At 71.8% G+C, this 44,418-nt stretch carries 45 protein-coding genes (1 of these 45 only partly in view); 28 read left to right on the top strand and 17 right to left on the bottom strand.

Annotation, left to right across the window (positions count from 1 at the left end; translation table 11 throughout):
* The 5 genes from ACE3TA_RS19005 to ACE3TA_RS19025 all read right to left on the bottom strand — a co-directional run.
* Positions 1-546 carry the beginning of a M20/M25/M40 family metallo-hydrolase gene (locus ACE3TA_RS19005; RefSeq protein ID WP_374575901.1) on the bottom strand. Its footprint begins 867 nt before the window's first position, so the window shows 546 of its 1,413 coding nt (coding positions 1-546); it begins with the start codon at positions 544-546; its stop codon lies off the left edge, out of view.
* 78 nt (positions 547-624) lie between these two features.
* Complete coding sequence (locus ACE3TA_RS19010; RefSeq protein ID WP_374575902.1) at positions 625-1,053, bottom strand: DUF1178 family protein; 429 nt, start codon at positions 1,051-1,053, stop codon at positions 625-627.
* Positions 1,054-1,057: 4 nt separating this feature from the next.
* Positions 1,058-1,891, bottom strand: a complete 834-nt coding sequence (locus ACE3TA_RS19015; protein WP_374575903.1) for a carbon-nitrogen hydrolase family protein — start codon at positions 1,889-1,891, stop codon at positions 1,058-1,060.
* Positions 1,888-2,145 carry a glutaredoxin 3 gene (grxC, locus tag ACE3TA_RS19020; protein WP_374575904.1) on the bottom strand — a complete coding sequence of 86 codons (258 nt, stop codon included), beginning with the start codon at positions 2,143-2,145 and terminating at the stop codon, positions 1,888-1,890. Before grxC ends, ACE3TA_RS19015 begins: the two co-directional genes overlap by 4 nt.
* A gap of 41 nt (positions 2,146-2,186) precedes the next feature.
* A complete protein-coding gene (locus tag ACE3TA_RS19025) occupies positions 2,187-2,957 on the bottom strand; it encodes a ComF family protein (protein WP_374575905.1) in 771 nt (256 codons plus the stop codon).
* Here ACE3TA_RS19025 and ACE3TA_RS19030 point away from each other — a divergent pair.
* Positions 2,956-3,888 carry a methyltransferase domain-containing protein gene (locus tag ACE3TA_RS19030; RefSeq protein WP_374575906.1) on the top strand — a complete coding sequence of 311 codons (933 nt, stop codon included), beginning with the start codon at positions 2,956-2,958 and terminating at the stop codon, positions 3,886-3,888. The two genes, ACE3TA_RS19025 and ACE3TA_RS19030, sit on opposite strands and share 2 nt — an antisense overlap.
* Positions 3,889-3,893: 5 nt before the next feature.
* Here ACE3TA_RS19030 and ACE3TA_RS19035 read toward each other — a convergent pair whose 3' ends face one another.
* A complete protein-coding gene (locus ACE3TA_RS19035; RefSeq protein WP_374575907.1) occupies positions 3,894-4,064 on the bottom strand; it encodes a Flp family type IVb pilin in 171 nt (56 codons plus the stop codon).
* The gene (gene mutT / locus ACE3TA_RS19040) at positions 4,061-4,468 is read right to left on the bottom strand and encodes an 8-oxo-dGTP diphosphatase MutT (RefSeq protein WP_374575908.1); all 408 of its coding nucleotides are present in this window, start codon (positions 4,466-4,468) and stop codon (positions 4,061-4,063) included. Before mutT ends, ACE3TA_RS19035 begins: the two co-directional genes overlap by 4 nt.
* A gap of 283 nt (positions 4,469-4,751) precedes the next feature.
* Between mutT and ACE3TA_RS19045 the strand changes: the two genes are divergently transcribed.
* Positions 4,752-6,182, top strand: coding sequence for a DEAD/DEAH box helicase (locus ACE3TA_RS19045; RefSeq protein WP_374575909.1), 1,431 nt, complete (start codon positions 4,752-4,754; stop codon positions 6,180-6,182).
* A gap of 76 nt (positions 6,183-6,258) precedes the next feature.
* Here ACE3TA_RS19045 and argJ read toward each other — a convergent pair whose 3' ends face one another.
* A complete protein-coding gene (gene argJ, locus ACE3TA_RS19050) occupies positions 6,259-7,644 on the bottom strand; it encodes a bifunctional glutamate N-acetyltransferase/amino-acid acetyltransferase ArgJ (protein ID WP_374575949.1) in 1,386 nt (461 codons plus the stop codon).
* Positions 7,645-7,739: 95 nt separating this feature from the next.
* Positions 7,740-8,834 (bottom strand): peptidyl-prolyl cis-trans isomerase, encoded by a 1,095-nt coding sequence (locus ACE3TA_RS19055; protein ID WP_374575910.1) that lies wholly within the window; start codon positions 8,832-8,834, stop codon positions 7,740-7,742.
* Positions 8,835-8,975: 141 nt separating this feature from the next.
* On the opposite strand from ACE3TA_RS19055, the gene ACE3TA_RS19060 reads away from it, so the two are divergent.
* The 9 genes from ACE3TA_RS19060 to ACE3TA_RS19100 all read left to right on the top strand — a co-directional run bounded on the left by ACE3TA_RS19060 (position 8,976) and on the right by ACE3TA_RS19100 (position 19,889).
* Positions 8,976-10,142, top strand: a complete 1,167-nt coding sequence (locus tag ACE3TA_RS19060; protein ID WP_374575911.1) for an acetyl-CoA C-acyltransferase — start codon at positions 8,976-8,978, stop codon at positions 10,140-10,142.
* A gap of 437 nt (positions 10,143-10,579) precedes the next feature.
* Entirely contained in the window at positions 10,580-11,764 is a 1,185-nt protein-coding gene (locus ACE3TA_RS19065) for an FIST signal transduction protein (protein WP_374575912.1), read from the top strand.
* A 1-nt stretch (position 11,765) separates the two neighbouring features.
* Complete coding sequence (locus ACE3TA_RS19070; protein WP_374575913.1) at positions 11,766-13,502, top strand: ATP-binding protein; 1,737 nt, start codon at positions 11,766-11,768, stop codon at positions 13,500-13,502.
* Positions 13,503-13,681: 179 nt separating this feature from the next.
* Positions 13,682-16,441 carry a preprotein translocase subunit SecA gene (gene secA / locus ACE3TA_RS19075; protein ID WP_374575914.1) on the top strand — a complete coding sequence of 920 codons (2,760 nt, stop codon included), beginning with the start codon at positions 13,682-13,684 and terminating at the stop codon, positions 16,439-16,441.
* A 105-nt stretch (positions 16,442-16,546) separates the two neighbouring features.
* The gene (locus ACE3TA_RS19080; RefSeq protein ID WP_374575915.1) at positions 16,547-17,194 is read left to right on the top strand and encodes a hypothetical protein; all 648 of its coding nucleotides are present in this window, start codon (positions 16,547-16,549) and stop codon (positions 17,192-17,194) included.
* A gap of 13 nt (positions 17,195-17,207) precedes the next feature.
* Positions 17,208-17,594: a hypothetical protein gene (locus tag ACE3TA_RS19085; protein WP_374575916.1), complete on the top strand. Its 387-nt coding sequence runs from the start codon at positions 17,208-17,210 to the stop codon at positions 17,592-17,594.
* Between the two features lie 102 nt (positions 17,595-17,696).
* On the top strand, positions 17,697-18,434 hold the full coding sequence (locus tag ACE3TA_RS19090) for an SDR family NAD(P)-dependent oxidoreductase (protein ID WP_374575917.1): 738 nt from the start codon (positions 17,697-17,699) through the stop codon (positions 18,432-18,434).
* A gap of 11 nt (positions 18,435-18,445) precedes the next feature.
* Positions 18,446-19,219, top strand: a complete 774-nt coding sequence (locus ACE3TA_RS19095; RefSeq protein WP_374575918.1) for an SDR family NAD(P)-dependent oxidoreductase — start codon at positions 18,446-18,448, stop codon at positions 19,217-19,219.
* Between the two features lie 244 nt (positions 19,220-19,463).
* The gene (locus ACE3TA_RS19100; protein ID WP_374575919.1) at positions 19,464-19,889 is read left to right on the top strand and encodes a helix-turn-helix domain-containing protein; all 426 of its coding nucleotides are present in this window, start codon (positions 19,464-19,466) and stop codon (positions 19,887-19,889) included.
* 76 nt (positions 19,890-19,965) lie between these two features.
* On the opposite strand, the gene ACE3TA_RS19105 is transcribed toward ACE3TA_RS19100, so the two are convergent.
* Positions 19,966-20,583, bottom strand: coding sequence for a TlpA family protein disulfide reductase (locus ACE3TA_RS19105; RefSeq protein ID WP_374575920.1), 618 nt, complete (start codon positions 20,581-20,583; stop codon positions 19,966-19,968).
* Here ACE3TA_RS19105 and argH point away from each other — a divergent pair, their 5' ends adjacent.
* Genes argH through lysA form a run of 3 tightly spaced genes read left to right on the top strand, consistent with a single transcriptional unit; the run spans position 20,584 to position 23,611 of the window.
* Positions 20,584-22,020 carry an argininosuccinate lyase gene (gene argH / locus ACE3TA_RS19110; RefSeq protein ID WP_374575921.1) on the top strand — a complete coding sequence of 479 codons (1,437 nt, stop codon included), beginning with the start codon at positions 20,584-20,586 and terminating at the stop codon, positions 22,018-22,020.
* Positions 22,017-22,325 carry a hypothetical protein gene (locus ACE3TA_RS19115; RefSeq protein ID WP_374575922.1) on the top strand — a complete coding sequence of 103 codons (309 nt, stop codon included), beginning with the start codon at positions 22,017-22,019 and terminating at the stop codon, positions 22,323-22,325. The genes argH and ACE3TA_RS19115 overlap by 4 nt, the downstream gene beginning before the upstream one ends.
* A complete protein-coding gene (gene lysA / locus ACE3TA_RS19120) occupies positions 22,325-23,611 on the top strand; it encodes a diaminopimelate decarboxylase (protein ID WP_374575923.1) in 1,287 nt (428 codons plus the stop codon). Before ACE3TA_RS19115 ends, lysA begins: the two co-directional genes overlap by 1 nt.
* A gap of 9 nt (positions 23,612-23,620) precedes the next feature.
* Here lysA and ACE3TA_RS19125 read toward each other — a convergent pair whose 3' ends face one another.
* Positions 23,621-24,064, bottom strand: coding sequence for an N-acetyltransferase family protein (locus ACE3TA_RS19125; RefSeq protein ID WP_374575924.1), 444 nt, complete (start codon positions 24,062-24,064; stop codon positions 23,621-23,623).
* A 120-nt stretch (positions 24,065-24,184) separates the two neighbouring features.
* Between ACE3TA_RS19125 and ACE3TA_RS19130 the strand changes: the two genes are divergently transcribed.
* Complete coding sequence (locus tag ACE3TA_RS19130; protein ID WP_374575925.1) at positions 24,185-25,903, top strand: ATP-binding protein; 1,719 nt, start codon at positions 24,185-24,187, stop codon at positions 25,901-25,903.
* 59 nt (positions 25,904-25,962) lie between these two features.
* On the opposite strand, the gene ACE3TA_RS19135 is transcribed toward ACE3TA_RS19130, so the two are convergent.
* The 3 genes from ACE3TA_RS19135 to ACE3TA_RS19145 are packed head-to-tail and all read right to left on the bottom strand — an operon-like array spanning position 25,963 to position 27,870.
* Positions 25,963-26,457 (bottom strand): 2'-5' RNA ligase family protein, encoded by a 495-nt coding sequence (locus ACE3TA_RS19135; protein WP_374575926.1) that lies wholly within the window; start codon positions 26,455-26,457, stop codon positions 25,963-25,965.
* 5 nt (positions 26,458-26,462) lie between these two features.
* On the bottom strand, positions 26,463-26,990 hold the full coding sequence (locus ACE3TA_RS19140) for a phosphoribosyltransferase (protein WP_374575927.1): 528 nt from the start codon (positions 26,988-26,990) through the stop codon (positions 26,463-26,465).
* Positions 26,983-27,870 (bottom strand): DUF3426 domain-containing protein, encoded by an 888-nt coding sequence (locus tag ACE3TA_RS19145; RefSeq protein WP_374575928.1) that lies wholly within the window; start codon positions 27,868-27,870, stop codon positions 26,983-26,985. The genes ACE3TA_RS19140 and ACE3TA_RS19145 overlap by 8 nt, the downstream gene beginning before the upstream one ends.
* A 56-nt stretch (positions 27,871-27,926) precedes the next feature.
* Between ACE3TA_RS19145 and ftsE the strand changes: the two genes are divergently transcribed.
* The 4 genes from ftsE to ACE3TA_RS19165 are packed head-to-tail and all read left to right on the top strand — an operon-like array spanning position 27,927 to position 30,894.
* The gene (ftsE, locus tag ACE3TA_RS19150; protein ID WP_374575929.1) at positions 27,927-28,649 is read left to right on the top strand and encodes a cell division ATP-binding protein FtsE; all 723 of its coding nucleotides are present in this window, start codon (positions 27,927-27,929) and stop codon (positions 28,647-28,649) included.
* Between the two features lie 13 nt (positions 28,650-28,662).
* Positions 28,663-29,556 (top strand): cell division protein FtsX, encoded by an 894-nt coding sequence (locus ACE3TA_RS19155; protein WP_374575930.1) that lies wholly within the window; start codon positions 28,663-28,665, stop codon positions 29,554-29,556.
* A 13-nt stretch (positions 29,557-29,569) separates the two neighbouring features.
* Positions 29,570-30,184: a YdcF family protein gene (locus ACE3TA_RS19160; RefSeq protein WP_374575931.1), complete on the top strand. Its 615-nt coding sequence runs from the start codon at positions 29,570-29,572 to the stop codon at positions 30,182-30,184.
* A 2-nt stretch (positions 30,185-30,186) separates the two neighbouring features.
* A complete protein-coding gene (locus ACE3TA_RS19165; RefSeq protein ID WP_374575932.1) occupies positions 30,187-30,894 on the top strand; it encodes a lysophospholipid acyltransferase family protein in 708 nt (235 codons plus the stop codon).
* A 226-nt stretch (positions 30,895-31,120) separates the two neighbouring features.
* Here ACE3TA_RS19165 and ACE3TA_RS19170 read toward each other — a convergent pair whose 3' ends face one another.
* A complete protein-coding gene (locus tag ACE3TA_RS19170; RefSeq protein ID WP_374575933.1) occupies positions 31,121-31,663 on the bottom strand; it encodes a gamma-glutamylcyclotransferase in 543 nt (180 codons plus the stop codon).
* Positions 31,664-31,687: 24 nt separating this feature from the next.
* Between ACE3TA_RS19170 and ACE3TA_RS19175 the strand changes: the two genes are divergently transcribed.
* The 7 genes from ACE3TA_RS19175 to ACE3TA_RS19205 all read left to right on the top strand — a co-directional run bounded on the left by ACE3TA_RS19175 (position 31,688) and on the right by ACE3TA_RS19205 (position 39,662).
* Positions 31,688-32,722, top strand: a complete 1,035-nt coding sequence (locus tag ACE3TA_RS19175) for a DUF2125 domain-containing protein (protein ID WP_374575934.1) — start codon at positions 31,688-31,690, stop codon at positions 32,720-32,722.
* A gap of 89 nt (positions 32,723-32,811) precedes the next feature.
* Positions 32,812-33,618: a chorismate mutase gene (locus ACE3TA_RS19180; protein ID WP_374575935.1), complete on the top strand. Its 807-nt coding sequence runs from the start codon at positions 32,812-32,814 to the stop codon at positions 33,616-33,618.
* Positions 33,619-33,648: 30 nt separating this feature from the next.
* On the top strand, positions 33,649-34,776 hold the full coding sequence (gene hisC / locus ACE3TA_RS19185; RefSeq protein WP_374575936.1) for a histidinol-phosphate transaminase: 1,128 nt from the start codon (positions 33,649-33,651) through the stop codon (positions 34,774-34,776).
* Between the two features lie 4 nt (positions 34,777-34,780).
* Positions 34,781-35,713, top strand: coding sequence for a prephenate/arogenate dehydrogenase family protein (locus tag ACE3TA_RS19190; protein WP_374575937.1), 933 nt, complete (start codon positions 34,781-34,783; stop codon positions 35,711-35,713).
* Between the two features lie 195 nt (positions 35,714-35,908).
* The gene (locus tag ACE3TA_RS19195) at positions 35,909-37,462 is read left to right on the top strand and encodes a DHA2 family efflux MFS transporter permease subunit (protein ID WP_374575938.1); all 1,554 of its coding nucleotides are present in this window, start codon (positions 35,909-35,911) and stop codon (positions 37,460-37,462) included.
* Between the two features lie 96 nt (positions 37,463-37,558).
* The gene (locus tag ACE3TA_RS19200; RefSeq protein ID WP_374575939.1) at positions 37,559-38,452 is read left to right on the top strand and encodes a DMT family transporter; all 894 of its coding nucleotides are present in this window, start codon (positions 37,559-37,561) and stop codon (positions 38,450-38,452) included.
* Positions 38,453-38,516: 64 nt separating this feature from the next.
* Positions 38,517-39,662: a glutathione S-transferase C-terminal domain-containing protein gene (locus tag ACE3TA_RS19205; RefSeq protein WP_374575940.1), complete on the top strand. Its 1,146-nt coding sequence runs from the start codon at positions 38,517-38,519 to the stop codon at positions 39,660-39,662.
* Here the strand turns inward: ACE3TA_RS19205 and ACE3TA_RS19210 are convergent.
* Positions 39,659-42,445: an ATP-dependent DNA helicase gene (locus ACE3TA_RS19210; protein ID WP_374575950.1), complete on the bottom strand. Its 2,787-nt coding sequence runs from the start codon at positions 42,443-42,445 to the stop codon at positions 39,659-39,661. The two genes, ACE3TA_RS19205 and ACE3TA_RS19210, sit on opposite strands and share 4 nt — an antisense overlap.
* A 204-nt stretch (positions 42,446-42,649) precedes the next feature.
* On the opposite strand from ACE3TA_RS19210, the gene ACE3TA_RS19215 reads away from it, so the two are divergent.
* Positions 42,650-43,117: a response regulator gene (locus tag ACE3TA_RS19215; protein WP_374575941.1), complete on the top strand. Its 468-nt coding sequence runs from the start codon at positions 42,650-42,652 to the stop codon at positions 43,115-43,117.
* Between the two features lie 13 nt (positions 43,118-43,130).
* On the opposite strand, the gene ACE3TA_RS19220 is transcribed toward ACE3TA_RS19215, so the two are convergent.
* Entirely contained in the window at positions 43,131-43,598 is a 468-nt protein-coding gene (locus ACE3TA_RS19220; RefSeq protein WP_374575942.1) for a hypothetical protein, read from the bottom strand.
* A gap of 114 nt (positions 43,599-43,712) precedes the next feature.
* On the opposite strand from ACE3TA_RS19220, the gene ACE3TA_RS19225 reads away from it, so the two are divergent.
* Positions 43,713-44,418: DEAD/DEAH box helicase (locus tag ACE3TA_RS19225; protein ID WP_374575943.1), on the top strand; the 706-nt coding region annotated here is incomplete at its 3' end.

Raw genomic sequence — 44,418 nt, forward strand, 5'->3', positions numbered from 1 at the left:
GGACACGCCGTTGAACGTGTCCGGAGTCTCCTCGCCGCAGGTCAGGGCCAGCTTGATGTCGCGGCGCGGTTTGAAGCCTTCCTTCTTGTAGCGGATCATCGCGTCGGTGATCGAGGCGGCCATCGCCTTGTCGTCGCTGGCGCCGCGCGCATAGAAGTAGCCGTTCTCCTCCACCATCTTGAAGGGATCGCGCTCCCAGTCCTCGCGCTTGGCCTCCACCACGTCGATGTGGGCCAAGAGCAGGATCGGCTTGGCCTTGGGGTCCTTGCCGTGCAGCACGGCGATCAGGTTGCCCGCCTTGGGCCGGTCGTCGGGCGCCAGGATCTGGATGTCCTTGTCCGGATAGCCGGCCGCCTTCAGCCGCGCGGCCATGGCCTCGGCCGCGGCGGTGCAGCTTCCCACCGACAGGGTGGTGTTGATCTCCAGCAGCTCCTTGTAGAGCGAGCGGAAGTCGGCCTGGTCGGGCGTCAGGTCGGCGGCGTGCGCCCCCTGGGCGAGGCCGGCGGTCGCGAGCGCGACGGCGGCGGCGGACATCTTGCGGATCATTGGGCGGCCCTCCCCCGGAATCTGGAAGAGGCGACCCTAGGGCCGGCGGCGGCGCCCGGCAATGGCGCCCGCTCGGGCTCAGTTCACCTGCGTCTTCTTCGGCGCGGCGGCCGGCAGGGGCGCCACCGGAACGCCGTCCTCCACCAGCTTCTTCACCTCGCCGGGACTGGCCTCGCCATAGATGCCCCGGTCCTCCGAGCGGCCCTCGTGGATGGCGCGGGCCTCGCTGGCGAAGGCGTCGCCCACGTAGTCGAAGTTCTCCTCCACGTGGGCGCGCACCCGCTGCATGGCCTCCATCATCATGGCCCGCATCTGCGGCGGCGCGTCCGGCGTGGTGCGCTTGGTCCCGGCGACGGCCGGGGCCATGATCTGCTTGCGCACGGCCTTGGAGCCGCACGCCGGGCATTCCAGGAGGCCGCGCTCGAGCTGGTCGTCGAAGTCGCCGGAGGCGCCGAACCAGCCCTCGAACGCGTGGTCATGCTCGCAGATGAGCGCGTAGCGGATCATGGGCTTACTGCAGGGGGCCGCTGAAGGCCCGGGCGTTCTTCAGGTTCGGGATCGCCGCGCGGGCCTTGGCCGACTGCGGCAGATCGAGGTCGGCGATCAGCACGCCGGGCTCGTCATGGTCAAGCTTGCCGATCACCTCGCCCCAGGGCGCCACGGCCAGCGTGCGCCCGTAGGTGCCGCGCCCGTCCTCGTGGAAGCCGCCCTGCGCCGGGGCGATGACGAAGGCGCCGGTCTCGATGGCCCGCGCGCGCAAGAGCACCTCCCAGTGCGCCTCGCCGGTCGGGCGGGTGAAGGCCGCCGGCACGGTCAGCACCTGGGCGCCCGCCAGCGCCAGCGTCCGGTGCAGCGCCGGAAAGCGCACGTCGTAGCAGATGGTCAGGCCCAGTTTCGCCCCCGCCGCCTCGGCGATCACCGCCGCGTCGCCCGGCTCGTAGAGCGCCGATTCCCGCGCGGTCTCGCCGGTGGGCAGGTCCACGTCGAACATGTGCAGCTTGTCGTAGGTGGCGGTGATCTCGCCCTTGGGCGACACCAGCGCCGAACGGTTGGCCGCCTTGCCGTCCTCGCGCTTGACCAGGGCCGAGCCGATCAGCAGCCACACGCCCAGGTCCGCGGCCGCTTCCCGCAGCCCCAGGACGCAGGCGTCGTCCTCCAGGCTGGCGAGCTGGCCGAACAGCTTGGTCCGGTCCTTCTGCAGGATGTTCACGCCCTCGGGCGTGGCGATCAGCTCCGCGCCGGCCTCGGCCGCCTCGCGCACCAGCGGCAGCACGTGCGCCAGCGCGCCGGCCTGGGTCGCCGGCGTGCGCGTCTGCACGAGGCCGACCTTCAGCACGCGGCTCAAGCCGCCGCCAGCAGCGGGTCGAGCTTTCCTTCGCGCTCCAGCGCCATCATGTCGTCGCAGCCGCCGACGTGGGTGTCGCCGATGAAGATCTGCGGATAGGTCGAACGGCCCGAGCGCTGCATCATCTCGCGGCGCTTGTCGGGGTCGAACGCCGCCGAAATCTCGTCGAACTTCACGCCCTTCTTGGTCAACAGGTCGACCGCGCGGATGCAGTAGGGGCAGAACGGCTTGGTGTAGATCGTGACCTTGCTCATGGCTCTGGTTACATAATGCCTGTCGCTACAATGTCATATGGTCAGTTAGCGGCTTCTTTCACCCGGGCGACCACTGCGACATCTACGCGCGTCGCCCCCGCGGCCAGAAGCGCCCGCGCGCAGCCCTCAGCGGTGGCGCCGGTGGTCAGAACATCGTCAATCAGCAGGATGGAACGCCCGGCGACCTGGCCCGCCAGCCGGTCCGGCACGACGAAGGCCCCGGCCACGTTGCGCCGCCGCCCGGAGCCGGACTTGCCCGCCTGGCTGGGCGTCGCCCGCGTCCGCCGCAGCGCGTCGGCGAGGTAGGGCTTGCCCGACAGCCGGGCCAGCGGCCGGGCGATCTCGGCGGCCTGGTTGTAGCGCCGCGCCATCAGCCGCCAGCGGTGCATGGGCACGGGAACGATCGCGTCGGCCTCGGCGATCAGCTCGCGCGCGGCCCGCGAGATCCAGCGGGCGAACAGGGGCGCCAGGTCCAGCCGGTCGGCGTGCTTGAGCTGCAGGATGCCGGGACTTGAGGCCTCGTCGTAGAGGCAGGCCGCCCGCGCCCGCGAAAACGCCCGAGGCCCGGCCGCGCAGGCCGGGCAGACGGAGCCAGGCCCCAGGTCGAACTCGAAGGGCGTCCCGCAGCCGTCGCACACCGGGTCGTCCAGGAAGCTGATGCGGCTCCAGGCGTCGGCCGAATAGCCGCCGCTCAGCGGCGCCGGCCCGTCGTCCAGCGCCCTCGGCGGAAACACCAGGTCCAGGGCGCCGCGCAAGGCCGCGCTCACGGCGGGTTTCCAGCCGCCCGCCGAAGGCCCATCTTGCAGGCTCATGCCCGCCCCGACTTCATCCGCCCCGCCCCAAATCTTCGACCGCAGCCTGCACCGGAAGCGCCTGGACCGGGCCGCCGCCGGCTTTCCCGACGCCGACTTCCTCAAGCGCCGCGCCGCCGAGGACGCCGTCGCGCGCCTGGAGACCATCCTGCGCGACTTCCCGCTGGCCGTCGACCTCGGCGCGCGCACCGGCGTCTTCCGCCAGGCGCTGGAGGCCAGCGACGCGGCCGCCCGCGTCGGCCGCCTGGTCGAGGCCGACCTGTCGCTGCCGATGCTCGGCGGGCGCGGCGGCGCGCGCCTGGTGGCCGACGAGGAGCGCCTGCCCTTCGCCGCCGAGAGCCTGGACCTGGTGGTCTCCACCCTCTCCCTGCACTGGGCCAACGACGTGGTCGGCGCGCTGATCCAGATCCGCCGGGCGCTGAAGCCGGACGGCCTGTTCATCGGCGCGCTCCTGGGCGGCGCCACCCTGACCGAGCTTCGCCAGTCGCTGATGGCCGCCGAGGCCGAGATCCTGGGCGGCGCCGGCTCGCGCGTCTCGCCCTTCGCCGACGCCTATGACGCCGCGGGCCTTCTGCAGCGGGCCGGCTTCGCCCTGCCCGTCGCCGACGTCGACCGGGTGACCGTGCGCTACCGCCACCCCCTGATGCTGATGGCCGACCTGCGGCGCATGGGCGAGACCAACGTCCTCGCCGAACGCCATCCCAAGCCGCTCACCCGCGCCCTGATCGGCCGCGCCAGCGAGATCTATCTGGAAAGGTTCGCCGAGGCCGACGGCAAGATCCCGGCCACCTTCGAGATCCTCACCCTCACCGGCTGGGCGCCGCACGAGAGCCAGCAGAAGCCGCTCAAGCCCGGCTCGGCCAAGATGCGCCTGGCCGACGCGCTCGGCGTCGAGGAAGTCAGCGTTCCGCGCGGAGACGACCAGCCCTAGGGCGATCAGCTCCCGGCGGCGGCGCTGGCCATCGCGTTGGTGGTGTTGCCCAGCGAGTTGTAGATCTGGTTCTTCAGCGTGCTGGCCGCCGTGATGATCCCCAGGCCGAGGATCGCGATCAGCAGGGCGTACTCGATGGCCGTGGCGCCGCGCGCGTCACGGGCGAAACGCTTCACAGCAGGTCGCGCAGCCACGCGACCAGCGGCGCGTCCGCCGGGGGCATCGGATAGTCTCCGAGTCTCGAGGGCTTCACCCATGCCAGCGCCTCATGTTCTTTCGCCGTGACGACGCCAGACCAGCGCCGACACAGATAAAGGGGCATAAGTAGGTGAAAGGATTCATAATCGTGGCTGGCGAAAACGAACGGCGCCAGGCACGCGCCGGTCACCACGATGTCCAGCTCCTCGTTGAGTTCGCGGATCAGGCAGGCTTCCGGCGTCTCGCCCGGCTCCACCTTGCCCCCCGGAAACTCCCATAGCCCGGCCAGTTGCTTGCCCTTCGGGCGCTGGCAGATCAGCACCCGCCCGTCGGTGTCGACGAGGGCGGCGGCGGCGACCAGGAGCATCTTCTTCTCAGCCATGCCGCTCCATTCCCCCGATGCGCCCGGAATGCAACAGCTTGTCGCTTTTGCGCCGCAGCAACTTGACTTTGCAGCGCCGAAGGCCGATGTGAGGGCCGCGCCAAATAGGCGCTATCGGCGCTCCAGCCGCGTGAGGGGTCCTTCCTCGGGCCCAGCCTGTTGAGCGCCCTGAAGATTTCATAGATCGCCCGGCCACGCGGGGCGCTTCCCCAACTTCCGCGCCCTTCGCGACCCTCACGGCATGTGAGCGGCCGCACGTGGCGCATGTGCGAAAGACATCGCTTTGACTCAGTTTTCCGACCTGGGCCTTTCCAAGCCCCTCCTGAAGGCGCTGGCCGACAAGGGCTACGACAAGCCCACGCCGATCCAGGCCCAGGCCATCCCCGGCGTGCTCGCCGGCCGCGACCTCCTGGGCATCGCTCAGACCGGCACCGGCAAGACCGCCGCCTTCGCCCTTCCCATCCTCCACCGCCTGGCCGAGGACCGCCGCGCGGCCCCGCGCCGCGGCTGCCGCTGCCTGGTGCTCTCGCCCACCCGCGAGCTCGCCACCCAGATCGCCGACAGCTTCAAGGCCTACGGCCGCCACCTGGGCATGTCCGTCGCCGTGATCTTCGGCGGCGTGAAGTACGGCCCGCAGATGCGCGCCCTGGCCGGCGGCGTGGACATCCTGGTGGCCACGCCCGGCCGCCTGATCGACCACCTCGGCGAGAAGAGCGCCGTCCTCACCGGAACCGAGATCTTCGTCCTCGACGAGGCCGACCAGATGCTCGACATGGGCTTCGTCCAGCCGATCAAGAAGATCGTCGCCCACCTGCCCAAGACCCGGCAGAACCTGTTCTTCTCGGCCACCATGCCGGCCGAGATCGGCGCCCTGGCCGGCGGCCTGCTGCATGATCCGCTGAAGGTCTCCGTGACCCCGCAGTCGACCACCGTCGAGCGCGTGAACCAGCAGGTCGTCTTTGTCGAGCAGCAGCGCAAGCGCGCCCTCCTGGCCGAGCTGTTCGACGATCCGTCCTTCACCCGCGTGATCGTCTTCACCCGCACCAAGCGCGGCGCCGACCGCGTGGCCAAGGGCCTGGTGCAGGTGGGCGTCGAGGCCGCCTCGATCCACGGCGACAAGTCCCAGGGCCAGCGCGAGCGGGCGCTGGCGGCGTTCAAGGCCGGCGAGGTCCGCGCCCTGGTCGCCACCGACATCGCCGCCCGCGGCATCGACATCGACAGCGTCACCCACGTCGTCCAGTACGAACTGCCCAACGTGCCGGAGAGCTACGTCCACCGGATCGGGCGCACCGCCCGCGCCGGCGCCAAGGGCTCGGCCGTGGCCTTCTGCGCCGACGACGAGCGCAACCTCCTGCGCGACATCCAGAAGGTGACGCGCCAGACCATCCCCTCGTTCGACCGGCGCAACGACCGCCAGCTCGGCGCGGCCACCGCGGCCCTGCCCGAGGTCACCGGCGTCAAGCCGGACCGGCCCGACACGCGCGGCCAGGGCGGCCGCTCGCAACGCCACGAGCCGCACCATCGCGCCGGCGGCCATCGCCCGGAGACGGCGGCCGACCTGCCCGCGGCCAACCGCAAGCGCCGCCGCCGCCCGAACAAGGCCAAGACCGGCGGCCAGCAGGCCAACGGCCCGGCCGCGGCCGTCGCCGCCTCCAACGCCTACCGCGGCCCCAAGCGCAAGCCCCAGCCCGCCCGCTGGAGCCCGCTGGACTGAGCCTGCGCTCATCCCCGCGAAAGCGGGGACCCAGGCTTTCTTGTTCAGGGAAGCGCCGGCCGGGAACCGGAGCGATCTAGCTCCGGTAATCCCCGTTGATCGCCACGTACTGCTTGGTCAGGTCGCAGGTCCACACGCTCGCCGAGCCGCGGCCCACGCCCACGTCGACGCTGACCTCCAGTTCGGCGTTCTTCATGTAGGCGCTCATCTTCGCCTCGTTGTAGGTGGGCGCGATCATCCCGTCCTGGGCGGCCACCAGCGGGCCGAACCGGATCGACAGGTCGTCGCGGTTCACCGGCTCGTCGGCGCGGCCCACGGCCATCACGATCCGGCCCCAGTTGGCGTCCTCGCCGGCGAAGGCGGTCTTCACCAGCGGGCTCTCGGCGATGGTGCGGGCGATCTTGCGCGCCGAGGCCGGGCTCTCGGCGCCGGTCACGTTGATCTTGACGAACTTGGTCGCCCCCTCCCCGTCGCGCACGAGCTGCAGCGCCAGGTCCAGCAGGACGCCTTCCAGCTTCTCGCGGAAGTCGGCCAGGCGCTTGTCGCCGGCCCGGCTGATCTTCGGCGCCGACGACTGGCCGGTGGCGAACAGCAGGAGCGTGTCGTTGGTCGAGCGGTCGCCGTCCACCGTCACGCAGTTGAACGTGGTGCGGGTGTAGAGGCTGGCCAGCGTCTGCAAGGCCGTCGGCGAGATCGCCGCGTCGGTGGCCACGAACGCCAGCATGGTGGCCATGTCCGGCGCGATCATCCCCGAGCCCTTGGCGATCCCGGCGATGCGCACGGTCTCGCCGTCGATCTTGGCCTCGGCGTAGGCCCCCTTCGGGAAGGTGTCGGTGGTCATGATCGCGTGGGCGGCGGCGGCCCAGTTGTCCTCGGCCAGCCGGTGCTCCACCTCGGCCAGCCGGGCGGTGATCTTGGCGTCGTCCAGGAGCACGCCGATCACGCCGGTGGAGGCCATCATCACGTCGCGCTGGCGGCAGTCGAAGCGCTTGCCCACCGCCGAGGCGACGCGGCGCACCGCGTCCATCCCCGGCCGGCCGGTGAAGGAGTTGGCGCAGCCGGCGTTGACCACCAGGGCGCGCACGTCGGCCCCCTTGGTGGCGGCGAGCTGGCGCTTGCACCAGTCCACCGGCGCCGAGCCCACCGTGTGGCGGGTGAACACCCCGGCGGCCGAGGTTCCCTCGGCGAAGCGCATCACGAGCAGGTCTTGCCGGTCGTGCTTGTAGAAGCCGGCCCGCCCGGTGGCGAGCTCCACCCCCGCGATCGGCGGGATCTTCGGGAACGGCACGGCCAGCGGCGAGACCGGCAGGGCGCCCTTGGCCTGCGTCGCGGCCGCAGCCGGCTGCGCCGGGGCCGCGGCGAACTGGCGGCTTTCCTTGTCCGCCCGCTTCAGGGCCGCCCGCTTCAGGGCGCTGGCCAGCGGGTCGAGCGCGCGCTCCAGGGTCTGGCCCACCACTTCCACCGGATTGGCCGGCGCGTCCTGCGGCGAGGCGCGCTGGGCGGTCTTCTTCGGCGCGGCGGCCTTGGGGGTGGCGGGCGCTGGCGTGGGCTTGCGGGTCAAGGCTTGGCGCTCTGGGCGGGGGGTTGATCGGGGGTGGTCTCGGGGTCGGCCTTGGGCGCCGGCTGGGCCGCCGCCTTGGCCGGGGGCGAAGGCTTGGCCTTGGGCTGGGGCTTGTCCGCCGGCTTCGGCGCGCCCACCTGCGCGGGCTCGTCGGCCGGCGCCTCGGCCGCGCGCGGATCGTCGGGCACCGGCGGGGCCGAGGCCGGCTCCTGCGGCTGGCCGGGCACGTCCTGCGGCGGGCCGATCAGCGTCTTGATCTTGGCCCGCGCGCGCAGCTTCTCCAGAAGGTCGCGGATCTGGTCGTAGGTCAGGAACCGCACGATCTGCGGCCGGGCGGCCTCCAGGGTGATCGGCGCCTCGGAGCGGCGGTCCTCCACCTTCACCAGGGCCCAGCCGTCGTCCACGCGGATCGGCCCGACCACCTCGCCGACCTTGGCGTCCTTCAGGGCCGCCTCATAGGCTTCGGGCATGACGTCGGTGGTGAAATAGCCCAGGTCGCCGCCGTTGAAGCGCGTGGCCGTGTCGGTGGACCGCTCCATCGCCAGGGCCTCGAACGAGGCGCCGGTCGCCAGGAGCTTCTTGACCGCCTCGGCCTCTTCCTGGGTGGCGACCACGATCTGGCGGGCGCGGATCTCCTCCGACTGCTTGGCGAGCTTGAGCTGCTCCTGGTAGAGGCCCTTGATGGCGTTGTCGTTGACCGCGCCGGCGACGACGCTCTCCACCAGCATGTCGCCCAGGATGCGCTCGCGCGCGGCGGCCAGCCGGCGCTGGGCCACGGGGTCCTTGTCCAGCTTGCGCTTCAGCGCCTCGGCGGCCAGCAGCTTCTGGTCGACCACCTCGTCCAGCACCTGGCGGAACAGCTCGGAGGACACGTCCAGCGGCTCGCCCTCGCCGATCAGGCCCTGGGCCACCGCCTCGCGTTTGACGTCCGAGGCCCACACCGTGCGCCCGTCCACCTCGGCCACGGCCTGGTCGCCGGGCTGCGGGGGGTTCTCGGTCCCGCCGCGCTGGTTGCAGGCGGCCAGGACCAGCGCGGCGAGGGCCGTCGCCGCCGCCAGCCGACCGATCCTCAGAACTTGCGCGCGCGCCATGCCGAGCGTCCCAGATGCGCCGCGCGACGGCGCGGCGAGCCCCGTCCCTAGCCATTTACGCCGCGGGATGCAAAGGTTGCGCGGATCATGCCCCACGGTCGCCAATGTCGAGCGACCGCCATTTTCAGGGAGGAATTTCAAATGCGCGAAGCGGTCGTTGTTTCCTACGCCCGGACCGGACTTGCGAAGGCCGCCAGGGGCGGCTTCAACATGACGCCCACCATGTCCATGGGCGCCCACGCGGTGAAGCACGCCGTGGCCAAGTCGGGCGTGGCCGCCGATGAGGTCGAAGACTGCCTCATGGGCAACGTCGCCCACGGCGCCGGCAACATGGGCCGCACGGTCGGCCTCCTGGCCGGCCTGCCGATCACGACCTCGGGCATGACCATCAACCGCTTCTGCTCCTCCGGCCTGAACACGATCGCGGTGGCGGCCAACTACGTGCGCAACGACGGCGCCGACTGTGTCGTCGCCGGCGGCGTGGAGAGCCTGTCGGTCCCCGGCGGCGGCGCCATCGGCAACATCGACCCGGCCCTGACCGACCAGTATCCGGCGATCTTCATGCCGATGATCGACACCGCCGACATCGTCGCCGAGCGCTACAAGATCAGCCGCGAATACCAGGACGAATATTCCGTCGAGTCCCAGCGCCGCATGGCCGCCGCCCAGCAGGCGCAGAAGTTCAAGGACGAAATCGTCCCGATGAAGACCAAGATGAAGGTCGTCAACAAGGAGACGAAGGAGGAATCCGTCGTCGACTACGTGGTCGACCGCGACGAGTGCAACCGGCCCGACACCACGCTCGAGGGCCTGGCCAAGCTCCAGCCGGTGCGCGGCGAGGGCAAGTTCATCACCGCCGGCAACGCCTCCCAGCTCTCCGACGGCGCCGCCGCGGTGGTGGTGATGGAAGCCAAGGCCGCCGAGAAGAAGGGCCTGCAGCCCATGGGCCTGTTCAAGGGCTGGGCCGTGGCCGGCTGCGCGCCCGACGAAATGGGCATCGGCCCGGTCTTCGCCGTTCCGCGCCTCCTGGAACGCCACGGCCTGAAGGTCGACGACATCGACCTTTGGGAGCTGAACGAAGCCTTCGCCTCGCAGTGCCTCTACTGCCGCGACAAGCTCGGCATCGACCCGGAGAAGTACAACGTCAACGGCGGCTCCATCGCCATCGGCCACCCCTACGGCATGACCGGCGCGCGCCTGACCGGCCACGTCCTGCAGGAAGGCAAGCGCCGCGGCGCCAAGCACGTGGTGGTCTCCATGTGCATCGGCGGCGGCATGGGCGCCGCAGGCCTCTTCGAGGTTCTCTAAGAGGCCGGCCGCCGACGCCCATCGGCAGGGACTCGCCCGAAATCGCCCGCGCGATTTCGGGTGGGGCGCCGCAGGCCTCTTCGAAGTTCTCTAAGAGGCCGGCCGCCGGCGCCCATCGGCAAGGACGCGCCCGAAATCGCCCACGCGATTTCGGGTGGGGCGCCGCCGGCCTCTTCGAGGTCCTCTAAGAGGCCGGCCGCCGGCGCCCGTCGGCAAGGACGCGCCCGAAATCGCCCGCGCGATCTCGGGTGGGGCGCCGCAAGGGAAGCTCTCCGCGGGTTTTCCCTGACAATTCAGCCATTCAAGCCCCCCGAACGCCCGTTCGGGGGGTTTTCGTTTACCCTCGTCCGTCATGATGGGTCCTTGCACGGGGGGCCTTGCGCCCATTTTCGCCTATTGATCACGAGGAACCGGCGCATTCCGGCCGGACGACCTGCATGAAGCTCGCCTCCGCCTTCAGCCTCGCCGCCGCGCCCCGCGACGCCGCCGCGGCCCTGGCTGAAGACCTCCTGGCCAAGCTCGGCGGGCCGCCCCAGCTCGTGGTGCTCTACGCCACCCAGCACCTGGCGCACGACGACCTGCTGGCGGGCCTGCGCGAGCGCCTGGCGGGCGTGCAGATCGTCGGCGGCACGAGCTGCGGCGGCGTCATGACCGACGCCGGCTTCCACTGCGGCCCGGACGGCGCGGTCGGCGCGCTCGGCGTGCTCGACCCGCAAGGCGCCTACGGCGTCGGCGCATGCGGCCTGGAGGGCGGCGCGCGGCAGGCCGGCGCCGAGGCGATCTCCCGCGCCCTCGCCGCCGCCGACCGCGAATTCGAGACCCCGGCCCTGGTCTGGTGCTGCCAGCCCCCCGGCGAGGAGGAGGCGGTGATCGAGGGCGTGCAGTCGGTCATCGGCGCGCGCACGCCGATCATCGGCGGCAGCTCGGCCGACGAGACGATCGCCGGCGACTGGAGCGAGTTCGCCACCGAGGCGGTGCTGCACGGCCATGCGGTGGTCGCCGCGCTCTTCCCCAGCGCCCAGTACGGCGCGGCCTTCCAGAGCGGCTACGCGCCCAGCGGCGTCACCGGCGTGATCACCCGCGCCAACGACCGCCAGATCATCGAGATCGACCACCGCCCCGCCGCCGAGGTCTACAGCGCCTGGACCGACGGGCGCATCAACGCCGCCGCCAGCGGCCCGATCCTGGCCAAGAGCACCCCGGCCCCGCTCGGCCGCGTGGCCGCCGACGTCCAGGGCGTGCCCATGTTCGTGCTCTCGCATCCGGCGATGGTGGGGACCGGCGGCGACCTGTCCCTGTTCACCGACATCCGCGAAGGCGACCTGGTGCACCTGATGCACGGCTCGCCCGATTCCCTGGTCAAGCGCGCCGGCCTGGTCGTGGACGACGCCTGCGCCATGGGCGGCTGGCGGCGCGAGGACACCCTGGGCGGCCTGGTCATCTACTGCGGCGGCTGCATGCTCCACGTCCGCGAGCGCATGGATGAAGTGGCCGCCCTGGTGCGCGAGGCCATGCCCAAGGCCCCGTTCCTCGGCGCATTCACCTTCGGCGAGCAGGGCGCCATCGTCGACAGCTGCAACCGGCACGGCAACCTGATGGTGTCGGCCTTGACCTTCGGCTGACATGGACGGCGAGGTCGAAAAACTCCGAGAGGCCCTGGCCTCGGCCAAGCAGATCGAGGCGGCTCTGGCCGAACGGCTGCGCGAGCGCGAGATCGTGCTGAACGGCATCGAGGCCCTGCAGTCGGCCGAGGACTCGGCCGAGCTGCTGCCGCGCGCGTTCGAGGTGCTGCGCCAGTCCGTGGCCTTCGACGTCGCCCTGGTCCTGGAGCCGCGCGACGACGGCTTCATCTGCACCGCGGCCACTGACGAGCGGGCCATGGGCGCGCGCTGGCCGGCCGGCGGCTTCCTCACCCGCGTGGCGGCCGGGCGCGCCGCCGCCGTCGTGCCCGACTGCCGCCGCGTGCCCGAATGGGCCGCCTGCGAGCGCTGCGGCCCGCCGCCGGGTTCGGGGGTCTTCGCCCCGCTCGCCGTCGACGGCGGCCATGGCCTGCTGGTGCTGGGTTCGAGCCAGCACGGCGCCTATTCCACGCACGAGGGCGCGCTGGCTTCGCGCCTGAGCCTGCTGGTGGCCCAGACCCTGGCGGCGGCGCAGCGGCGCAAGCTGGCCCAGGTCGCCCAGGCCGCCGAGCTCGAGCGCCGCGCGGCGGTGGAGGCCAACGAGGCCAAGTCCCGCTTCCTGGCCAACATGAGCCACGAGATCCGCACGCCGCTCAACGGCGTCGCCGCCGTCGCCGAGTTGCTTGCCCAGACCGGCCTGGACGCGCGCCAGCGCGAGATGGTCGGCCTGATCGTGGAGTCCAGCCGCATGCTGGAGGGCCTGCTCAACGACGTGCTCGACTTCGCCAAGATCGAGGAGGGCCGGCTGACCCTGGAGGCGGCGCCGTTCGACCTGACGGCCGCCCTGACCTCGGTGCTGCACCTGTTCGCCGCCAAGGCCGAGGACAAGGGCCTGCGCTTCGTCACCGAGATCGACCCGGAGACGAGCGGCCGGTTCGTCGGCGACAGCCTGCGCGTCCGCCAGATCGTCGCCAATCTGGTGAGCAACGCCGTCAAGTTCACCGCCGAGGGCTCAGTGACGGTGAAGATCGCCGCCACGCCGCTGGACGGCTCGGTCCTGGTGCGGGTGATGGTCGCCGACACCGGCTGCGGCGTGTCGACCGCGCGCGCCGGCCAGCTCTTCAAGCGCTTCGAGCAGGGCGACGATTCGATCACCAAGCAGTTCGGCGGCGCCGGCCTTGGCCTGACCATCTCGCGCACCCTGGCGCGCATGATGGGCGGCGACATCGTCTTCCACTCCCGCCCGGGAGAGGGCTCCACCTTCCAGGCCAGCTTCGTCGTCGCGCGGGCCGAGCCGGCCCCCGCCGCCGCGCCGGCCGCCGAGGCGGCCGAGGCCGAGACCCAGAGCCTCAAGGTGCTGGTGGCCGAGGACAATCCCAACAACCGCAAGATCGCCGCCATGATCCTGGAGCTGATGGACGCGCGGGCGACCTTCGTGGAGAACGGCGCCGAGGCGGTGGAGGCGTTCGCCGCCGAACCCTTCGACATCGTGCTGATGGACCTGCAGATGCCGGTGATGGACGGCCTGACCGCCATGCGGCTGATCCGCGAGCGCGAGGTCGAGACCGGCGCGCAGCCCACGCCGATCCTGGCCCTGTCGGCCAACGCCATGAACCATCACGTGCTCGAGGCGATCGAGGCCGGGGCCACCGCCCACGTGGCCAAGCCGATCAGCCCCAAGGCGCTGATCGAGACCATCGTGTCCACGGTTCGGCCGGCCGCCGTCGTGGATGCGGCCTAGGCGCGCGCGTCCGCGCCTGCGTCGACGCTCGCGCTTCGCCTCACGTTGACACCGCAAGGGCGCCTGCTTAAGTCTCGCGCGCGCTTTAGAGAGCGGAATTCCGGGCCAGCGAAAGGTTTCAGCGCGCCCGCGCGTCCGCCGACAGCGTCTCCTGACGGCACAATCGGACGCCTGACTTTATGATCTTCCAACGGCTCTTCGGCTCTTCCAACGACCGCAAGGTCAAGGCCTACACGGCGCGCGTCGCCAAGATCAACGCGCTGGAGCCCAAGATCCAGGCTCTGTCGGACGCCGAGCTGCGCGGCAAGACCGAGGAGTTCCGGGCGCGCCTGGCCCAGGGCGAGAGCCTCGATGCGATGATGGAGGAGGCCTTCGCCGTGGTGCGCGAGGCCTCGCTCCGCACCATCGGGCTTCGGCACTTCGACGTGCAGATGGTGGGCGGCATGGCCCTGCACATCGGCGGCATCGCCGAGATGCGCACCGGCGAGGGCAAGACGCTCGTCGGCACCCTGCCGGTCTATCTGAACGCCCTCGCCGGCAAGGGCGTCCACGTCATCACCGTCAACGACTACCTGGCCCAGCGCGACGCCGAGTGGATGGGCCAGATCTACAATTTCCTGGGTCTGTCGGTGGGCGTGATCGTCCACGGCCTCAGCCAGGGCCAGCGCAAGCAGGCCTACCAGTCGGACATCACCTACGGCACCAACAACGAGTTCGGCTTCGACTACCTGCGCGACAACCTGGTCTACGACGTCGAGGAGATGGTCCAGCGCGGCCACAACTTCGCGATCGTCGACGAAGTGGACTCGATCCTGATCGACGAGGCGCGCACCCCGCTGATCATTTCCGGCCCCACCGAGGACCGCAGCGAGTTCTACAAGATCATCGACCTGATCATCAAAGAGCTGATCGTCGATCCGGCCACCTACGACCACGACGAGAAGCAGCGCCAGGTGATCCTCACCGAGGAAGGCTCCGAGAAGGTCGAGGAGATGCTCGCCGAGCGCGGCCACCTGGCCGAGGACTCCGCCGGCCTCTACGACCCGGCCAACATCTCGGTGGTGCACCACGTCAACCAGGCGCTGCGGGCCAACATCCTCTACACCCGCGACAAGGACTACATCGTCCGCGCCGGCGAGGTGATCCTGATCGACGAGTTCACCGGCCGCATGATGCAGGGCCGGCGCCTGTCGGAGGGCCTGCACCAGGCCATCGAGGCCAAGGAAGGCGCCCACATCCAGCCCGAGAACCAGACCCTGGCCTCGGTGACGATCCAGAACTACTTCCGCCTCTACAACAAGCTGTCGGGCATGACCGGCACGGCGGCCACCGAGGCCCAGGAATTCCTCGACATCTACAAGATGGACGTCCTGGAGATCCCGACCAACCGGCCGATCGCCCGGATCGACGACGACGACGAGGTCTACCGCACCTCCGACGAGAAGAACGCGGCGATCATCGCCCAGATCGAGGACTGCTACCGCCGCGGCCAGCCGATCCTGGTGGGCACCGTCTCCATCGAGAAGTCCGAGCAGCTCTCCGAGCTTTTGAACGCCCACAAGTTCGAGATCGACGGCAAGACCATCAAGGGCGTCCCGCACAGCGTGCTGAACGCCCGCTACCACGAGCAGGAAGCCTACATCGTCGCCGACGCGGGCGTGCCCGGCGCGGTGACCATCGCCACCAACATGGCCGGCCGCGGCACCGACATCCAGCTCGGCGGCAACATCGACATGAAGGTTTCCAAGTGGCGCGACGAGCAGCGCGGCCTGGGGATCGAGGTCACCCCCGAGATGACGGCCGAGAAGAAGGCCGAGATCGAGGCCGAGACCGCCGAGCTGAAGCAGAAGGCGCTGGCCGCCGGCGGCCTGTTCGTCCTGGGCACCGAGCGCCACGAGAGCCGGCGCATCGACAACCAGTTGCGCGGCCGGACCGGCCGTCAGGGCGACCCGGGCCATTCGAAGTTCTTCCTGTCCTGCGAGGACGACCTCCTGCGCATCTTCGCCGGCGAGCGGCTGGACGCGATCATGCGCACCTTCGGCGTCCAGGAAGGCGAGGCGATCACCCACAAGTGGCTGAACAGCGCCATCGCCACCGCCCAGAAGCGCGTCGAGCAGCGCAACTATGAGATCCGCAAGAACCTTCTGAAGTACGACGACGTCGTGAACGACCAGCGCAAGGCCGTGTTCGAGCAGCGCCAAGAGTTCATGGAGGCCGCCGACCTGTCCGACGTGACCCGCGAAATGCGCGAGGACACCATCGACGACATGGTGGCCCGCCACCTGCCGCCCAAGGCCTACGCCGAGCAGTGGGATGTCGAGGGCCTGGAGCACCAGGCCAGGGAGCTCCTCGGCCTGGACCTGCCCATCAAGGCCTGGGCCGCCGAGGACGGCATCGCCAACGAGGAGATCCACGAGCGGATCACCAAGGCCGCCGAGGCCCGCGCCGCCGAGCGCGAGGCCCTGGTCAGCCCCGAGCAGATGCGCGGCCTGGAGAAGAACTTCCTCCTGCAGATGATCGACCTGCAGTGGCGCGAGCACCTGATGCACCTGGACCACCTGCGCGCGGTGATCGGCCTGCGCGGCTACGGCCAGCGCGATCCGCTCAACGAGTACAAGACCGAGGCCTTCTCGCTGTTCGAGAAGCTGATGGTCGACCTGCGCCAGAACGTCACCCGCTGGCTGATGACGGTGGAGTTCCAGTTCGCCGAGCCCGAGCCGGCGCCGCAGAACTTCGGCTTCACCGAGGTCCACCTGGACCCGCTGACCGGCGAGAACGCGGCCCAGATGGGCGCCCTGCCCGAGGGCCTCTCGCCCGAGCAGCGCCAGGCCCTGCCGGTCACCGCCCTGCCGGAAGGCTGGGAGGACACCGGCCGCAACGCCCCCTGCCCCTGCGGCTCCGGCAAGAAGTTCAAGCACTGCCACGGCGCCCTGATCTGACGAGACCTCCGGCCGCCGCGCGGCGTTGACTCCGCGCCGCGTCCGGCCCGACAGTCCCTTGCGTAAACCCGGCGTCGAGTTCGGGTCCGCGTAAGGGAGGCCCGCATGAGCGGCGATGTCGCGCCGGACGTCTACGACTATCTGTTCCTCACCTTCGCGGTGGACGCCTCGCGCGCCGCCCCGCGCGCCTTCGCCGAGCGCCTGGCCGGTCCGCATCGCCGGGCGCTTGAAGCCGCCGGCGGCGAGCTCGTCGGCTATTTCACCCCCCAGCTCGGCTGGTCGTCCGACGAGGCGGCGCTGATCCTGCGCTGGCCGGCGGACGCGCCGGGCCGAAAGGCCGCCGTGGATGGCCTCTGCGCCGACCCGGCCCTGGCCGGCGCGCGCCGCGACCGCATGGCCGCCACCATCCGCCCCGGACCGGCCGACCTGCCGCCGCCCGGCGGGATCTTCGTGCACCGGGTCTTCGAGATCGACGCGGCCGACGTCGACATGTTCGTCGCCCTCTCCGGCCAGGCCTGGGGCGGTTTCGAGGGCGGCTTCGACAGCGACATCTTCGGCCTGTTCCGCGTCTCGCCCACGGCCGAGGACGCCCGCGCCGGCGGCACGCGCATGCTGCTCGTCACCCGCTACGCCGACCACGGCGTCTGGGAGGCCTCCCGCGCCCCGGCGCCGGAGGTGCGCGACCTGTTCATGCGCCGGCGCGACCTCACCCGCCGCACCGTCGCGGCCAGCACCCTGCTGGCGCCACTCTGAGGGAGCCGATCCGATGACCGCCGAAACCGACGAGGCCGTGGCCGGGGCGATGAAGTGCCTGGACGACTTCATGACCGCCTTCAACGCCCGCGACGTGAAGGCCTTCGAGGCTGCCTTCAACTTCCCCTCGATCCGCATCGCCTCGGGCAAGGTGGCGATCATCGAGCCGGGCTACCACCATCCGGGCATGTTCGACCGCGGCGCCCTGGCCGACTGGGACCACTCGGCCTGGGAGCGGCGCGAGGTGATCCACGCCGGCCCCGACAAGGTGCACTTCGACACCCGCTTCACCCGCTACCGCAAGGACGGCGGCGTCATCGGCGGCTTCGATTCCATGTACGTCGTCACCAAGGTCGACGGCCACTGGGGGGTCCAGGCGCGCTCCAGCTTCGCCCCCTGACCGGCGGGTGACGAAGCGTCAGGCGACGCCACGTCAGCCTTGCCGCGCCGCCCGGCCCCGCGCCAAGCTCGCTCCAGGGAAGAAACGCCGGGAGCCAGGGCGATGAACGACACCGATTTCACCGGCAGGACCGTGCTCGTCGTGGGCGGCTCCAGCGGCATCGGCAACGGGATCGCCCACGGCTTTCGCGAGCGCGGCGCCCAGGTTTCGGTCTGGGGCACGCGGGCCAGCGCCGCCGACTACGACCCGGCCGAGGGCTCGGACCTGACGGGCCTGGCCTACGCCTGCGTCGACGTGGCCGACCGCGACGCCATCGAGGCCTGGCCCGCGCCGTTCGAGAGCCTGGACGTGCTGGTCCTGTGCCAGGGCGTGGTGGTCTACCGGCGCGGCGAGTTCCAGCGCGAGGGCTGGGACCGGGTGATGGCCGTCAACCTCGACAGCCTGATGGCCTGCGCCATGAAGTTCCACGACATGCTGGCCGCCGCCCGCGGCTCGATGATCATCGTCAGCTCGGTCTCCGGCTTCCAGTCCAACCGCGGCAACCCCGCCTACGCCGCCTCCAAGGCGGGCGCGGTCAGCCTGACCAAGACCCTGGGCGAGGCTTGGGCGCGCGACGGGATCCGCGTCAACGGCCTGGCCCCCGGCCTGGTCGACACCAAGCTCACCAAGGTCACCACCGAGCATCCCGGGCGGCGCGAGGCGGCCCTGCGCGCCATTCCCGCCGGGCGCATGGGCGAGCCGTCCGACATGGCCGGCGCGGCCCTGTTCCTGGCCTCGCCGCTGGCCGCCTACGTCTGCGGCCAGACCCTGATCGTCGACGGCGGCCTGTCCCTCTCCTGAAGGAGCCTTCCATGACCGAGACCCTCAGCCGCTCCGTGCGCGGCTCCGCCGTCCTGATCACCGGCGCGGGAAGCGGCATGGGCCGGGCCACCGCCGAGGTGTTCGCCGCCGAGGGCGCGCATGTGGCCGTCACCGACCATGCCGGCGAGGCGGCCGAGGCGGTGGCCGCCGGCCTGCGCGCCAAGGGCCTCAGCGCCGAGGCTTGGCGTCTCGACGTCTCCGATCCGGACCAGATCAAGGCGGTGGTTGAGGCCGCCGCCCAGCGCTTCGGCCGCCTGGACATCGTGGTCAACAACGCCGGGATCTCGGCCTTCGCGCCGATCGACTCCGCCGACTACGAGACGGTCTGGGAGCGCAGCCTGTCGGTGCTGCTCACCGCCCATCCGCGGGTGATCCGCGCGGCCCTGCCCTACCTGCGCCGATCGCCCGCCCCGCGCGTGGTCAACATCGCCTCCACCGAGGCCCTGGGCGCAACCTCGCGCGACAGCCCCTACGCGGCGGCCAAGGCCGGCGTCACCGGCCTCACCCGCGCCCTCGCCGTCGAGCTCGGCCCGGAGGGGATCACCGTCAACTGCATCTGCCCCGGTCCCATAGACACGGCCATGACCGCCTCCGTCCCCGACGCGGACAAGGCCGTCTTCGCCAGGCGCCGCACGGCGCTGCGCCGCTACGGCGCGCCCGAGGAGGTGGCGCACATGACGCTCAGCCTGTGCCTGCCGGCCGCCTCCTACATCACCGGCGCGACCATCCCGGTCGACGGCGGGCTGATGGCGCGCAACGCCTGACGCGCCCTCGTCCTACAGGTTGCAGTCAGTTGTGAAACACAACTGAAGCATTGCGGCCCTCTCCACGCCTGAATCGTAATGTCTGGTGCTGGAACCGGCCTGAACATGATTCTCCGCGACGAGCCGCGCCGCACTGCGGCGATGTGGCGCTTTGGAGAACGGTGGCCGATCCAGTAGTTACCGAGTTTGATCGAACATCGTTCGACCGTCCCGAAGGGCGGATCGACTGAGGAGAAGAACAGAAGTGTCGGAGCCTTCCACCAAGACGCCGGATCCCATGGACGTGGCCCTGGGCGCGGCCGTACGCATCCGTCGGCGGTCGATCGGCATGTCGCAAGAGGCCCTGGCTGAGCAGTGCAACGTGAGCTTCCAGCAGATCCAGAAGTACGAGAACGGCGCCAACCGCATCTCGTTCTCCCGGCTGGTGCAGATCGCGCGCGCCCTGCGCTGCCGCGTGGTCGATCTCCTGGACGTGCTGGACACCCCCGATCACGAGGGCGGCGCCGACATCGACCTGCTGAGCCGCATGCGCACGCCGGGCGCGCTTGAGCTCTTGGCGGCCTATGAGCGCCTGTCGCCGGAGGGCCGCACCTCGCTGGTCACCTTCCTGCGCGCCCTGACCGGCGGCCGCGCCGAAGCCGCCGCCTCCAAGGAAACGGCCGCCGCCTGACGAGGCCTGCCGACGGCCCCGGCCGTCGCGCGAAGGAAAAAGGGCGCCGGTCCCAGCGGATCGGCGCCCTTTTTCGTCATCCCTCGTCCAGCACCTTGTCGATCAACGCCTTGGCGTCGGGCCCGGACCAGTCGGCGCCTCCCGACAGCCTCGCCCGCTCGATCCCGTCAGCGCCGTAGATCACCGTCGTCGGCATGCCCACCGCCTGGGGCTTCAGGTCGAACGGCAGCTTCGCCGCCGGGTCGATGTAGAACTTCAGGGGCGCGTTCTGGGCGATGAACGCGCGGGCCTTGGCCTGGTCGTCGTCGCCCTTGTCGATGCTGATCGCCACCACCTCCACCGGCTTGCCCTGATACTCGGCGGCCAGCTTGGCCAAGGTCGGCATCTCCAGCCGGCACGGCGCGCACCAGGTGGCCCACAGGTTCACCACCAGCACCTTGCCCTTCAGGTCGGCCAGCCGCAGCCGCTTGCCGTCCGCATCCAGGAAGCTGTCGGCCGGCGGCGCGCCCGCGTCGGCCGAGAAGGTCAGCTTGGACATCTCGCCCTTGGCCAACGCCTTCAGATCGCTATGCGCGGGATTGGTCGAAGCCTGGACGATGATGTAGACAACCGCCGCGACGCCGAGGAGGGCGGCGCCCCAGAGCCCCCATTTCAGCATGTCGGGCTTGGGTTTCGCCGTAGGGTGCTCGCTCATATGTCCAATGACTCCGTAAACGCCCCGGCCGCTCCGGACACGTCCGAAGCAAAGGGCCAGGGCCAGGCAATGTGGGGCGGACGCTTCTCCGCCAAGCCCGACGAACTGATGCAGGCGATCAACGTCTCCATCGGCTTCGACAAGCGTCTGGCCGCCCAGGACCTCGCCGGGTCCCGCGCGCACGCGGCGATGTTGCGCAAGCAAGGCGTGATTTCAAGCGAGGACGAGGCCCTGATCCAGCAAGGCCTGGAGACGGTGGCCCAGGAGATGGCCGCCGGGACCTTCCCCTACCGCGACGAGTTCGAGGACATCCACATGAACGTGGAGGCCCGGCTGCGCGAACTGATCGGCCCCACCGCCGGCCGGCTGCACACCGCCCGCTCGCGCAACGACCAGGTGGCCGTCGATTTCCGCCTGTGGGTGCGCGGGGCCTGCGACCGCACCGTCGAGCAGCTCAAGACCCTGCAGCGCGCCCTCGTCGCCCAGGCCGAAGCCCACGCCGACACGCTGATGCCGGGCTTCACCCACCTGCAGCCGGCCCAGCCGGTCACCTTCGGCCACCACATGATGGCCTATGTGGAGATGTTCGGCCGCGACGCCTCGCGCTTCGCCGACGCCCGCGCGCGGATGAACGAAAGCCCGCTCGGGGCCGCGGCCCTGGCCGGCTCGCCCTTCCCGATCGACCGCCACGCCACCGCCAAGGCCCTGGGCTTCGACCGGCCCACCGCCAATTCCCTGGACAGCGTCTCCTCGCGCGACTTCGCCCTGGAGGCCCTGGCGGCGGCGGCGATCTGCGCCACCCACCTGTCGCGCCTGGCCGAGGAGATCGTGGTCTGGATGACGCCGCAATTCGGCTTCATCAAGCTGTCGGACGCCTTCACCACCGGCTCGTCGATCATGCCGCAGAAGAAGAACCCCGACGCGGCCGAGCTGGTCCGGGCCAAGGCCGGGCGCCTCCTGGCCTCCTTCACCCAGCTCGCCGTGGTGATGAAGGGCCTGCCGCTCGCCTATTCGAAGGACATGCAGGAGGACAAGGTCCCCACCTTCGAGGCGTTCGACGCCCTGGAGCTGTCGCTGGCCGCCATGGCCGGCATGGTCCGCGACTTCGCCCCCCAGCCCGAGCGCATGGCCGCCGCGGCCGGCGCCGGCTTCTCCACCGCCACCGACCTCGCCGACTGGCTGGTGCGCAACTTGGACATGCCCTTCCGCGACGCCCACCACGTGACCGGCGCGGCCGTGAAGCGCGCCGAGGCCCTGGGATGCGATCTGGCCGATCTGTCGCTGGACGAGCTGAAGGCGCTTGAGCCGCGCATCAATGAGGGCGTCTATCAGGTGCTGACGCCCGCCGCCTCGGCCGCCAGCCGCACCAGCTATGGCGGAACCGCCCCAGACCAGGTCCGCGCGCAGGTGGCGCGCTGGAAGGAGATCCTGCAATGACCCTTCGTCCGATCGCCCTCGCCGGCCTGATCCTCGCCGCCGCCTCGCTCGGCGGCTGCGGCAAGCTCGGCGAGCTGGAACGCCCCGGCCCGCTGTTCGGCGCCGGCCGCAACACCACCAAGGGCGCCGACGAGACCAAGCGCCAGGCCGACGACCCGCGCCGGCCGGTCGACCAGGAAAGCATGCGCCAGCGCTACACCGACCCGGCCCCGCCGCGCACGATCCCGATCGAGGGCACCTCGCCCAGCCCGACCCAGACCGCGCCGCAGGGCGCCCTGCCCGACCCCTACGCGAACCCGCGCTGATGGATCATTTCGAGTTCCGGGGTGGCGAACTCTATTGCGAGGACGTCCCCCTCGCCCGCATCGCCGAGACGGTCGGCACCCCCGTCTACGTCTATTCCACGGCCACCCTCGAGCGGCACTTCCAGGTGCTGCGCGACGCCCTGACCGCCGCCGGCGTGACCGGCGCGGGGGGCGGGCCGCCGCTGATCGCCTTCGCGGTCAAGGCCAACTCCAACGTCGCCGTCCTGGCCACCCTCGCCCGCCTGGGCGCCGGGGCCGACACGGTGTCGGAGGGCGAGATCCGCCGCGCCCTGGCCGCCGGCGTGCCGCCCGAGAAGATCGTCTTCTCCGGCGTCGGCAAGACCGAGGCCGAGATCGCCTTCGCGCTGAAGGCCGGCGTCGCCGAGATCAACGTGGAGTCCGAGCCGGAGATGGCCACGGTCTCGCGCGTGGCCCGGGGCCTGGGCGTGCGCGCCCAGGTCGCCATCCGCGTGAACCCCGACGTGGCCGCCGGCGGCCACGCCAAGATCGCCACCGGCAAGAGCGAGAACAAGTTCGGCGTCTCCTTCGCCGAGGCCGAGCGGCTCTACGCCAAGGCGTCCAACGACGCCGGCCTGCGCCCCGTGGGCGTGGCCTGCCACATCGGCAGCCAGATCACCGACCTGGCGCCCATGGAGGCCGCCTTCTCCAAGATGCGGGGCCTCGTCGAGCGCCTGCGCGCCGAGGGCATGAACGTCGAGCGCCTCGACCTCGGCGGCGGCCTCGGCGTGCCCTACTTCAACCAGCCCGAACCGCCCTCGCCGGCCGACTACGCCGCCATGATCGCGCGGGCGATGAAGGGCCTGGACGTCGCCTTCGCCTTCGAGCCCGGCCGCATGATCGCCGCCAACGCCGGGGTGCTGGTCTCCGAGGTGATCCACGTCCACGTCCGCCCGGAGGGCCGCCGCTTCCTGGTGATCGACGCGGGCATGAACGACCTGATCCGCCCGGCCATGTACGACGCCTTCCACGACATCCGTCCGCTGAAGCCGCGCGAGGACGAGCCGGAGGTCTACGACGTGGTCGGCCCGATCTGCGAGACCGGCGACACCTTCACCCGCGACCGGCGCCTGCCGCCGCTCCAGGCCGGCGACCTGATCGCCTTCATGAGCGCCGGCGCCTACGGGGCGGTGATGTCCAGCGAGTACAATTCGCGCCTGCTGGTCCCCGAGGTGCTGGTCAAGGGCGACCAGTTCGCCGTGATCCGCCCGCGCCCCACCTACGAGGACATGCTCGCCCTGGAGCGCCCGGCCCCCTGGCTCGGCTGACGGCGCGCCCTACAGCGCCTTGCGGTACTGGATGAACCCCGAGCGCTCGGCCACCCGGTCGTAGAGCAGTCGCGCCGTGGCGTTGGTCTCGTGGGTCAGCCAGTAGACGCGCGTGGAGCCCGCCTCCCGCGCGGCGTCGTAGACCGCCTCGATCAGCGCCCGTCCCACGCCCTGGCCGCGCGCCTCGGGGCTCGCGAACAGGTCCTGCAGATAGGTCGTCGGCCCGATCATCCAGGTGCTGCGGTGGAAGACGTAATGGACCAGGCCGACCAGCCGGCCCGCGTCCTCGGCCACCAGCGCGTGCACCGGCTCGTAGGCGTCGAAGAACCGCGCCCAGGTCATGCGCGTCACCGCCTCGGGCGCGACGGTCTCGTAGAAGGTGTTGTAGCCCTCCCACAGGGGCGCCCACTGGTCGAAGTCCTCGGGGCGCACGGGGCGGATGGCGACGGTCATGGACCCCTGCATAGCCGAGAAACCGCCGTGGGGCGAAACGTCGCGGCCGAAACCCTTCTTGAACACAAGCCGGGCATGGTCGCGCCCCTGTGTTTCCTTACGCGAGCTGGGGGGCGAAGCGTGCGGCTTGACGAGGTGTTCGACGACGGCCGGGACGGCGCATCGCTCGAGATGAGCGCGCGCAGCCGGCCCGTGCGCGTGTTCGCGGCCTGCCTCGTGGCCCTCCTGCTCACCGTGGGTTTCAACATCTGGGCCGGGGCCGCCTGGCTTACGGCCAACCTCTGCCTGGAGGGCCTGATCGAGCGGCGCCGGCGCCAGTTCCGGGCCGGGCGGCGCTGGCCGCCGAATTCTCCGGCGCGCGTGCTGCCGATGGTGCTGTTCGCCACGACCTGGTCGGTGATGGCCGCGGGAAGCTGGATCCACGGCGCGCCGGGCATGAAGTTCGCCGCCCTGATCATCCTCTTGGCCATGCTCATCGAGGGCCTGAAGTACGGCGCCACCAGCGGCGGCGCCTTCGCCCTGATCGCGCCGATCCCCTTCGCCGCCCTGGGCGCGGCCGTCTGCTTCTTCGGCGGCTACGGCGGCTGGGACCTGATCTTCGTCGTCCTCACCATGGTCGGCCTGGGAGCCTATGTGTTCGACGCCGCGCGGGCCGTGCGCGCCAACGCCCGCGCCCTGGAGGAGGCCCGCGCCCAGGCCCAGGCCGCCAGCGAAGCCAAGTCCGCCTTCCTGGCGATGATGAGCCACGAACTGCGCACGCCGATGAACGGCGTCCTCGGCATGGCCCACGCCCTGGCCTCCACCGAGCTCGACCGCAAGCAGGCCGACTACCTGGACATGATCGTCCAGTCCGGCGACGGGCTGATGGCCATCCTCAACGACATCCTAGATCTGTCCAAGATCGAGGCCGGCAAGCTGGAGCTGGAGACCGTCAGCTTCGACCTCGCCAGGATGAGCCGCCAGCTCTACCTGTTCTGGGGCGAGACCGCCCGCGCCAAGGGCGTGGAGCTCGTGCTCGAGGTGGCGCCCGGCACGCCGGCCTGGCTCGCCGGCGATCCGGTGCGCGTGCGCCAGATCCTGCTCAACCTGATCTCCAACGCCCTGAAGTTCACCGAGGCCGGCCAGGTGTCCGTGCGCATCCGCCCCGCCCCCGGCCTCGGCGTGGAGCTCGCCGTCAGCGACACCGGCGTCGGCATGAGCCAGGAGCAGCAGGCCCGGCTCTTCCAGGCCTTCTCCCAGGCCGAATCCTCCACCGCCCGCCGCTTCGGCGGCACCGGCCTTGGCCTGTCCATCTGCCGCCAGCTCGTCGAGCTGATGAGCGGGACGATCATCGTCGAAAGCCGCCTGGGCGAGGGCTCCACCTTCCGCGTGCGCCTGCCGCTCGCCGCCGCCGAGGCGCCCCGCGCCGCCGCCGAGCCCCGCATCGTCAGCCTGGAGGGCCGCCGCCTGCTGGTGGTCGACGACAACCAGGTGAACCAGGTCGTCGCCCGCGCCGTGCTGGAGGCGGCCGGCGCCGACGTGGCCGTGTCCGGCGACGGCGCCGACGCCCTGGCCCGCCTCGCCGCCGAGCCCTTCGACGTGGTGCTGATGGACGTGCGCATGCCGGTGATGGACGGGATCGAAGCCCTGGCGCGCATCCGCGCCGGCAAGGCCGGCCCGGCCGCCGTGCCGGTGATCGCGCTCACCGCCGACGCCATGTCCGGCGAACACGAGCGGCTGCTGGCCAAGGGCTTCGACGACGTCCACCCCAAGCCGGTCCAGCCCGCCGCCCTCCTGCAGGCCGTCGCCGCCTGCTGCGCGCCCGCCCCGGCCGCGGCGCAAGAGCGGCTAGCCAGCTAGAGCGCGATCCGCAAAAGTGGACACCGGTTTTGCGACCGGATCGCGCTAAAGACTTTAAATTAGAGCGCGAACCGCTCCAGCGGGATCCAGCCCTCCTCCGAGCGGGCGTAGAGGCTCACCGCCTCGGCGCGCGCCGTCAGCGGCAGGATGCGCGGCGCCTCGGCGCGGATGCGCGCGAGCACGCCCGGCGCGGCCTGGGCGATCGTCAGGTGCGGGATGATGGACGCATGGGCCCCGCCGAAGGGCGGATGCGCCGGGAACGCCGCCGCCAGGGCCTCGATCAGCCGAACGGCCGGCGCGGGATCGGCGGGCTCCAGCCAGACCCCGCCCTGGAACGCGCCGAGCCGGTCGAAGGCGAACTCGAGCGGCGCAAAGCCCCTCAGCACGTCGCGCAGGCGCACCCGGGCGGCTTCGTCGAAGGCGCGGCTGTCCATGAACGGATAGATCAGCGTCACGTGGGCCGGCATGCCCAGCCGGGCCGCCGGATCGTGCTTTCGCCAGCGGCGCAGGGGCGGGTCCAGCTCCGGCAGCGCCAGGACCAGGCCGGTCTCCACGCCGCCTAGTCCAGCGCGCCGATGTAGGGCAGGCCGCGCAGCCGCCCGCCCGCGTCCATGCCGTAGCCCACCAGGAAGCGGGCCGGCGCGGGCCAGGCGACGAAGTCCGGCTCGATGGCCCTGGGCGTCGGCCAGGGCTTGGCGGCGAAGACCGCGGTCAGCACCTCCCGCGCCCCGGCGTCGCGCACCAGCCGGGCGGCCTCGCTCAGCGACAGGCCCGTGTCGATCACGTCGTCGACGATCAGCGCCGTGCGCCCGGCCAGCGGCCGCTGCAGGTCGGCGCGCACTTCGCAGCGCCCCAGGCTCGCCCGCTCGTCGCCGTAGGAGGCCAGCCACAGGGCGTCGAAGCCCACGTGCCGCCCGGCCCGCGCCAGGGCCCGCGTCAGGTCGGAGGCGAACCACAGCCCGCCGGTGAGCAGGCATACCGCCACGGTGTCGTCGTCAATGCGCGGGGCGATCTCCACCGCCAGGGCGTCCACCCGCTCGGCCACCTCGGCCTCGCTGAGCAGCACGTCGGGCTTGGCCTCAGCCATGGTCGTCCAGGGTGTAGGGCGTCTCCATGTCCAGCGGCTTGGCGTCCACCGGCGCGGGGGGCGGCGGGGCGGCGGCCTCCGCCGGTCCGCGAAGCTCCGGGGCGGCCTCGGCGGCGTGCGGATCGGCGGCCGGGGCGGTCCCGGCGTGGGCCGGCAGCTCCGGCGCGAAGGCGATCTCCAGGTCGCTGGCGGTCCTGGGCGGGTCCAGCATCACCAGGGCGAAGTGCCGCGTCTCGCCGGGCGGGATGCGCGGGTCGGCGGCGCGGGCGATCTTGGTGGCCACCGGCTTGCCGGCCTTGTCCAACAGGCTGATGCGCAGCGGCGGGGTGACGATCGGCCGGCCCTCGATGTTGCGGATCACCCCCGACACCGACAGCGCCGCGTGGCCCTCCTGCAGCGAGGGCTCGGCGCTCACCCCCTCGATGGTCAGGCCCAGGCTGTTCACCGGCAGGCCGACGCTGGCGTAGGCCCCGGCCGTCTTCGGCCACAGGCGCACCACGTCCACCCGGAAGACGATCGCCAGCGCGATCAGCACCGCCAGGGCCGCGGCCATGCCGGCCCAGATGATCCCCGTGGTCGCCGCCTCGCGCACGCGGCGGGTCTCGTCGGCCTTGGCGCGGAAGGCCTTGGGCAGGTCCTCGCCGGTGAGCGCCTCCTCCTCGGCGGCGGGCTCGACGACGAGCTCCTCCGCCGCCGGCTCCGGCGGCGCCGGCTCGCTCGCCTCGACCGGCTCGGCCAGCGGTTCGAGCGCGGGCTCAGGCTCCGGATACGCGGTCCACCGCGCGCCGCAGGCCGCGCATTTCACCAACCGGCCCTCGGGAGGAATCTTCGATTCGTCCACGAAATAGCTGGTGGCGCACTCTGGGCAGGTCAGTATCATGAAGGCGAATCGGCCGCTCCAGGCTCCCCTTACCGAGGTCGCCGATTTCGGTCTCCATGTCCAGAAAACCGCTCTCTTCAGGCGCTCCGGACGCCGAATCCGCCGTTGTCCGCTTCGATGACGTTTCGATGCGCTACGGGCGGGCGCCGGAGACCCTGAAGGATCTGAACTTCGCCCTGCCCCACGGCTCGTTCCACTTCGTCACCGGCCCGTCGGGCGCGGGCAAGAGCTCGCTGCTCAAGCTGATGTACCTGGCCGCCCGTCCCTCGCGCGGCCTGATCCACCTGTTCGGCCAGGACGTGGCCTCGGTCTCGCCGGAGAACCGCCCCTTCATGCGCCGCCGCATCGGCGTGGTGTTCCAGGAGTTCCGCCTGCTCGACCACCTGTCGGCGTTCGACAACGTGGCGCTGCCCCTGCGCATCGCCGGGCGCAAGCCCGACAGCTATCGCCACGATGTGGCCGAACTGTTGTCGTGGGTGGGCCTGAAGGACCGGATGCACGCCATGCCGCCCACCCTGGCCGGCGGCGAGAAGCAGCGGCTGGCCATCGCCCGCGCCGTGGTCAACCGCCCCGACATCCTCCTGGCCGACGAGCCCACCGGCAACGTCGACCACGAGATGGGCCTGCGCATCCTCAGGCTGTTCGTCGAGCTGAACCGGATGGGCACCACCGTGATGATCGCCACCCACGACCAGGACCTCGTCGCCCGATCGGGCATGCCGGTGCTGCACCTGGAGCGCGGACGGCTGGTGGAGCTGCCCGCCCGCAAGTGGACATGACCGGGGCGCGGCGATGAGCGAGCTGTTCGACGCCGACGCCTGGCGCCCGGCGCCCTTCCTGCCCGAACAGGACGCCCACGACGGGGCGCTGACCTTCGTGGTGGCCGTCCTGTGCTTCCTGGCCTGCCTGACCGCGCTCGGCGTGATCGCCTCCAACCGCGCCGCCCACGGCTGGACCGGCCAGCTCACCGGCGAGGCCACGGTGATCGTGCGTTCCAAGGGCGCGGACAGCCCCGACGCCGCCGCCGCCCGCGCCGCCGAGGCCCTGGCCGGCGCCCCCGGCGTCGCCGAGGCCCGCGCCCTGGAGCGGGAGAAGGTGGAGGCCCTGATCAAGCCCTGGCTCGGCTCGACCATCGACATGGAGGACCTGCCGGTGCCGCGGCTGGTCGCCGTCACCCTCGACCCCGAGCACCCGGCCACCTCGGCCAGCCTCTCCCGCGCGCTGAAGGCCGCCGGCGTCGACGCGGCGGTGGACGACCACTCCATGTGGATCGGCGACATCCAGCGCTCGGCGCGGCTGACGCGCTGGGCGGGGGCCGGGGTCTTCCTGCTGATCGCCGCCGCGGCCGCCGCCGTGGTCGCCTTCGCCACCCGCGCCGGCCTGGCCGCCCGCCGCGACGTGGTCGAGACCCTGCACCTGACCGGCGCCGAGGACGGCTTCATCGCCCAGCTCTTCCAGGTTCGCTTCGCCAGGACCGCCGCGGTGGCGGGCTTGTTCGGCGCGGCCGGCGCGGCGATGATCGGCGCGATCCTGCGCCTCATCGGGGGCGGCGCGGGATTGACGCCGGTCTTGCCGGTCAAGTGGATCGACCTCTTGGCCGTCGTCCCATGCCCCCTCGCCGCGGCCCTGGTGGCCGCCGTGGCCGCGCGCATCACCGCCGCGGCCCTGATCCGGGAGATGGCATGATCCGGGAGATGGCATGAGGGGCGCCGCCGCCATCCTCGTCGTGGCGATGATCTGGACCGCCGGCCTGCTGGCCTTCGCCGCGCGGGTCGCCGCCTCCACGCCCGCCCCCGATCCGGCGCCGGCCGAGGGCGCGGTGGCGCTCACCGGCGCGGGCTCGGGCGAGCGGATCGCCGCGGCCATCCATCTGCTCGAGGACGGCAAGGCCAAGCGCGTGCTGGTGTCCGGCGTCAACCGCGAGGTCAGCCGCGAGGAGGTGCGCAAGCTCGGCGGCGCCGTGCGCCCGCTCTACGACTGCTGCGTCGACCTCGGCTTCACCGCCGCCACCACCCTCGGCAACGCCCGCGAGACGGCCGAGTGGGCCCGGGCCATGCGCTACTCCAGCATCATCGTGGTCACCGCCGACTATCACATCCCGCGCGCCATGCTCGAGCTTCGCGGCGCCATGCCGCGCGCCAGGCTGACGGCCTATCCGGTCGCCACCTCGGCGGTGGACGCCCACCGCTGGTGGCGCACCACCCGCGGCGCGCGCTTGATGATCGTGGAGTATTGCAAGTATCTGGCGATCCTCGGACGGGAGGCCGTGCTGGGGCTGGGGCCCAAGGACGAGGCGTCTTCCCGGAAAGGATGACCGTGACCGCCCTTCGTTCGCTGCTGTTCGTGGCCCTGTTCTATCTGTGGTCGGCGGTGGTCGCCGTCGCCTGCACACCGATCCTGCTGGGCCCCGCCGGCTGGACCCTGAGGATGTTCGAGATCTGGGGCCGCGGCATCATCGTGCTCCTGGACGTCTGCTGCGCGGTCAAGGTCGAGGTGCGCGGGCGCGAGCACATCCCCCAGGGCGCCTCGCTGGTCGCGCCCAAGCACCAGTGCATGTTCGACGTCTTCGCCCAGTTCACCTTCCTGCCGGGAACCTGCTTCGTCATGAAGAAGGAGCTCACCTGGATTCCCTGGTTCGGCTGGTACGCCAACAAGGTGGGCACCATCGTCGTCGACCGCGAGGGCCATTCGGCCGCCCTGAAGAAGCTGGTGCGCGAGGCCAGGGAGCGCTTCGCCGAGCACCGCCAGGTGGTGATCTTCCCCGAAGGCACGCGGGGCGTTCCCGGCCAGGGCGGCGACTACAAGCCCGGCATCGCCGCCCTCTACCGCGAGCTCGGCGTGCCGGTCTGCCCGGTCGCCACCAACTCCGGCGTCCACTGGCCGCGCCACGGCTTCCTGCGCAAGCCCGGAACCATCGTCTTCGAATACCTGGAGCCGATCCCGCCCGGCCTCAAGCGCGTGGAGTTCATGCGCCAGCTCGAGGAACGCATCGAAAGCGCCTCCAACAAGCTCTTGGAGCTCTAGCCAGCGGTCCTTCTCCCCTTGCGGGAGAAGGTGGCCTGCGAATGCAGGTCGCATGAGGGGGCTCTCAGACCTCTCCCCTTCCGCTCATCCCAGCGAAGGCTGGGACCCAAGCTGCCTCGCAGCTCACTGATCCGACGGCCGGGCGCGACCCCTCACCCGACCCCGCTCCGCGGGGCCACCCTCTCCCGCAAGGGGAGAGGGGTCGCCGCACCGCAGCCTCGGCCCTCTAGCCGCCCGTCAGCTCCCTGGCCTCCACCAGCGACAGCAGCCGCTCCATGGCCTGGTCGTGGACGCCGTCGTGGCGCAGGTGCTCCACCAGGTCGCGCAGGTAGTCGACGTTGCGGCCCGACAGCCCGGTGGCGCCGGCGATCAGCTCGGCCTGCCGCTCCAGCGACAGGTCGCCGGCCCATTGCGGATGGCCGCGGTCGGAGACGAACACCAGCGCCCGCGGCCGCCGCCCGTCGGCCGTGCGCACGAAGCCGGTGGTCTCCACATAGGTCTCGGTGGGCTGCTCGCGCTCGCGCAGGTAGGCGTAGGTCTCGTCCCAGTCGGCCTCGGCCACGCGGTAGGCCACGCCGCGCGTCGCCCCGCCGGGCGCGAGACCCAGCACCAGCCCCGGCCGCTGATAGGTGCCGCGGTGGTGGACGGAATAGATGCAGAAGGCGCGCCTGCGGCCGTGTAGGGTGGCGGCTCGTCGCTCGACGAACGAAAATCCAGGCCGCCACATCAGCGACCCGTATCCGAAGACCCACCGCTCAACCGCCGTCACGCCACGCCCCGTAAGCTTGCCTCCATGTCTGTGCCCGATCCCCAGCCCGCCCGCAAACCCAACCGCTTCTGGCTCTACGCCCCCTTCGTCCTGCTGCTGATCGGCGCCGTCGCCTGGAGCGGTTTCTGGATCTGGGCGCGCAACCGGATGCTGAGCGCCATGGACGGCCAGGCCGACGCCCTGCGCCAGGCCGGCTACGAGGTCTCCTGGAAGAGCCGCAAGCTCTACGGCTATCCCTTCCGCCTGGACGTGGAGCTCACCGACGCGCGGCTGCGCGACCCGTCCGGCTGGGGCGTGTCGAGCCCGCGCTTCGAGGCCGAATCCTACCTCTACGCCCCGGGCCACTGGGTGATGGCCACGCCCGAGGGCTTCAGCCTGCTGCGGCCCAGCGGCGGGGCCGTGGTCGTCACCGGCCAACTGCTGCACGCCAGCCTCGTGGGCCAGGACCAGTCCATGCCGCGCTTCGTCTTCCAGGGCACGAAGGTGGCCTTCGCCCCGGCGGCCGGCGCGGCGCCGTTCGCCCTGGCGTCGGCCGAGCTGGCGGCCCTGCGCGTGATTCCCGGCCCCGACGACCAGGGCGCGGCGCAGCTTCGCGTCGAGGGCGGCAAGGCCCGCGCCGGCACGGTCCTGGGCGATCTGGCGGGCGACAAGGCCGTCGCCGTCGACTGGGACTCGATTCTGTCGAAGATGAGCGGCTTCGACGGCGCCGACTGGGCCTCGGCCGTCCGCGCCTGGTCGCGGGCCGGCGGTCGGGCCACCGTGCGCCAGGCCGGGATCACGGCGGGCGACACGGCGCTCAACGTCCGCGCCGGCCGGCTGGCGGCGGGCGCCGACGGGCGCCTGACCGGCGACCTGTCGCTGGAACTGCGCGGCGCCGGCGCCGCCGTCGCCGCCCTCGCCAGGAGGGGCCTGATCTCGCAGGAAACCGCCGAGTCCGCCGGCGCCGTGGTCGCCGCGCGCCAGGGGGCCGGCGACAGCGCCCAGGTGGACCTGGTGTTCCAGGCCGGGCGCACCACGCTTGGGCCGGTCTCCCTCGGGCCTGCGCCGAAACTCTACTAGTTGCAGACGCAACAATCTTGCGGCGGACCGGCCTATTGCACGCGTCCCCGCAATGACCTAAGCGCCAATCCTTCGTTTCGGGAGAAATCATGGCCGACGCCGATCAAAGGCCCCCTGCGCCGTCGCTGGACGAGGTGCGCAAGCGCATCGACGCCGTCGATACGGCCTTGCTGGCCCTGATCGAAGAGCGCGCGGGCCTGGCCCGGCAGGTCGCCGCCGCCAAGGCCGCGGCGGGCGACGTCGGCAAGTTCGGCCTGCGCCCCGGCCGCGAGGCTCAGCTCCTGCGCCGGCTGGTCGGCGAGGGGCGCGACGCGGCCACCACCGCCCTGGTCGTCAAGGTCTGGCGCGAGCTGATCGCCGACAGCCTCTCCCGCCAGGGCCCGTTCCACGTCTCCGTCTTCGGCGGGCGCGATCCGATCCGCGCGGTCGACGGCGCGCGCCTGCGCTTCGGCGTCGCCCCGCCGCTGCGGATGGTGGCCAAGCCGGAAGAAGCCCTGGCCGCGGCCCGCACCCTGGGCGGCGTGGCCGTCATGAGCCTCTCCAGCGAAACGCCCTGGTGGGGCCGGCTGCTGGCCGAGCCGAAGCTGAAGGTGTTCGCCGCCCTTCCGTGCCTGGCCGCCTGGGGGCCGATGAACGCCCTGGCCGTCGCCGAGGTCGACGTCGAACCCACCGGCGCGGACAACACCTACTGGGTCACCGACGCGGCCACGCCGGCCGGCGCGGTGGTCGAGGCCCTGGCCCGCGACGGCGCGGCCGCCGAGCTGGTCGCCGACGCCGGCGGCCTGAAGCTCTTCTCCCTGGCCGGCTTCTACCAGGACCACGACGAGCGCCTGGCCCGCGCGCCCGGACGGCTTTCCGGCGTCATCGGGGCTGCGCCCGCGCCGCTGGACGTGTAAGAGGCGGGGCTCCACAGTTCTTGTGAGCCCATGTCAGACACCACCGCCCTCGCCGATCGCGCCGCCGCGGCGCGTCCCCTCCCCAAGCCCGGCATCCTCAACATCGGCGCCTACGTGCCCGGCAAGGCCAAGGTGGAGGGCGTCGAAGACCCCTTGAAGCTGTCGGCCAACGAGAACGTCCTGGGCTCTAGCCCCAAGGCCAAGGCCGCCTACCTCGGGGCGGTGGACAGCCTGCACCTCTATCCCGACGGCCGCGCCTCCGGCCTGCGCGCGGCGATCGCCGAGCGCTACCGCCTGGAGCCGGAGCGGCTGGTGTTCGGCTGCGGCTCGGACGAGCTGTTCCAGATGCTCAACCTGATGTTCCTGGAGCCGGGCGACAACATCGTCCAGGGGCAGTACGGCTTCGGCGCCTACGCCACCATCGCCCGCGCCTGCCAGGCCGAGGTGCGCATGGCGCCCGAACCCGGCTACCGCATCGACGTGGACGAGATCCTGAAGCTGGTCGACGGCCGCACGCGCCTGGTCTTCATCGCCAATCCCGGCAATCCCACCGGCACCTACATCGGCGGCGAGGCCGTGCGCCGGCTGCACGCGGCCCTGCCTCCCAGCGTCGTCCTGGTGCTGGACGGCGCCTACGCCGAGTTCGTCGACGATCCGGCCTACGAGGACGGGACCGACCTGGCCCGCACGGCCGAGAACGTGGTGGTCACCCGCACCTTCTCCAAGCTGCACGGCCTGGCGGCCCTGCGGGTGGGCTGGGCCTACGCCCCCGAGGCGATCGCCGCGGCCATGGAGCGCATCCGCCCGCCCTTCAACATCAACATCCCGGCCCAGCTCGCCGCCGTCGCCGCCCTGGAGGACGAGGAGTTCCAGGTCCGCTCCCTGGCGCTGATGGCCCAGTGGCGGCCCTGGCTCGCCCAGCAGCTCGGCGGCCTGGGCCTGGAGGTCGTGCCCTCGGCCGCCAACTTCCTGCTGGTCGGCTTTCCCAAGACCCCCGGCAAGACCGCGAAGGAAGCCGGCGCCTATCTGGAATCCCGCGGCCTGATCGTGCGCGGCGTCGCCGGCTACGGCCTGCCCGACCACCTGCGCATCACCATCGGCCTGGAGGAGCACAACCGCGCCATCGCCGACGCCCTCGCCGACTTCATGAGGGCCTGATCCGATGACCGGCGCGATCTATCCCAAGATGGCCGTGATCGGCTGCGGCCTGATCGGCTCCTCGCTGATCCGCGCCGCGCGCCGCGCCGGCGTGGTCGACGAGGTGGCCGTCACCGACCTCAGCCCCGAGGTGCTCAAGCGCGTCCACGTGCTGGGCCTGGCCGAGCACGTCACCGGCGACGTGGCCGAGGCGGTCGCCGACGCCGACCTGGTGGTGTTCGCCGTGCCGGTGCTCACCATGGGCGAGGCCGCCAAGAAGGCCGCCCACGCGCTCAAGCCCGGCGCCACCGTCACCGACGTGGGTTCGGTCAAGTCCGCCGTGGCCGAGGCCCTGGCCGCCGAGCTGCCGGACAACGTCTTCCTGGTCCCCGGCCACCCGATCGCCGGCACCGAGCAGTCCGGCCCCGACGCCGGCTTCGCCGAGCTGTTCGACAAGCGCTGGACGATCCTCACGCCCCTGCCGCGCACGGACGAGGCCTACCAGGGCGCGGTCAAGCGCCTGTCGGCCTTCTGGACCGCCATCGGCGCCAACGTCGAGGTGATGGATGAGAAGCATCACGACCTGGTGCTGGCCGTCACCAGCCACCTGCCCCACCTGATCGCCTACAACATCGTCGGCACCGCCGCCGACCTGGAGGAGGTCACCCAGGCCGAGGTGATGAAGTACTCCGCCGGGGGCTTCCGCGACTTCACCCGCATCGCCGCCTCCGACCCCACCATGTGGCGCGACATCTTCGTGGCCAACAAGGACGCGGTGCTGGAGATCCTCGGCCGCTTCACCGAGGACCTGCAGGCCCTCTCGCGCGCCATCCGCTGGGGCGAGGCCGACAAGCTGCACGACCTCTTCAGCCGCACCCGCGAGATCCGCAGGGGCGTCATCGCCGCCGGCCAGGAAAGCGCCGAACCCAACTTCGGCCGCGACCGCGACAAGCACTGACCGGCCGCGCCGGGCCGGCCCGCCGAGCCGGAATCCTCGAAAGCTTGGCCGTCGGCTTGACGTGACGCGATCTTTTGGAGCACGCCTCCCGGCTCCATCTATCTCCAGCGTCGCGCCGCCCGGCCCGGCGCTGGAAAGACGAACGTTCCGGCCCGCCAGCGTCCGAAGAGGCGCGGGCCGGCCCAGGGAGGGTCCATGGCCGAGGCCGCCGACAAGCCGTTCGCGCCGGCGCCGATGACCGGCATGACGCTGGCGATCACCGCGGTCGCCCTGGCGCTCGGCACCTTCATGCAGGTGCTGGACAGCACCATCGCCAACGTCTCGATCCCGACGATCGCCGGCAACCTGGGCGTCAGCTCCAGCCAGGGCGCCTGGGTGATCACCTCCTTCGCGGTGGCCAACGGCGTCTCGGTGCCGCTCACCGGCTGGCTGATGATGCGCTACGGCGTGGTGAAGACCTTTGTCGGCTCGGTGCTGCTGTTCACGGCCGCCTCGTTCCTGTGCGGAATATCCTGGAACCTGGAGTCGCTGATCGCCTTCCGCATCCTGCAGGGCGCGTTCTGCGGCCCGATGACGCCCGGCTCCCAGGCGCTGCTGATCATGATCTTCGCGCCCCAGCGGCGGGGCACGGCGCTGGCGATCTGGTCGATGACCACCCTGGTCGCGCCCATCTGCGGGCCGATCCTGGGCGGCTACATCTCCGACAACTACTCCTGGCCCTGGATCTTCCTCATCAACGTGCCGGTGGGCCTCTTGTGCGGCCTCGTCTGCTGGCGCGCCATGGCCAGCCGCGAGACGCCCACCCGCAAGATCCCGGTGGACCGCACCGGCTTCATGCTGCTGCTGATCTGGGTGGGCGCCCTGCAGGTCATGCTCGACACCGGCAAGGACGCCGACTGGTTCAACTCGCCGGCCATCGTCGTCGAGACGGTCGTGGCCATCGTCGCCTTCATCGCCTGGCTGATCTGGGAGCTCAGCGAGGAGCACCCGATCGTCGACCTGTCGCTGTTCAAGTCGCCCAACTTCGCCCTGGCCACCCTGGTCTATTGCCTGGGCTTCGGCGTCTTCTTCGGCAACGGCCTGCTGCTGCCGCTGTGGCTGCAGACGCAGATGGGCTACGTCGCCACCTGGGCCGGGCTGGTCGCCGCCCCGTCGGGCGTGGTGGCGGTGCTGCTCACGCCGTTCGCGGCCAGGCTCATGAACCGGGTGGACGCGCGCTGGACGGGCACGGCCTCGCTGGCCGCCTTCGCCCTCTCCTTCTTCATGCGCTCGGGCTACACGCCCGACGCCAGCTTCTCGGTGCTGGTCATGCCGATGCTGGTCCAGGGCGTGGCGATGAGCATGTTCTTCGTCTCCATGGTCACCCTCATCCTCAACGACGTGGCGCCGGACCAGGTGCCGCAGGCCTCGGGCCTGTCGAACTTCGCGCGCCTCACCGCCGCCAGCTTCGCCGCCTCCCTGGCCACCACCATCTACGAAACCGACGCCAGCGTGCACCAGACGCGCCTGGCCGAGATCATGGGTCCGGGCGATCCGGCCCTGCACGCCGCGCTGGCCGCCCTCCAGGGCGCGGGCCTGTCGGCGCAGCAGGCGTTCGGCGCGATCGTGCACCAGGTTTCCGGCCAGGCGTTCGTGATGGCCGCGCTGGACTTCTTCCGGGTGTCGGCCTGGCTCATCGTGCTGCTGATCCCCTGCATCTGGCTCACGCGAAAGGCCATGCCGGGCGGCCACGTCGCCGCGGCCGACTGAAACGCGCGCTGCTGACAGCTTCTTGCGCCGGGGTGGTTCCCACGGCCCCGCTCTCCTGCTAGTCGCGCCCTCGCCGACTATGCGGCCGGAGTCCTCATGAAGCGCGTCGCCTTTCTGTCCCTGATCATGGCGGGCGTCTTCTGGGGCATGGGCTTTCCCCTCGGAAAGCTGATCCTCACCGAGACCGAGGCCGCGCACATGGTGCTGCTGCGCTTCGCCGTCGCAGCCCTCGCCGCGGCCCCCTTCGCCCTGCGCACGGCCGAGGCCCGCGCCCTCTTCCGCTCGCCCGCGATCCTGGCCGCCGGCGCCTTCTACGGCGTCGCCTTCCTCGTCCAGTTCGAGGCGCTGAAGTACGTCAACGTCACCATGGCCGCCCTGCTCGTCGGCCTGATGCCGGCGCTGATCGCCGTGGCCGCCAAGGTGGTGGGCGAGCACGTCAGCAGGGGCGCCATGGCCGGCGTCGCCGCCGCCACCCTCGGCGCGGCGCTGATCGCCGGAAAGCCCGGCGAGGCCGGCTCGCCCCTGGGGATCGCCCTGGCCGTCGGCTCGCTGTTCATCTTCCTGGCCTGGCTGATGGCGCTGCGCCGCGCCCCGCCCGCGCCGACGGCGATGGCCGTGCCGGCGGTCACGGTGATCGTCGCGGCGCTCACCATCCTGCCGATCGCCTTGGTCATGCACGGCCCGCCGCGGCTCGACCTCAGCGCGCCGGTCTGGGCCGCCATCGTCGGCCAGGGCGTCTTGTCCACCCTGGCCGCCACCGCCGCCTGGCAGTTCGGCGCCTCGCGCGTGGGCAGCGCCAGCGCCGGGGTCTTCATCAACATCGAGCCCCTGATGGGCGCGGCTCTGGGCGTGGCCCTGTTCGGCGACCGCCTGACCCCGACCCTGCTCGCCGGCGGCGCCCTGATCATCGCCGGTAGCTTCGTCGTCGCCCTGGGCGAGAAGAACGCCCCGCCCGACGACATGGCCAAGAGCCCGCCCACGCCGGCCTGAGGCTTCAAACCTTCGCCGCGGCGCGCTAGGCCTGGGGCCTCATTTCATTTGAGCCTTTGAACCCATGACCTATCGCCTCTACGGCACGCCGGGATCGCTCTACACCGGCAAGGCCCGCGCCTATCTGATCAAGCAACGGATCGCCTTCGAGAACCGCGCCGCCGGCGAGGCCCGCTTCCGCGCCGAGATCACGCCGAAGATCGGCCGCTGGATCATCCCGGTGCTGGAGACGCCCGACGGCGCCCTGATTCAGGACGGCTCGGAGATCATCGCCCACTTCGAGGCCGAGGGCGGCGTCCGCCTGCCGGCCTATCCCGCGACGCCCCGCCACCGCCTGATCGGCCAGGTCTTCGAGCTCTTCGGCGGCGAGGGCCTGCTGCGTCCGGCCATGCACTACCGCTGGAACTTCGACGAGACCAACCGCGCGTTCCTCTCCAGGGACTTCCCCGCCGCCCTCGCCCCCACCGGCGCGTCGGAGGCCGACCAGGCCGCCGTCTTCGAGATGGCCGCCGGGCGCATGCGCAAGGCCATGGCGAGCTTCGGCGTCGGCCCCGAGAGCATCCCCGCCGTCGAGGCGGCCTACGCCAGGTTCCTGGCCCTGTTCGACGCGCACCTGGCGGCCTCGCCCTACTTGCTCGGCGGGCGGCCCACCATCGGCGACTACGGCCTGATCGCCCCGCTCTACGCCCACCTGGCGCGCGATCCGTTCCCGGCCCGGCTGATGCAGCAGACCGCCTTCCGCGTCTGGCGCTGGACCGAGCGGATGAACGCGGCCGACCAGGACGCCGGCGAATACGGCTGCCCGCCCGCCGAGCTGTTCGAGGCCGACGCCGTCCCCGACACGCTGAAGGCGCTGATGGCCTTCGTCGCCGAGGACTACCTGCCCGAGGTCGAGGCGTTCGTGGGCTTCACCAACCGCTGGCTCGCCGAGCACCCGGGGATCGAGCCCGGGACCAACGGCCTGCCGAGGCTCCAGGACCGCGCCATCGGCCAGGTCGAGTTCGTCTGGCGCGGCGTGCCGATCAAGGTCGGCGTCATGCCCTACCGCGTCTATCTGCTGCAGAAGATCCAGGACCTGGTCGACGCCGCCGCCCCGGCCGAGAGGGCGGCCATGGAGGCTCTCCTGGAAGAGACCGGCCTGTCGGCGCTCCTGTCCCTGCGGGTCTCGCGCCGGGTGGTGCGCAAGGACTTCCTGGAGGTCTGGGCCTAGCCGTCCGCCTTCGGCCCCAGGAACGCGGCCGTCGCCTCGATGGCCTCCACCAGGCCCATGCGCTCGATCTGCACGCCCTCCGGCAGGCCGGAGAACAGCCGCGTCGGCGAGGCTGCGTCCAGCATCACGAACACGCCCTTGTCGTCGGCCCGGCGGATCAGCCGGCCGAACGCCTGGGCGATCCGCGCCCGGGCGATGGTGTCGTCATAGCCCTTGCCGCCGAAGCGGCCGCGCCGGGCCTTGTGCAGGATGTCGGGCCTGGGCCAGGGCGCGCGGTCGAAAACCAGCAGCCGCAGCGAGCGGCCCGGCACGTCCACCCCGTCGCGCACCGCGTCGGTGCCGAGCAGGCAGGCGTCCTCCTCGGCGCGGAAGATGTCCACCAGCGCGCCCACCTCCAGCGGGTCCACATGCTGGGCGTAGAGCGCCAGGCCCTTGTCGGCCAGCGGCGCGGCGATCTTCTCATGCACCGCCTTCAGCCGCCGGATGGCGGTGAAGAGGCCGAGCCCCCCGCCCCCGGCCGCCAGGAACAGCTCGCGCATCGCCGCGGCCACCTGGCGCGGATCGTCCCGCCCCACGTCCGTCACCACGAAGGCCCGCGAATTGGCCGCATAGTCGAACGGCGAGGCGAGCCGCAGCGTCTTCGGCCGGTCCGGCAGCCGCGCCGCCCCGGTGCGCATTTCGGCCAGGGCGAAGGGATCGTCGAGGGTGGAATCGGCCAGGGTGGCGCTCGTCACCAGCACCCCGTGCGCCGGGGCGATCACCGCGTTGGTCAGGGGCTCGGTCGGGTCCACCCAGTGGCGGCGGCAGGCCGCGTCCACCACCCGCCCGTAGAGGAAGGTCGCGTCGAACCAGTCGACGAAGTCCGGGTCGTCCTCGGCGTCCTCGTCGATCGCCTTCAGCATCGAGCGCCAGGCCGGCAGCATCATCCGCGCCCGCCGGTCCAGCCCGCGCAGCGCGCCTTCGATCCGCGCCCGGTCGCCGGTCGGCAGGCTCGAGGCGTCCTCGTCCAGCACGTCCTCCAGGTGGCGAGCCAGCGCCAGCAGCGGCGCCTCCACCTTGGCCAGCGCGACCGCCGCGTCGCGGGCGGTGTCGCGCACCAGGTCCAGCGCCGGGCGCGCGGCGCACTCCATGCCGATGTCCGAGCCGGCCGCGCGGGCGCGAAGCTGCTCGATCACCGCCACCAGGAAGCCTTCCACCGGCCCGATCGGCCGCACCTCGCCGTTCGGCGGGGCGATGCGCCCGCTCCAGCCTTCGCCCGGCAGGCCGGCGGCGGCGTGCACGGCGTCGTCCAGCGCCCGGGCCGCCTCCTCGCGATCGCCCAGCACGTCCTTCAGCCGCGCCTCCAGCCCCCGTCCGCGCCGCCCGCGCCCTTCCGGCCCGCGGATCCAGCGGCGCAGCTCGGCGGCCTCGGCCCCCGACAGCGCCGCGGAAAAGGCGCTGTCCGCGGCGTCGAACAGGTGGTGGCCCTCGTCGAACACGATGCGCTTCAAAAGGCTCGTCTCGCCGTCGGCCTTGGAGCCGCGCGCCGCCCGCGCGCCGTCGAACGCGGCCTGGGTCAGCACCAGGGCGTGGTTGGCGATCACCAGGTCGGCCCGCCGCGAACCGCGGATCGCCTTCTCCACATAGCAGGCGCGGTAGTGCGGACAGCCGGCGTGGATGCATTCGCCCCGCCGGTCCACCAGGTTGCCGGCGCTGGCCTGGGCGGCGGTCGGCACGGCGAACAGGCCCGGCAGCCAGGCCGGAAAGTCGCCGCCGGTCATGTCCCCGTCGCGGGTCGCGCGGATCCAGCGCGCGGTCAGCCCCAGGCCGATCAGGTCGCCATTGCCGAGCTGGGCGGCGTTGGTCGCGTCCTGGAAGTTCAGGAGGCACAGGTAGTTTTCGCGCCCCTTGCGCACCACCGCCTTCTTCGCCCGCACCCTGGGGTCGGGATAAACCGAGGCGCTCTCGCGCTCGATCTGCCGCTGCAGCGCCCGCGTGTAGGTCGACACCCACACCGAGGGCCCGTTCGCCTCGGCCCACAGCGAGGCCGGCGCCAGATAGCCCAGGGTCTTGCCGACCCCGGTGCCCGCCTCGGCCAGCATCATGCGCGGCTCGCCCTCGCGCTCGCGCGGCTGGAACACATAGGCCGTCTCGGCGGCGTACTCGGCCTGGGCCGGACGGGTCTCGTCCAGCCCGCCCCGGTGCAGCAACTCCTTCAGCCGCTCGACGGCGGCCTCGGGCGCGATGGGCCGCGAGCCCGGCTCGCCCGGCGGCGCCTGGTCCTCCCACTCGGCCACGCGGGTCCACACGTCCAGGCCCGAGCCGCGGAAGGCGTTGCCGATCGGCGCCGAGCGCAGCGCTCCGATCGCCGCCGGGCCCCAGGCCCAGCCGCCCCGCGCCAGGGTCTCGGCGATGGCCAGCGCCTCCTCCCGGCTGGGCTGCGGCGCCAGCGCCAAGTCCTCGATCAGCCGCCGGCAGGCCTCGCGCAGCGCCGCCGCCTGCTCGGCCGCGCCGCGCGGCTCGGCCAGCCCCAGCGCCAGGGCCAGCCCCGCCGCCGAGGGCGCGCAGAACTGCGCCGGCCGCGCGAAGGCGAACAGCTCCAGCGCGTCGAACGTCCGCGGCGACCTGGGCGAGGCGTTCAGCCCCAGCCGGCGCGCCGTCATCGCCGCGTGGGCGACCAGCACGGGTCCGCGCTCGAACAGGTCGCGCGCGTCCGGCGCGCGCGCGGTCCCCGCGCCAGAGGCGTCGGCGATCCCGGCGCGCGGGCCGGGCAGCACCACCAGGGCCGGGGCCAGGTCGAGCATGGCGGAGGGGGCGTTCACCGCTCCTAGCTAGCCTGTTCCGCCCCGAAACGAAACAGGAACGACGGGGTCGGCCGGCCGCCGGGCGAAAATCGTCGCGGCGGGCGCCAAAAAATCTTCCGCGGGCGCGGCCTCGGTAGCCCGCTGGAAACCTTGACCATGACAGATGGGGCCAGGCTTCTCACCTGGCCCGGCTCGGACTCGTCCATGGCGCCCTCGCAACCGCGCGTGAACATCCTCGTGGTGGACGGCAATATCGGGATGCGCAGCATCCTGACGGCGGTGCTGCGCGCCCTGGGCTTCACCTCGATCCATCTGGCCGACGACGGCGACGAGGCCCTGACCATGATCCCCAAGGTCAAGCCGGACCTGATCATCGCCGACCTCTATCTGCCGGTGTCCGAGAGCCTGAGCTTCATCCGCACGCTCAGGGCCGACGAGGCCAGCGCCTTCAGCATGGTCCCGATCATCGTCGCCACCGGCCATCCCGAGGACGCGCACGTGCGCGCCTGCCTGGCGGCCGGGGTCGACCACCTGCTCGCCAAGCCGGTCACCGGGCGCACCCTGGCCGACCGCATCCTGCGGGTGATCAACGAGGACCGCGTGTTCGTGCGCACCGACGACTACATCGGCCCTCAGCGCTCTCCGGCGGTCGCCGCCCTGCTGGCGAGCTGAGCCCGGCCGGGCCTCAGAACAGCGAGCCCAGCCACAGCCAGAAGCCGCGCCACAGGTTCATCAGCCACTGGATCAGCCGCTCGATCGGCGAGGCCGGCGGCTTGGGCTCCTGCGGCGGCTCGGGCGGAGCGGCGGGCGCCTGGATCATGTCCGGCGCGACGGCGGGCCCGTTGTCCAGTTGCGCCGGCGGGGCGGCGGCCTCCGTCGCGGCCTGGACCGCCGGCGCGGGCTCGGCCTTCGGCGCCGCGGCGGCGGCGGCGGCCGGCTTGGGCGCGGGCCTGTGCGTCTTGGGCGGATCGTAGCCGACGATCTCGTTGTCCCCGGCCCGGCGCCAGTAGCCCTCGGCGTCCTTGCAGGCCAGGATCTGCCCGCCCGCCGCATCCTGCCAGCGGCACCCCGGCGGCGCGGGCTCGGCCGCCGCCGTTGTCGCGGCGGCGAGCGCCAGGGCGGCCGCCACGGCCGGCGCAATCTGCTTGATCATCACGCTCCCCATCGCTTCCGAAAAAGCTCTCTGACCGCGAAGTCAGCGCCCCGCCGGGCTTGCGCGTCAAGCCGGGACAGGCGAAACGGAACGGGAACATGCTATAGGCCCGTCATGGCCGAAGACGCCGCCGCCCGCGCCGACCCGCTTCCGCCCCGCTTCGCCGCCTGGTTCGCCCAGCGCGGCTGGGCTCCGCGCGCCCATCAGCTCGCCATGGTCGAGCGCGCCCGCGCCGGCCGCGACGCCCTGCTGATCGCGCCCACCGGCGGCGGCAAGACCCTGGCCGGCTTCCTGCCCAGCCTCATCGAGCTTTCCGAGCGCCCCCCGGCCAACACGCCCCAGGGCCTGCACACCCTCTACATCTCCCCGCTCAAGGCGCTCGCCGTGGACGTGGAGCGCAACCTGATGGCGCCGATCCTCCAGATGGGCCTGCCGATCGTCGCCGAGAGCCGCACCGGCGACACCGGGATCTCCCGCCGCCAGCGCCAGCGGGTGAAGCCGCCGGACATCCTGCTCACCACGCCCGAGCAGCTCGCCCTCTTCTGCGCCTGGGAGGGCGCGCGCGCCTATTTCGAGAACCTGTCGCGGGTGATCGTCGACGAGATCCACGCCATCCACTCCTCCAAGCGCGGCGATCTCCTGGCCCTGCACCTGGCCCGCCTGCAGACCTTCGCCCCCAACCTGCGCCGCGTCGGCCTCTCCGCCACCGTCGACGACCCCGACGTCATCCGCCGCTGGCTGGCCTTCGGCAAAGCCCCGGACGACGACGCCCCAGATCCTCCCCCCCTGGGGGAGGTGGCTCGGCGCGCCAGCGCCGAGA

Source organism: Phenylobacterium sp. (assembly GCF_041916435.1).
Taxonomy (GTDB): Bacteria; Pseudomonadota; Alphaproteobacteria; order Caulobacterales; family Caulobacteraceae; genus Phenylobacterium.

What these genes read in the sequence shown, in the direction of transcription:
- ACE3TA_RS19010 (WP_374575902.1), bottom strand. Translation starts at nt 1,053, where the DNA reads ATGATCCGCTACGCGCTCATCTGCGAGCATGACCACGCGTTCGAGGGC.
- grxC (WP_374575904.1), bottom strand. Translation starts at nt 2,145, where the DNA reads ATGAGCAAGGTCACGATCTACACCAAGCCGTTCTGCCCCTACTGCATC.
- ACE3TA_RS19030 (WP_374575906.1), top strand. Translation starts at nt 2,956, where the DNA reads ATGCCCGCCCCGACTTCATCCGCCCCGCCCCAAATCTTCGACCGCAGC.
- ACE3TA_RS19025 (WP_374575905.1), bottom strand. Translation starts at nt 2,957, where the DNA reads ATGAGCCTGCAAGATGGGCCTTCGGCGGGCGGCTGGAAACCCGCCGTG.
- mutT (WP_374575908.1), bottom strand. Translation starts at nt 4,468, where the DNA reads ATGGCTGAGAAGAAGATGCTCCTGGTCGCCGCCGCCGCCCTCGTCGAC.
- ACE3TA_RS19055 (WP_374575910.1), bottom strand. Translation starts at nt 8,834, where the DNA reads ATGGCGCGCGCGCAAGTTCTGAGGATCGGTCGGCTGGCGGCGGCGACG.
- ACE3TA_RS19060 (WP_374575911.1), top strand. Translation starts at nt 8,976, where the DNA reads ATGCGCGAAGCGGTCGTTGTTTCCTACGCCCGGACCGGACTTGCGAAG.
- ACE3TA_RS19065 (WP_374575912.1), top strand. Translation starts at nt 10,580, where the DNA reads ATGAAGCTCGCCTCCGCCTTCAGCCTCGCCGCCGCGCCCCGCGACGCC.
- ACE3TA_RS19070 (WP_374575913.1), top strand. Translation starts at nt 11,766, where the DNA reads ATGGACGGCGAGGTCGAAAAACTCCGAGAGGCCCTGGCCTCGGCCAAG.
- secA (WP_374575914.1), top strand. Translation starts at nt 13,682, where the DNA reads ATGATCTTCCAACGGCTCTTCGGCTCTTCCAACGACCGCAAGGTCAAG.
- ACE3TA_RS19080 (WP_374575915.1), top strand. Translation starts at nt 16,547, where the DNA reads ATGAGCGGCGATGTCGCGCCGGACGTCTACGACTATCTGTTCCTCACC.
- ACE3TA_RS19085 (WP_374575916.1), top strand. Translation starts at nt 17,208, where the DNA reads ATGACCGCCGAAACCGACGAGGCCGTGGCCGGGGCGATGAAGTGCCTG.
- ACE3TA_RS19090 (WP_374575917.1), top strand. Translation starts at nt 17,697, where the DNA reads ATGAACGACACCGATTTCACCGGCAGGACCGTGCTCGTCGTGGGCGGC.
- ACE3TA_RS19095 (WP_374575918.1), top strand. Translation starts at nt 18,446, where the DNA reads ATGACCGAGACCCTCAGCCGCTCCGTGCGCGGCTCCGCCGTCCTGATC.
- ACE3TA_RS19105 (WP_374575920.1), bottom strand. Translation starts at nt 20,583, where the DNA reads ATGAGCGAGCACCCTACGGCGAAACCCAAGCCCGACATGCTGAAATGG.
- argH (WP_374575921.1), top strand. Translation starts at nt 20,584, where the DNA reads ATGTCCAATGACTCCGTAAACGCCCCGGCCGCTCCGGACACGTCCGAA.
- ACE3TA_RS19115 (WP_374575922.1), top strand. Translation starts at nt 22,017, where the DNA reads ATGACCCTTCGTCCGATCGCCCTCGCCGGCCTGATCCTCGCCGCCGCC.
- lysA (WP_374575923.1), top strand. Translation starts at nt 22,325, where the DNA reads ATGGATCATTTCGAGTTCCGGGGTGGCGAACTCTATTGCGAGGACGTC.
- ACE3TA_RS19125 (WP_374575924.1), bottom strand. Translation starts at nt 24,064, where the DNA reads ATGACCGTCGCCATCCGCCCCGTGCGCCCCGAGGACTTCGACCAGTGG.
- ACE3TA_RS19140 (WP_374575927.1), bottom strand. Translation starts at nt 26,990, where the DNA reads ATGGCTGAGGCCAAGCCCGACGTGCTGCTCAGCGAGGCCGAGGTGGCC.
- ACE3TA_RS19145 (WP_374575928.1), bottom strand. Translation starts at nt 27,870, where the DNA reads ATGATACTGACCTGCCCAGAGTGCGCCACCAGCTATTTCGTGGACGAA.
- ftsE (WP_374575929.1), top strand. Translation starts at nt 27,927, where the DNA reads ATGTCCAGAAAACCGCTCTCTTCAGGCGCTCCGGACGCCGAATCCGCC.
- ACE3TA_RS19155 (WP_374575930.1), top strand. Translation starts at nt 28,663, where the DNA reads ATGAGCGAGCTGTTCGACGCCGACGCCTGGCGCCCGGCGCCCTTCCTG.
- ACE3TA_RS19160 (WP_374575931.1), top strand. Translation starts at nt 29,570, where the DNA reads ATGAGGGGCGCCGCCGCCATCCTCGTCGTGGCGATGATCTGGACCGCC.
- ACE3TA_RS19175 (WP_374575934.1), top strand. Translation starts at nt 31,688, where the DNA reads ATGTCTGTGCCCGATCCCCAGCCCGCCCGCAAACCCAACCGCTTCTGG.
- ACE3TA_RS19180 (WP_374575935.1), top strand. Translation starts at nt 32,812, where the DNA reads ATGGCCGACGCCGATCAAAGGCCCCCTGCGCCGTCGCTGGACGAGGTG.
- hisC (WP_374575936.1), top strand. Translation starts at nt 33,649, where the DNA reads ATGTCAGACACCACCGCCCTCGCCGATCGCGCCGCCGCGGCGCGTCCC.
- ACE3TA_RS19190 (WP_374575937.1), top strand. Translation starts at nt 34,781, where the DNA reads ATGACCGGCGCGATCTATCCCAAGATGGCCGTGATCGGCTGCGGCCTG.
- ACE3TA_RS19195 (WP_374575938.1), top strand. Translation starts at nt 35,909, where the DNA reads ATGGCCGAGGCCGCCGACAAGCCGTTCGCGCCGGCGCCGATGACCGGC.
- ACE3TA_RS19200 (WP_374575939.1), top strand. Translation starts at nt 37,559, where the DNA reads ATGAAGCGCGTCGCCTTTCTGTCCCTGATCATGGCGGGCGTCTTCTGG.
- ACE3TA_RS19205 (WP_374575940.1), top strand. Translation starts at nt 38,517, where the DNA reads ATGACCTATCGCCTCTACGGCACGCCGGGATCGCTCTACACCGGCAAG.
- ACE3TA_RS19210 (WP_374575950.1), bottom strand. Translation starts at nt 42,445, where the DNA reads ATGCTCGACCTGGCCCCGGCCCTGGTGGTGCTGCCCGGCCCGCGCGCC.
- ACE3TA_RS19215 (WP_374575941.1), top strand. Translation starts at nt 42,650, where the DNA reads ATGGCGCCCTCGCAACCGCGCGTGAACATCCTCGTGGTGGACGGCAAT.
- ACE3TA_RS19220 (WP_374575942.1), bottom strand. Translation starts at nt 43,598, where the DNA reads ATGATCAAGCAGATTGCGCCGGCCGTGGCGGCCGCCCTGGCGCTCGCC.